This window comes from Lichenibacterium ramalinae (assembly GCF_004137085.1).
Lineage (GTDB): Bacteria > Pseudomonadota > Alphaproteobacteria > Rhizobiales > Beijerinckiaceae > Lichenihabitans > Lichenihabitans ramalinae.
Map to the genome: position 1 here is coordinate 1 of NZ_QYBC01000015.1, position 55,558 is coordinate 55,558.

General features: G+C 71.9%; 52 protein-coding genes, 1 tRNA gene and 1 other RNA gene. 23 read left to right on the forward strand and 31 right to left on the reverse strand.

The genetic code is table 11. From position 1 onward, the window contains the following. Nucleotides 1-334: 334 nt before the first annotated feature. The 7 genes from D3272_RS17280 to D3272_RS17310 all read left to right on the forward strand — a co-directional run bounded on the left by D3272_RS17280 (nt 335) and on the right by D3272_RS17310 (nt 6,679). Nucleotides 335-1,093, forward strand: coding sequence for a DeoR/GlpR family DNA-binding transcription regulator (locus tag D3272_RS17280; protein ID WP_129220467.1), 759 nt, complete (start codon nt 335-337; stop codon nt 1,091-1,093). 45 nt (nt 1,094-1,138) lie between these two features. After that, the gene (locus D3272_RS17285; protein ID WP_129220468.1) at nt 1,139-2,452 is read left to right on the forward strand and encodes an MFS transporter; all 1,314 of its coding nucleotides are present in this window, start codon (nt 1,139-1,141) and stop codon (nt 2,450-2,452) included. A 25-nt stretch (nt 2,453-2,477) separates the two neighbouring features. Next, the gene (locus D3272_RS17290; RefSeq protein ID WP_129220469.1) at nt 2,478-3,905 is read left to right on the forward strand and encodes a sulfatase family protein; all 1,428 of its coding nucleotides are present in this window, start codon (nt 2,478-2,480) and stop codon (nt 3,903-3,905) included. A 17-nt stretch (nt 3,906-3,922) separates the two neighbouring features. After that, nucleotides 3,923-4,825 (forward strand): SUMF1/EgtB/PvdO family nonheme iron enzyme, encoded by a 903-nt coding sequence (locus tag D3272_RS17295; protein WP_207210240.1) that lies wholly within the window; start codon nt 3,923-3,925, stop codon nt 4,823-4,825. Nucleotides 4,826-5,101: 276 nt separating this feature from the next. Then, nucleotides 5,102-5,401, forward strand: coding sequence for a DUF2934 domain-containing protein (locus D3272_RS17300; protein WP_129220471.1), 300 nt, complete (start codon nt 5,102-5,104; stop codon nt 5,399-5,401). 39 nt (nt 5,402-5,440) lie between these two features. Next, nucleotides 5,441-5,659 carry a hypothetical protein gene (locus tag D3272_RS17305; RefSeq protein WP_129220472.1) on the forward strand — a complete coding sequence of 73 codons (219 nt, stop codon included), beginning with the start codon at nt 5,441-5,443 and terminating at the stop codon, nt 5,657-5,659. Nucleotides 5,660-5,791: 132 nt separating this feature from the next. Then, on the forward strand, nt 5,792-6,679 hold the full coding sequence (locus D3272_RS17310) for an alpha/beta fold hydrolase (RefSeq protein WP_129220473.1): 888 nt from the start codon (nt 5,792-5,794) through the stop codon (nt 6,677-6,679). A 19-nt stretch (nt 6,680-6,698) separates the two neighbouring features. Here D3272_RS17310 and D3272_RS17315 read toward each other — a convergent pair whose 3' ends face one another. The 3 genes from D3272_RS17315 to D3272_RS17325 all read right to left on the reverse strand — a co-directional run bounded on the left by D3272_RS17315 (nt 6,699) and on the right by D3272_RS17325 (nt 9,202). Next, complete coding sequence (locus D3272_RS17315) at nt 6,699-8,024, reverse strand: AmpG family muropeptide MFS transporter (protein WP_245496636.1); 1,326 nt, start codon at nt 8,022-8,024, stop codon at nt 6,699-6,701. Between the two features lie 109 nt (nt 8,025-8,133). Next, nucleotides 8,134-8,622: a c-type cytochrome gene (locus tag D3272_RS17320; protein WP_129220474.1), complete on the reverse strand. Its 489-nt coding sequence runs from the start codon at nt 8,620-8,622 to the stop codon at nt 8,134-8,136. A 205-nt stretch (nt 8,623-8,827) separates the two neighbouring features. Further along, nucleotides 8,828-9,202 carry a nuclear transport factor 2 family protein gene (locus D3272_RS17325; RefSeq protein WP_129220475.1) on the reverse strand — a complete coding sequence of 125 codons (375 nt, stop codon included), beginning with the start codon at nt 9,200-9,202 and terminating at the stop codon, nt 8,828-8,830. A 102-nt stretch (nt 9,203-9,304) separates the two neighbouring features. Here D3272_RS17325 and D3272_RS17330 point away from each other — a divergent pair, with 102 nt between their 5' ends. Next, nucleotides 9,305-9,763 carry a MarR family winged helix-turn-helix transcriptional regulator gene (locus tag D3272_RS17330; protein WP_129220476.1) on the forward strand — a complete coding sequence of 153 codons (459 nt, stop codon included), beginning with the start codon at nt 9,305-9,307 and terminating at the stop codon, nt 9,761-9,763. On the opposite strand, the gene alaE is transcribed toward D3272_RS17330, so the two are convergent. Then, nucleotides 9,749-9,934, reverse strand: coding sequence for an L-alanine exporter AlaE (gene alaE, locus D3272_RS17335; RefSeq protein ID WP_245496637.1), 186 nt, complete (start codon nt 9,932-9,934; stop codon nt 9,749-9,751). The two genes, D3272_RS17330 and alaE, sit on opposite strands and share 15 nt — an antisense overlap. 319 nt (nt 9,935-10,253) lie before the next feature. Here alaE and D3272_RS17340 point away from each other — a divergent pair, with 319 nt between their 5' ends. Beyond that, nucleotides 10,254-10,943 carry an SDR family NAD(P)-dependent oxidoreductase gene (locus tag D3272_RS17340; RefSeq protein ID WP_129220477.1) on the forward strand — a complete coding sequence of 230 codons (690 nt, stop codon included), beginning with the start codon at nt 10,254-10,256 and terminating at the stop codon, nt 10,941-10,943. 389 nt (nt 10,944-11,332) lie between these two features. Here the strand turns inward: D3272_RS17340 and D3272_RS17345 are convergent, their stop codons facing one another. The 5 genes from D3272_RS17345 to D3272_RS17365 form a co-directional block, all read right to left on the reverse strand. After that, complete coding sequence (locus D3272_RS17345) at nt 11,333-13,372, reverse strand: NADH:flavin oxidoreductase (RefSeq protein ID WP_129220478.1); 2,040 nt, start codon at nt 13,370-13,372, stop codon at nt 11,333-11,335. 302 nt (nt 13,373-13,674) lie between these two features. Further along, nucleotides 13,675-14,877 (reverse strand): TadE/TadG family type IV pilus assembly protein, encoded by a 1,203-nt coding sequence (locus D3272_RS17350; protein ID WP_129220479.1) that lies wholly within the window; start codon nt 14,875-14,877, stop codon nt 13,675-13,677. Between the two features lie 214 nt (nt 14,878-15,091). Continuing rightward, on the reverse strand, nt 15,092-15,613 hold the full coding sequence (locus D3272_RS17355) for a TadE/TadG family type IV pilus assembly protein (RefSeq protein ID WP_129220480.1): 522 nt from the start codon (nt 15,611-15,613) through the stop codon (nt 15,092-15,094). A gap of 6 nt (nt 15,614-15,619) precedes the next feature. After that, a complete protein-coding gene (locus D3272_RS17360; protein ID WP_165361393.1) occupies nt 15,620-16,072 on the reverse strand; it encodes a TadE/TadG family type IV pilus assembly protein in 453 nt (150 codons plus the stop codon). 239 nt (nt 16,073-16,311) lie between these two features. Next, nucleotides 16,312-19,038, reverse strand: coding sequence for an ATP-binding protein (locus tag D3272_RS17365; RefSeq protein WP_129220482.1), 2,727 nt, complete (start codon nt 19,036-19,038; stop codon nt 16,312-16,314). Between the two features lie 69 nt (nt 19,039-19,107). On the opposite strand from D3272_RS17365, the gene D3272_RS17370 reads away from it, so the two are divergent. Further along, the gene (locus tag D3272_RS17370; RefSeq protein ID WP_129220483.1) at nt 19,108-20,313 is read left to right on the forward strand and encodes an HD-GYP domain-containing protein; all 1,206 of its coding nucleotides are present in this window, start codon (nt 19,108-19,110) and stop codon (nt 20,311-20,313) included. A 281-nt stretch (nt 20,314-20,594) separates the two neighbouring features. Here the strand turns inward: D3272_RS17370 and D3272_RS17375 are convergent. The 3 genes from D3272_RS17375 to D3272_RS17385 form a co-directional block, all read right to left on the reverse strand. Further along, a tRNA-His gene (locus D3272_RS17375) sits at nt 20,595-20,671 on the reverse strand. Between the two features lie 93 nt (nt 20,672-20,764). Further along, entirely contained in the window at nt 20,765-21,481 is a 717-nt protein-coding gene (locus D3272_RS17380) for a phasin family protein (protein ID WP_165361394.1), read from the reverse strand. 178 nt (nt 21,482-21,659) lie between these two features. Beyond that, nucleotides 21,660-22,082, reverse strand: a complete 423-nt coding sequence (locus tag D3272_RS17385) for a phasin (protein WP_129220485.1) — start codon at nt 22,080-22,082, stop codon at nt 21,660-21,662. A gap of 309 nt (nt 22,083-22,391) precedes the next feature. Between D3272_RS17385 and D3272_RS17390 the strand changes: the two genes are divergently transcribed. After that, nucleotides 22,392-25,409, forward strand: a complete 3,018-nt coding sequence (locus D3272_RS17390) for an ATP-binding protein (RefSeq protein WP_129220486.1) — start codon at nt 22,392-22,394, stop codon at nt 25,407-25,409. A 158-nt stretch (nt 25,410-25,567) separates the two neighbouring features. On the opposite strand, the gene D3272_RS17395 is transcribed toward D3272_RS17390, so the two are convergent. After that, entirely contained in the window at nt 25,568-26,305 is a 738-nt protein-coding gene (locus D3272_RS17395) for an aspartate/glutamate racemase family protein (RefSeq protein ID WP_129220487.1), read from the reverse strand. A gap of 239 nt (nt 26,306-26,544) precedes the next feature. Here D3272_RS17395 and D3272_RS27700 point away from each other — a divergent pair, with 239 nt between their 5' ends. Further along, the gene (locus D3272_RS27700; RefSeq protein ID WP_207210241.1) at nt 26,545-27,111 is read left to right on the forward strand and encodes a hypothetical protein; all 567 of its coding nucleotides are present in this window, start codon (nt 26,545-26,547) and stop codon (nt 27,109-27,111) included. Between the two features lie 154 nt (nt 27,112-27,265). On the opposite strand, the gene D3272_RS17405 is transcribed toward D3272_RS27700, so the two are convergent. Continuing rightward, entirely contained in the window at nt 27,266-28,363 is a 1,098-nt protein-coding gene (locus tag D3272_RS17405; protein ID WP_129220488.1) for a WD40 repeat domain-containing protein, read from the reverse strand. Between the two features lie 52 nt (nt 28,364-28,415). Continuing rightward, nucleotides 28,416-29,162 carry an SDR family oxidoreductase gene (locus D3272_RS17410; protein WP_129220489.1) on the reverse strand — a complete coding sequence of 249 codons (747 nt, stop codon included), beginning with the start codon at nt 29,160-29,162 and terminating at the stop codon, nt 28,416-28,418. A 132-nt stretch (nt 29,163-29,294) separates the two neighbouring features. On the opposite strand from D3272_RS17410, the gene ffs reads away from it, so the two are divergent. The 4 genes from ffs to recR all read left to right on the forward strand — a co-directional run bounded on the left by ffs (nt 29,295) and on the right by recR (nt 32,398). Then, nucleotides 29,295-29,391: signal recognition particle sRNA small type (ffs, locus tag D3272_RS17415), an RNA gene on the forward strand. Between the two features lie 77 nt (nt 29,392-29,468). After that, a complete protein-coding gene (locus D3272_RS17420) occupies nt 29,469-31,403 on the forward strand; it encodes a DNA polymerase III subunit gamma/tau (RefSeq protein ID WP_129220490.1) in 1,935 nt (644 codons plus the stop codon). A gap of 46 nt (nt 31,404-31,449) precedes the next feature. Next, nucleotides 31,450-31,773, forward strand: coding sequence for a YbaB/EbfC family nucleoid-associated protein (locus D3272_RS17425; protein WP_129220491.1), 324 nt, complete (start codon nt 31,450-31,452; stop codon nt 31,771-31,773). 19 nt (nt 31,774-31,792) lie between these two features. Beyond that, nucleotides 31,793-32,398, forward strand: a complete 606-nt coding sequence (recR, locus tag D3272_RS17430; RefSeq protein ID WP_129220492.1) for a recombination mediator RecR — start codon at nt 31,793-31,795, stop codon at nt 32,396-32,398. A gap of 30 nt (nt 32,399-32,428) precedes the next feature. Here recR and D3272_RS17435 read toward each other — a convergent pair whose 3' ends face one another. The 6 genes from D3272_RS17435 to D3272_RS17460 all read right to left on the reverse strand — a co-directional run bounded on the left by D3272_RS17435 (nt 32,429) and on the right by D3272_RS17460 (nt 38,715). After that, complete coding sequence (locus tag D3272_RS17435) at nt 32,429-32,608, reverse strand: hypothetical protein (RefSeq protein WP_129220493.1); 180 nt, start codon at nt 32,606-32,608, stop codon at nt 32,429-32,431. Between the two features lie 72 nt (nt 32,609-32,680). After that, on the reverse strand, nt 32,681-34,258 hold the full coding sequence (locus tag D3272_RS17440; protein ID WP_129220494.1) for a PhnE/PtxC family ABC transporter permease: 1,578 nt from the start codon (nt 34,256-34,258) through the stop codon (nt 32,681-32,683). Further along, nucleotides 34,255-34,953 carry an ATP-binding cassette domain-containing protein gene (locus D3272_RS17445; RefSeq protein ID WP_245496639.1) on the reverse strand — a complete coding sequence of 233 codons (699 nt, stop codon included), beginning with the start codon at nt 34,951-34,953 and terminating at the stop codon, nt 34,255-34,257. The genes D3272_RS17440 and D3272_RS17445 overlap by 4 nt, the downstream gene beginning before the upstream one ends. A gap of 28 nt (nt 34,954-34,981) precedes the next feature. Then, nucleotides 34,982-35,845: a putative selenate ABC transporter substrate-binding protein gene (locus tag D3272_RS17450; RefSeq protein ID WP_428978004.1), complete on the reverse strand. Its 864-nt coding sequence runs from the start codon at nt 35,843-35,845 to the stop codon at nt 34,982-34,984. Between the two features lie 50 nt (nt 35,846-35,895). Beyond that, complete coding sequence (gene selD, locus D3272_RS17455; protein WP_129220496.1) at nt 35,896-36,945, reverse strand: selenide, water dikinase SelD; 1,050 nt, start codon at nt 36,943-36,945, stop codon at nt 35,896-35,898. A 75-nt stretch (nt 36,946-37,020) separates the two neighbouring features. Then, complete coding sequence (locus D3272_RS17460) at nt 37,021-38,715, reverse strand: AMP-binding protein (protein WP_129220497.1); 1,695 nt, start codon at nt 38,713-38,715, stop codon at nt 37,021-37,023. A 191-nt stretch (nt 38,716-38,906) separates the two neighbouring features. Between D3272_RS17460 and D3272_RS17465 the strand changes: the two genes are divergently transcribed. Together D3272_RS17465 and D3272_RS17470 are read left to right on the forward strand one after the other, a co-directional pair. Further along, nucleotides 38,907-39,884 carry a bifunctional riboflavin kinase/FAD synthetase gene (locus tag D3272_RS17465; protein WP_245496641.1) on the forward strand — a complete coding sequence of 326 codons (978 nt, stop codon included), beginning with the start codon at nt 38,907-38,909 and terminating at the stop codon, nt 39,882-39,884. A gap of 74 nt (nt 39,885-39,958) precedes the next feature. After that, nucleotides 39,959-40,777 (forward strand): RMD1 family protein, encoded by an 819-nt coding sequence (locus D3272_RS17470; protein WP_129220498.1) that lies wholly within the window; start codon nt 39,959-39,961, stop codon nt 40,775-40,777. 457 nt (nt 40,778-41,234) lie between these two features. On the opposite strand, the gene mutY is transcribed toward D3272_RS17470, so the two are convergent. Continuing rightward, a complete protein-coding gene (mutY, locus tag D3272_RS17475; protein WP_129220499.1) occupies nt 41,235-42,332 on the reverse strand; it encodes an A/G-specific adenine glycosylase in 1,098 nt (365 codons plus the stop codon). Nucleotides 42,333-42,405: 73 nt separating this feature from the next. Between mutY and D3272_RS17480 the strand changes: the two genes are divergently transcribed. The 3 genes from D3272_RS17480 to D3272_RS17490 all read left to right on the forward strand — a co-directional run bounded on the left by D3272_RS17480 (nt 42,406) and on the right by D3272_RS17490 (nt 44,075). Beyond that, the gene (locus D3272_RS17480; RefSeq protein WP_129220500.1) at nt 42,406-42,912 is read left to right on the forward strand and encodes a DUF721 domain-containing protein; all 507 of its coding nucleotides are present in this window, start codon (nt 42,406-42,408) and stop codon (nt 42,910-42,912) included. Between the two features lie 84 nt (nt 42,913-42,996). Then, a complete protein-coding gene (locus D3272_RS17485; RefSeq protein WP_129220501.1) occupies nt 42,997-43,641 on the forward strand; it encodes a DsbA family protein in 645 nt (214 codons plus the stop codon). 134 nt (nt 43,642-43,775) lie between these two features. Beyond that, nucleotides 43,776-44,075 (forward strand): GNAT family N-acetyltransferase, encoded by a 300-nt coding sequence (locus tag D3272_RS17490; RefSeq protein WP_245496642.1) that lies wholly within the window; start codon nt 43,776-43,778, stop codon nt 44,073-44,075. Between the two features lie 116 nt (nt 44,076-44,191). Here the strand turns inward: D3272_RS17490 and D3272_RS17495 are convergent, their stop codons facing one another. The 5 genes from D3272_RS17495 to D3272_RS17515 all read right to left on the reverse strand — a co-directional run bounded on the left by D3272_RS17495 (nt 44,192) and on the right by D3272_RS17515 (nt 48,852). Continuing rightward, nucleotides 44,192-44,698, reverse strand: coding sequence for a DUF5872 domain-containing protein (locus tag D3272_RS17495; protein WP_129220502.1), 507 nt, complete (start codon nt 44,696-44,698; stop codon nt 44,192-44,194). A 115-nt stretch (nt 44,699-44,813) separates the two neighbouring features. After that, entirely contained in the window at nt 44,814-45,209 is a 396-nt protein-coding gene (locus D3272_RS17500) for a GFA family protein (protein ID WP_129220503.1), read from the reverse strand. Between the two features lie 9 nt (nt 45,210-45,218). After that, nucleotides 45,219-45,749, reverse strand: a complete 531-nt coding sequence (locus tag D3272_RS17505; protein WP_129220504.1) for a hypothetical protein — start codon at nt 45,747-45,749, stop codon at nt 45,219-45,221. After that, a complete protein-coding gene (gene leuS / locus D3272_RS17510) occupies nt 45,736-48,366 on the reverse strand; it encodes a leucine--tRNA ligase (RefSeq protein WP_129220610.1) in 2,631 nt (876 codons plus the stop codon). Before leuS ends, D3272_RS17505 begins: the two co-directional genes overlap by 14 nt. Nucleotides 48,367-48,618: 252 nt before the next feature. Beyond that, a complete protein-coding gene (locus D3272_RS17515) occupies nt 48,619-48,852 on the reverse strand; it encodes a hypothetical protein (RefSeq protein ID WP_129220505.1) in 234 nt (77 codons plus the stop codon). A 140-nt stretch (nt 48,853-48,992) separates the two neighbouring features. On the opposite strand from D3272_RS17515, the gene D3272_RS17520 reads away from it, so the two are divergent. Next, nucleotides 48,993-50,474 (forward strand): phospholipase D-like domain-containing protein, encoded by a 1,482-nt coding sequence (locus D3272_RS17520; protein WP_129220506.1) that lies wholly within the window; start codon nt 48,993-48,995, stop codon nt 50,472-50,474. Here the strand turns inward: D3272_RS17520 and D3272_RS17525 are convergent. Both D3272_RS17525 and D3272_RS17530 read right to left on the reverse strand, forming a co-directional pair. Beyond that, entirely contained in the window at nt 50,407-51,168 is a 762-nt protein-coding gene (locus D3272_RS17525; protein WP_129220507.1) for an endonuclease/exonuclease/phosphatase family protein, read from the reverse strand. The two genes, D3272_RS17520 and D3272_RS17525, sit on opposite strands and share 68 nt — an antisense overlap. Nucleotides 51,169-51,265: 97 nt before the next feature. Continuing rightward, complete coding sequence (locus tag D3272_RS17530) at nt 51,266-52,177, reverse strand: hypothetical protein (RefSeq protein ID WP_129220508.1); 912 nt, start codon at nt 52,175-52,177, stop codon at nt 51,266-51,268. Nucleotides 52,178-52,355: 178 nt separating this feature from the next. Between D3272_RS17530 and murI the strand changes: the two genes are divergently transcribed. After that, nucleotides 52,356-53,201 (forward strand): glutamate racemase, encoded by an 846-nt coding sequence (murI, locus tag D3272_RS17535; RefSeq protein WP_129220509.1) that lies wholly within the window; start codon nt 52,356-52,358, stop codon nt 53,199-53,201. A gap of 76 nt (nt 53,202-53,277) precedes the next feature. Here the strand turns inward: murI and D3272_RS17540 are convergent, their stop codons facing one another. Next, complete coding sequence (locus D3272_RS17540; RefSeq protein WP_129220510.1) at nt 53,278-53,670, reverse strand: GFA family protein; 393 nt, start codon at nt 53,668-53,670, stop codon at nt 53,278-53,280. A gap of 94 nt (nt 53,671-53,764) precedes the next feature. Then, nucleotides 53,765-55,378 (reverse strand): catalase, encoded by a 1,614-nt coding sequence (locus tag D3272_RS17545; protein WP_129220511.1) that lies wholly within the window; start codon nt 55,376-55,378, stop codon nt 53,765-53,767. Between the last annotated feature and the right edge of the window lie 180 nt (nt 55,379-55,558).

Below are 55,558 nucleotides of genomic sequence, written 5' to 3' on the forward strand. Positions count from 1 at the left end.
GCCACACACGAGCCTCGGCGCAAAACCACCCGTCAGCCGCCTCGCACTCGACAAGGACAACCTATTGAGGCTCCACATCTAGCCCGCCGTCCCTCGTCCAGGCCCGCCGCAGTCGGGCCGGCCTGACCGAGGTGTCGCGCACGCCGCCCGGCCGTCTGCGCTGACCCCACCTGCTTCGCCGGCCAAGCCCCCCGTGGCGCAACGGCCTCCGACGCATCGCCGCTCACACCGGACCATCCCATCGGGGCCGATCGGCGCTCGTGGCACCGGGCGTTGACAACCGTCGGCGAGAACCACACACTCTCGCAAAACCAGTCACATTCGGGCAGGATCGATGTTCGCCCTGCAACGCCAGCAGCGGATCGCGGAGACACTCAAGTCTCACGGGCGCGTCACCGTCGCCGACCTCGCGCGCGAGTTCGACACCTCCCAGGAGACGATCCGGCGCGACCTCGCGGTTCTGGAGGAGGCGGGAGGCGTGCGCCGCGTGCACGGCGGTGCCGTCAGCGGGGGCGCTGTCGGGCCCGAGCCGTCGATGGCGGCGCGGGCGACGTTGAGGATCGCGGAAAAGCGGCGGATCGCGCGAGCGGCGCTGGCCCACGTGCCCAGCGGCGGCACGGTCTTCCTCGAGTCGGCCTCGACCTCCCTCGTCCTGGCCGAGATGCTGCCGGACGGCCTCGCCACGACCGTCGTCACCAACGGCATCGAGATCGCCCATCACCTCGCGTCCCGGAACTTCGACGTTGTGATGGTCGGTGGGCGCGTCCGCAACCGCAGCCTCGCGACCCTCGACGACTGGCCCCATCCCGCGCTCGCCGGACTGCACGCCGACGTCGCGTTTCTCGGCACGCTGGGCTTCACCGTGCATGCCGGCCTGACGGCGCCCGACCTGCCCGATGCCGCCATCAAGCGCCGTTGCCTCGGCGTCGCCGAGCGGAACGTGCTGCTCGCCGAATCCGCCAAGTTCGGTGCCGTCGCGCCTTACCGCTACGCGGACCTTTCGGACTTCGACCTCCTCATCACCGACGGGGATCTCGCCGCGGCCGCGGCGGAGGAGATCGGAGCGACGGGGATCGACTCCATCATGGCGTGAGACGGCCGGAGAGCCGCCACGCATCGCTAGGGACGGGAACGGGGCATGACACGAGCGCAGATCCACGAGAAGAATCCCGACGCGGCCGCCGGCACCGACATGAGGCGGGCCGCGGTCGCAGGCTTCATCGGCTCGCTGATGGAATGGTACGACTTCTTCCTGTTCGGCACCGCCTCGGCGCTGGTCTTCGGCAAGCTCTTCTTTCCCGCCTCCTCGCCCGAGGCCGGCACGCTCGCCGCCTTCGCGACCTTCGCGGTCGGGTTCGTCAGCCGCCCGATCGGCGCGGTGCTGTTCGGCCACATCGGCGACCGGATCGGGCGCAAGACGGCTTTGCTCGCCACCGCCCTCATCATGGGCCTCGGCACGCTCGCCATCGGGCTGCTGCCGACCTACGACAGCATCGGCGTCTGGGCGCCGGCGCTGCTGGTCGTCCTCAGGCTGCTCCAGGGTCTCGGCATCGGCGGGGAGTGGGGCGGCGCCTCGCTCGTCGCGCTTGAACACGCGCCGGTGGGACGGCGCGGCTTCATCGGCAGCCTGCCCCAGATGGGCTCCCCCATGGGCCTGCTGCTGTCGACGTTGGTCTTCGCCGTGGTCAGCCGCATGGATTCCGCCGCCTTCCTCGCCTGGGGCTGGCGCGTGCCCTTCCTCATCAGCGCCGTGTTCCTCGCCGCGGCGGTCTACATCCGGCTCGCCATCGCGGAAACGCCGGCCTTCCTCAAGGCCAAGGCGGCGGGCGAGCAGGCGCCGGTGCCCATCCTGGAGCTGTTCCGCCGCTACCCGAAGAACATCGCGCTCGCCACCGGCGCGCGCCTCGCCGATGCCGTGGTGTTCAACGTCATCAACGTCTTCGGCATCGCCTATGCCGCCACCACGCTGCACGTCGACCGCGGCACCATGCTGTCGGGCTTCGTCATCGCGGCGGCCGCCGAGGTCGCCATCCTGCCACTCGTCGGCCTCGTGTCGGACCGGTTCGGACGGCGGCCCGTCTACATGGCGGGCGTGCTGCTCTCCGGCAGCTTCATCTTCGCCTATTTCCCGCTGCTCCAGAGCGGATCGACCCTGCTGGCCTGGTTCGCCATCGTCATGGCGCTCGCGGTCGGCACCGGGCTGATGTTCGCCATCCAGAGCTCGTTCTTCTCCGAGCTGTTCGGCACGGGCGTCCGCTACACCGGCATCTCGATCGGCTACCAGCTGTCCGCGCTGATCGGCGGTGCCCCGACGCCGCTCATCGCCAGCGCGCTGGTGATCTGGTCCGGCGGGGCTTGGTGGCCCGTCGCCGTCTACGTCGCGGCGGTCTGCGCCCTAAGCGCGGTCTGCGTCTGGCTCGCCGCCGAAACCCACCGCTCCGACCTCGCCTGAAGGCCCACCACGGGAAACACTCGCCATGACGCAGCAGACCCGACCCAACATCGTGCTGGTGATCACCGACCAGCAGCGCTTCGACACGATCGCCGCCCAGGGCCATGCCCACATGGTGACGCCGAACCTCGACCGGCTGGTGCGCGAGGGGGTGAGCCTCACCCGCATGTTCGTGACGGCACCCTCCTGCGCGCCGTCGCGGGCGAGCCTGTTCACCGGCCTCTACCCGCACCAGACGGGCGTGCTGCGCAACGAGCAGCCGTGGCGCTGGAGCTGGGTCGAAAGCCTGGCCGCCTCGGGCTATCGCTGCGTCAATGTCGGCAAGATGCACACCTTTCCCTGGGAGCACCCGTTCGGCTTCCACGAGCGGCACGTCGTCGAGAACAAGGATCGCGCCCACGTCAACGTCCCCTACTTCCTCGACAACTGGGACAAGGCGCTCTACGCGCTCGGCTTCGAGAAGCCGAGCCGCAAGACCTGGGCGCGGCGCCCCGACTACCGCGAGCGCCTGGGCGCCTTCGCCTGGGAACTGCCAGCCGAGATGCACCCCGACAATTTCGTCGGCGACCTCGCCTGCCACTGGCTCGACATCTACCCTGGGCGCGAGCCCTTCTTCCTCGAGATCGGCCTGCCCGGCCCCCACCCGCCCTACGACCCCACCCCCGAGGCCTTGGCGCTCTACGAGGGCCGCGACCTGCCCGCGCCGATCTTCGAGCGCGCCGACATCGACGGCCAGCCCCAGGTGCTCAAGGACCTGCGCCGCGAGCACACCGAGGACGACCACGACGCCGTGGTCCACCTCCTCGACCCGACCCCCGAGCAGATGGACCGGCAGCGTCGGCACTACTGCGCCAACGTGTCGATGATCGACGCCCAGATCGGCAACCTCCTCGCCGCTCTGGAGCGGCGGGGCGTGCTCGACGACACGCTGGTGATCTTCACCTCGGACCACGGCGACTGCCTGAACGATCACGGCCACAGCCAGAAGTGGACCATGTACGAGCAGAGCGTGCGCGTGCCGGCGGTGGTCTGGGGCCGCGGTCTCGCGCCGCGGACCGTCGACGACCTGTGCTCCTGGATGGACTTCGGCCCGACGATCCTCGAGATGGCGGGCCTCGCCCCGCCGGACTGGATGCAGGCGCGCTCGCTCGTGCCCTTGCTCGCGGGCGGCGGGGAGGGCCGAACCCGCGTCTTCGCCGAACATGCGCGCGACATGATCCTCAAGGGCACGGCCTGCATGAGCATGGTGCGCGACCGCCGCTGGAAGCTGGTGCACTTCGTCGACAGCCCGGAAGGCCAGCTCTTCGACCTCGAGGCCGATCCGCGCGAGGTCCGCAACCTGTGGGACGATCCCGCCCATGCGGACCGTCGGCGCGACATGGTCGACGAGATCCTGCGCTGGCGCACCATGACGGCCATGACGCCGGCCCCGTTGCCGGCCCCGGTGCGATGACGGAAGGCGGCCCCGACATGGTCCGGATCCCCGGCGGCAACTTCGCCATGGGATCGGACCGGCACTATCCCGAGGAGGGCCCGGTGCGACGCGTCGCGGTCGCGGGCTTCTGGATGGACCGTGCCCCCGTGACGGTCGCGGCCTTCGCCGGCTTCGTCGCCGCGACGGGCCACGTCACGGTGGCGGAGCGTCCGCCCGACCCACTCCTCTATCCGGGCGCGGACCCGGCGCTGCTGCGCGCGGGCGCGATCGTGTTCCGACCCGAGGGCTTCGCGGCGTCGCGCGCGCCCGGCTCCTGGTGGAGCTATGTGCCGGGAGCCTCTTGGCGCCGGCCCGAGGGGCTCGGCGACGTCGTGGCCGAGCGAGCCGACCACCCCGTGACGCAGGTCGCCGTCGCCGACGCCGAGGCTTACGCGGCCTGGGCCGGCAAGGCCCTGCCCGGCGAGGCCGAGTGGGAGTTCGCGGCGCGGGGCGGGCACGAGGGCTCGGACTACGCCTGGGGCGACGCCTTGGAGCCGGACGGGCGCCGCATGGCCAACACCTGGCCGGGGCCGTTCCCGCACCGGGGCGAGGCGGGCCCGCACCGCTACGGCACCTCGCCCGTCGGCGCCTTCCCCGCCAATCCCTTCGGCCTGGCCGACATGATCGGCAACGTTTGGGAGTGGACGGCCGACTATTGGTCGCCGCACCATGCCGCCACCCCGGGATGCTGCGCGGCCGCGAACGCGCGCGCCACCGACCCGTCGGCGAGCTTCGACCCGTCCCAGCCGGGCATCCGCATCCCCCGCCGCGTGCTGAAGGGCGGCTCCTACCTGTGTGCGCCGAACTACTGCCGCCGCTACCGACCCGCGGCGCGCCACCCCGAGATGGAGGACAGCGCCACGACGAACATCGGCTTCCGCTGCGTCGTCCGTGCCTGACCGTTCCAAGCGATGAGACTGCCCCGATCCGGAGCCGGAGCGGATTCGCCGAAGAAGGCCCTAGCGGCCGGTGACGGCGACCTTGGATCGACAGCAGCCGGTCCCGGCGGGATGTGGAAGGCGTCAGCGGGCGTCGGAAGGCGCCAGACGAGTGCCGAGGTGAGGTGCGAGTGCGATGGCACGATCGGGTCGACGATCGCCCCGGCGCCGGCGTGACTTGTCGGGGCCGGTCTTCGGCGGGTATGGCGGACGCACCAACCCTCGCAGGAGACCACCATGAACCCGGACCGCCAAACCGCCATCGCCGCCCGTGCCCACCGGATCTGGCAGGAGGCCGGTTGCCCGCACGGGCAGGACGCGATGCACTGGCACCAGGCCGAGCGAGAGCAGGACGAGGCCGAGGCCCGGGCCGCCGCGGTCGAGGATTTCAACGCCGAGCCGGTGGCGGCCGCGCGCGCGACGCCGGCGCGGAAGCGGGTCGCCAAGGCGATCGTGGCCGCCGATGACATGCCGGCCGCACCGGCCCGGAAGCCGCGAGCGCCCCGGAAGGCCGCGGCCGCCGCGACGACGAACTGAGCATGGTGGCGGGGACGCCTGGGATCGGGAGCGCCGCGCATGGGTATCGAAGTCGATCGCGGTGAGATCAAAGTCACCGATGGGCACGGCAACAGCTTCTACTTCGACATCGAGGAGCTGAAGAAACCGGACTACGGCAAGCCGATCAAAGCGAAATGGGCCATGGACGGGCGAAGCGACACGGAAGCGGCGGGAGCCGCGTTGGCGGCGGCGAAGGCCGAGGCCGATCAATACGCCATGGATCACAATCTGATCTGAGATCCGACGCGACGCCAGCCATGCGGCCTCGCGCCTGGGACCGGGCTCGCCCGTGAGGGCTGGCGTGTGGCGGCGCCGGCATGGCATGCCGGGGTTCGGGGCGGAGGCCGTAGGACGGGAGGCTGTGGGACGATGGTGCCATCTGGCGGCAAGGGCAGCGCGGTGGTGTGGCCCTGGCAGGGCCAGGAGGTCGTGATAGGGACCACCCGGCACGGTTCAGGACCGAAGGCCCTGCTGCTGCCGGCCCTGAGTTCCATCTCGACGCGAGCGGAGATGAACCCGCTCGCCGCGCTGCTGGCCGAGCGCTTCACCGTGCTGACGATCGACTGGCCGGGTTTCGGCACGGTCCCGAAACCCCCGGTGGCCTGGAACCCGGAGGCGCTCGCGGCTTTCCTCCGCTTCGCGATCGACGAGGTGGCCCGCGAACCGGTGCTGGTCGTGGCGGCGGGCCACGCGGCAGGCTACCTGATGGCAGAGGCGGCGACGCGACCCGTTCGAGGCCGGAAACTCGTGCTGGTGGCGCCGACATGGCGCGGCCCTTTGCCGACGATGCTGAAACGGCGCCCGTCCTGGCTCGCCCGCCTGGCAGGTGTCGCCGACGTTCCGGGACTCGGCGCGGCGCTGTACCGCCTCAACGTCAACCCCGTCATGGTGCGGATGATGACCCGGGCTCACGTGTACAGCGATCCGGCCTGGCTGACGCAGGAGCGCCAGGCCGGCAAGCGCGGCGTCATGCGGGCCAAAGGCGCCCGTCACGCCGCCGTGCGCTTCGTGGCGGGAGAGCTCGACCCCTTCCTCGACCGGGCGGGCTTTCTCGCGGCGGCCGCGGCGCTGCAGGAGCCGGCCCTCGCCATCTACGGCGCCGACACGCCGCCGAAGTCCCGCGCCGAGATGGAGGCGCTGACGGAGGTGTCGGGGATCGCGGCGCGCCGATTGCCCCGTGGCAAGCTGAGCCTTCACGAAGAGTTCCCGCACGAGGTCGCCGCCGCCATCCTCGCGTGGGTGGCCGAGGTCGCGTGAGCTTCGCAGCCGCGTCCTTTCACGCCGCCGCACCCGCGGCGGGCCCCCGCCCGGACCTGCCCTGCACGGACCAGACGTACCAGCACAGGAGTGCCACCGGCGCCCCGATCAGCGACGTGCCGACGAAGAAGGAGGCGAAGCCGAGACGCTCGATCGCGAAGCCCGATGTGCCGGCGAGGACGCTCCCCGGCAGCGCGCAGAGGGATGTCAGCAGCGCATATTGGCTGGCGGCGTAATCGGTGACGCTCAGCGACGACATGTAGGTGATCAGGACGATAGAGGCGAAGGCATAGGCGAAATCGTCGGTGCTGACCGTGAGGGCGAAGAGCCAGAACTCGCCGCCGCCGTGGTCGCCGTGCGCGGCGAGATAGGCCAGGGCGAGGTGCGACGCCGAGGCGAAGATCGTGCCGAGGAACAGCGTCGGCATGAGGCCGAGGCGCTTCACGACGGCCGTGGCCAGGAACGTGCCGCCGAGTGCCACCGGGAAGCCGAACAGCTTGGTCACCGTGGCGATGTCGGAGTTGGAATAGTGCAGGCTCTTGAAGAGCGGCACCGCCATGGCGCTGGACACGTAGCCGGGCATGCGGAACCCCGCCACGAGGAGCAAGGTCGGGACCGCCATGGGGCCGAGGCGGCGCCACAGGTCGCGGATGGGATCGGCGAAGGTCGCGGCGAGGCCGGGCCGGGTGGCCGGCGCCGAGCGGTCGACCGGAGGCTCGGGCGCCAGCAGCGCCGCCACCACGCCGGGCGCCATCGCGCCCGCCATGCCGAGATAGGCGGCGCGCCACCCGAAGGCATCCGCGAGATAGAGGGCGCCGGCGCCCGCCACGAGGTTGCCGATCCGCCAGCCGACCTCCGCCCAGGACGACATCAGGGCCTGCAGGCGCACCGGCGCCACCGTGATGCGCCACCCGTCGATCACGACGTCCTGCGTGGCGCCGGCGAAGCCGAGCGCCATCGAGAAGGCGATGGTCCAGGCCAGCCAATGGGCGGGGTCGCCGAGCGCCACGCCCCCGAGCGTCAGCATGACGGCGGCCTGGGACAGGACGATCCAGCCGCGCCGCCGCCCGAGCAGGCGCCCGAGGCCCGGCGGGTCGTAGCGGTCGAGGAAGGGGGCCCAGACGAACTTGAACTTGTAGGCCAGCGTCATCTCGCTCAGCAGCCCGAGGATGCCGATCGGGACCTTGGCCTCCGACAGCCAGGCCGACTGGGTCACGTAGACGAGCAGGAACGGGATGCCCGAACTGAAGCCGAGGCCCAGCATGGCGCCGAAGCGGCGGTCGGAGACGAGGGCGCGCAGCGGCGAGGGCAATGCGTCCGCGCCGGACGGGAGGGCGTCGCTCACGGTGAAGTCCTTCCTGCGCGGCCTCGGCGTCGCAGCGTGAGCCTCCGGCCCGCACCGGAGGCGCGTCGTCCCGAGGCGGCCGTGCCGGACGTCGCGCGACCCCACCCTATCACTTCCGCGCCGGCCCCTGCGTCGCCAGGAACGCGATGACGTCCGCGCGATCTCGAGGGTCCGCCAGACCCGCGAACCCCATGGCGGTGCCCGGCGCGAAGGCGGCAGGCTCCTTGAGCCACGCATCAAGGCGCTGCGCCGTCCAGACGCCGCCGACGTCCCGGAGCGCCTGCGTGTAACCGTAGCGTGGCCTGCGCTCGGCGACCGGGGCGCCGACGACCCCGTAAAGGTTCGGGCCGTCGACGTCCGGGCCGCCGCGACCGACGGAATGGCAGGCCGCACAGGTCCGGAACAGGTCGGCGCCCCGCGCGGCATCGGCGGTTCGCGGACCGCCGGCCTTGGTCCCCGAAGCCGTGGTGTCGACCCCAGGCGGGGTCGTGTCGACCCGAAGCGGGGTCGTCCCACCGAAACCGTGGAACCCCACCGCCACGACGACCGGGACGATCGCGGCGGCCACGACGACGGTCAACAAGGCCGAACCCTTCATGCGAACTCCCGCTCTCGCGCCGCGCGTCCTCCGACGCCTGCGCTGTCGCCTTCGGCGAATCCGCTCCGGCCCAGAAGCGAGAGCAGTTCCGTCGAAGCGCCGGCGGGCCGCGTCGCCCGTCCCAACCACGAACGGCCTCGGTCGGTCCGCGGTGCCGAGCGGCGGGCTCGACGGCCGCGACATTTCGATGGCGGCGGGCGGCGGCTCAGACGGTGTCCTGGATATCGAACCGCGTGACCTTTCCACCCCGCAGGCGGAAAACGTGACCGACCGTCTTGTCCCTGAGCCCGTGCGTCTGGCCTTGCAGCGGCTTGCCGTCGAGGTCACGGATGGACTGACGCACCTCCACGACGGTCGTGCCGTCGCCCCCATCGCGGAAGGCCACGGGCTCGACATGCGGACTGACGATCGCCCACTGGCGCGTCCAGTAGGTGCGCACCGCCTCGTGGCCGTGGACGTGTCCGCCGTCCATGCCGTTGGCCCAGGCGACATCGTCGTCGAGCAGGGCCAGCACGCCATCGATGTCCCGTGCGTTGAAGCGGTCGTAGATGCGCGCGAGGATTTCGGTATCGCCGCCCATCGGGTTCTCTCCTCGGATCGTCCCCGGCTGGCGCGCCAGCGGGTGAACTAGTTACATATGTACATATGCATCATGCCGCGGCGGGGTGCAAGGAGTGTGGGAATGGATCTGGATGTGCTCGCGACGCCCGGTCATCTCGTCAGCCTCGCGGCGCGTGGCTTCGCCCGGCTGAGCGAGGCGCGGCTCAAGCCGCTGGGCTTCGGTCTCGGCCACCTGCCGGTGCTGGTGGCGCTGCGGGAGGGGCGGGCGAGCACGCAGCGCGATCTCGCCCGGTTCGCCAAGGTCGAGCAACCGCCGATGGCGCAGATGCTCGCCCGCATGGAGCGCGACGGGCTGATCCAGCGCTCCCCCGATCCGGACGACGGGCGTAGCAGCCGCATCGTCCTGAAGGAGGCCGCGTTGGCCCGCATGCCGGAGGCGGTCGTGGCTTTGCTGCAGGGCAACCGCGAGGCACTGGAGGGTTTCACCGCAGCGGAAACCCAGCAGCTCGTCGGCCTCCTGACGCGCCTGATCGCGAACCTCGACCGTTTGGCCAATGAGCAGCCGTCACGGCGGCCATGATGGTGTCGTGACATCCGGCGTCGGTCGCGTCTCGGGTGCGGCCCTCCCGTCGCTGACAGCCCCGAGCGCGCGGGCGTGGAGCACCTGATCCCAGCCCATGCCGGCGATGAAGCGCTCGTTGACGATGCCTGTCGCCGTGAAGAGGACGATCAGGACCGTGGTGTCCGCCATGAAGGCGCTCAGCGAAGGGGGCTGCGGGGACACAGGCATGGGGGAAGGCTTGGCACCGTGATGGCCCGACTTCGAGCCGGGCCGCAGGATCTGGCCGACCAGGACTGCGAACCGGAGTGGCGAGACGTCGTGGGCGACCCGGCCACCCCATCCGGCGGTTCGGCGCCGCAGGACCGTGCGGATCGCCTGCACGCCGGCCGGCGCCCGTCATGCGCCGCCTGTGACCCCCTGTCCGCAAACTCGCGACAGTTCGGCGCTACCGGTGGCCGCCGATGCCTGGCACGACGATGTCATCGGCATCGGGTGAAAGGATCGGACCATGGCACAGCAAGGAACCGCGATGGTGGTGGGGGCTTCGCGCGGGCTCGGACTCGCACTCGTGGAGGAGTGGCTGGGGCGCGGCTGGCGGGTGATCGCCACCGTGCGCAAGCCCTCGGCCGACCTCGACGGGCTGGCCCAGCGCTTCCCGGACCGCCTGGAGATCGAGACGGTCGACATCGCCCACGCCGATCAGGTCCGGGCTCTGCGGGAGCGGCTCGGGGGGCGACGCCTGGACGTCGCCTTCATCAACGCCGGCATCGCGCGATCCATCGAAGCGACACCGGCCAGCATCTCCGAGACGGACTTCCTCGACATGATGCTGGTCAATGCGCTTTCACCGGTGCGGGCCGCCGAAATCCTGCGCGACATCGTCCCGCCCGGCGGCGCCATCGCCATCATGACGTCCGGACTGGGCAGCATCGCCGACGCCCAGGATGGCTGGCAGCTCTACGCGGCCAGCAAGGCGGCGCTGAACATGCTCATGAAGAAATACGCGAGCCGCCACGCCGCGGACGGCCACGCGCTCCTGCTCGTCGCCCCCGGCTGGGTCCGGACCGACATGGGCGGGCGTGACGCCACGCTGTCGCTGGAGGAGAGCATCCCCCTGGTGGTCGATACCGTCGAGGCGAACCGGGGCAAGCCCGGGCTGCGCTACGTCGATCGGTTCGACAAGACGCTGCCTTGGTAGCCCAGGCCGCCGAACGGAGATCAACGGTGCCGCTTCGCCCTTCTCCCCCGTGGGGAGAAGGTGGCGAGAAGCGCCGGATGAGGGGGGCTGAACGCCACGAAGCGTCGATGCACCGACGACACGCGGGGCTCCCCACCCTCAACCGACGCCGCTGCGCGGCGCCACCTTCTCCCGCCAGCGGGAGAAGGGCGCTCCCGGTGGTTCCACGTCGAGCCGCGTTCGGCGCCCTGCTTGGTCGCCCGGTGAGCAGAACGGTCCGGTGCGACGCCGCGATGTCCGGATCGCCATGACGCTGCCGCACATGGCCACGCCTGGGCGGGTCTCGCGCCGACGCCGAACCGGGACGCGCCAGTCTTGGCCTGTGGCCCGGACCGGTCGGCCGTGACGCGTCAAAGGTCCTTGACCAGGCGGAGGGCGTCGTAGATGGCCGCATGCGTGTTGCGGGACGCGACGGCATCGCCGATCCTGAACAGCTGGAAAGCCCCGCCGGCGTTGGGGCTGCCCATCTGGGGCCTGCCCTCGATGAGGTCGTCGTGGTTCACGGCGCCGAGGTTGCGCGAGAGCGGCTTCAGTTCGAAATAAAGCTCGTCGAGCGGGATGGTGCCGTAGTTGACCACGATCTGGTCGACGCTGCGCTGCTTCGAGATGCCGCCGTATTCGCTGCCGATCCTGGCCAGGATCCCGTTCCCGGAGCGCTCCGCGGCTTCGAGCGTGAACGTCACCGTGAAGGTGACGTCGCGCTGCTGCAGCACGCGCATGTAGGGCACCAGGTTCATGGCCATGACCTCCGGTGCGAAGGCGCGGTCCGGCGTCATGACTTCGACCTTGGCCCCGGCGCCCGACACGATCTCGGCGGCCTGCAGGCCCGCGTGGTCGCCGGCGCCGTCGAAGATCAGCACGTTCGAACCCGGCTTGACGTCGCCCGAGATGATGTCCCAGGCCGAGACGACGAGGTCGTTGCCGCGTTCGAGGACCTGCGTCTGCGGCAGGCCTCCGGTCGCGATGATCACCACGTCGGGTGCCTCGGCGAGGATGTCGGCCGCTTCCGCCACGGTGTTGAAGCGCAACGTCACGCCCAGGGCCTCGCAGCGCGCCATCCGCCAGTCGATGATGCCGATCATCTCACGGCGGCGGGGGCTTTGGGCGGTGAGCCTGATCTGGCCGCCGGGATGGCTGGCCGCCTCGAACACCGTCACGGCATGGCCGCGCTCCCCGGCCACGCGGGCCGCCTCGAGGCCCGCCGGGCCGGCGCCGACGATGACGATCCTGCGCCTGGCTTCCGCCTTGGCGATGTGGTGCGGCATGGTGAGTTCGCGGCCCGTGGCGGCGTTGTGGACGCAATGGGCGGCCCCGCCCTGGTAGATGCGGTCGAGGCAGTAGTTGGCGCCGACGCAGGGCCGGATGTCGGCCTCTCGCTTGGCGATGATCTTGCGCACGATGTCGGGGTCGGCCATGTGGGCGCGCGTCATGCCGATCATGTCGACCTTGCCGGCCTGGATGGCGTGACGGGCGGTCGGCACATCCGGGATGCGGGCTGCGTGGAAGGTCGGCAAGCGCGTCTCGGCCCGGATCTCGCCGGCGAAGTCGAGGTGGGGCGCGGACGGCATCCCCTGGATGGGGATCACGTCGGTCAGGCCGGCATCGGTGTCGATGTGTCCCCTCACGATGTTGAGGAAGTCGACGAGGCCGCTGGCCTTCAGCCGCCGCGAGATCTCCAGGCCGCTCGCCTTGTCGAGCCCGCCCGGCTGGGCTTCGTCGGCGGTGTAGCGCAGGCCCACGATGAAATCCGGCCCGACCCGCCGGCGGATCTCGCGCAGCACGTCGAAGCTGAACCGCAGGCGGTCGTCGAGGGTGCCGCCGTAGGGTGCGTCGAGCGCGTTGGTCAGGGGCGACCAGAACTGGTCGAGCAGGTGTCCGTAGGCTTCGAGTTCGATGCCGTCGAGCCCGGCCGCCTTCATGCGTTCCGCCGCGTCTCCGAAATCCCCGACGATGCGGTCGATGTCCCAGTCCTCCATCTTCTTGGGGAAGGCGCGATGCGCGGATTCGCGCCGGTGGGAGGGTGACACCACCGGCATCCAGTCACCCTTGTCCCAGCGGGTGCGGCGCCCGAGGTGGCTCAACTGGATCATCACCGCCGCGCCGTGCTCGTGGCAGGCGTCGGCCAGGTCCCGCATCCAAGGCACGACTTCGTCCTTGTAGGCGAGGATGTTGTTGAACACGGGAGGGCTGTCGCGCGATATCGACGCCGACCCGGCCGTCATCGTCAGGGCGATGCCACCCGCGGCGCGCGCCGCGTGATAGGCCCGGTAGCGCTGCTTCGGCATGCCGTCCTCCGCATAGGCGGGCTCATGCGAGGTCGTCATGATCCTGTTCCTCAGCGTGAGGTGCTTGAGGACGTAGGGCTGCAGCAGCGGATCGTTCGACGTCATGGGGCGATGCTCGGTTGCCGGGCTTCGTCGACCAAAGTCCGGATCGTCTGCGGCGGGTGGTCGGGCCGAACCCGCCGCTCCGGACCCCATGGGAGAACGGCGAGCCGTTCCGCCCATCCGGTCCGCGCCGGCGACACCCGTCCATCGACCACGGCCGAGTGGATCACGACCCGCCCGAACCACAAGGCCTTTTTTCCAGCCGCCTGCTCGTGTCGAGGGTCGGCCGCCACGACGGCCCTGCCGCCAGGGCGCCGTCGACGGTGTGTTCCGACCCAGCCCGCCGCGCCGGTCCCGAAGCGACCTCAGTTGGACAGGTGCGTCATGTCGCTGGTTCCCACGCCGGCCGGGACGGGGACCGAAGCTCCGTTGTAGTTCGAATTGATGACGAGGTTCGCCGAACCGTCCGTCGTCAGGCCCTTGGCGACCACGACCGTCCAGGGGGACTCGTCGGCGACCTTGTTGCCCGTCCCGGTCACGTCGAGCGTGGCATTCGGCAGGTAGATGGTGCCGTAGAGTTGACGGGCATGGTCGGTCGAGATGCTCAGCTTGCCGCCGAAGCTGCGGTCGGTCACCAGCACGAACCCGGCATAAGGCCCCGACTGCCGGCCCATCAGCGAGACATAGGCCGAGTCTGCACACTTCAGCTGCCAATTGCCCTTGAAGATCAGGACGACGTCGGTGCCGCTGATCCGAGACGTGCCGCCCAGGTTGAACTGTCCGTTGACGAAGTAGTGCTCGCCCGGGTTCAGCGTGAGCACCGCGTTGCCTTGCAGCTTGACGGCGCCGCAATGAACACCTGGATTGAGCGATTGCGTTCCCTCCGTCACCTCGATCCCGTGATCGGTGCAGGTTTTCGGGATCGCGATGTCCAGCGACTGGAAGGGATCGGCGATGGCCGGAGCGTCGGTGATGGCGGGCGGCGCGATCGGCCCCTTCGCGGCCCCGACGCTCCGCACCGCGGCCGCCTGCAGGCTGGCCGAGGACTCGACCTGTATGTTGTTGTTGCTTTGGACCAGGCAGCCGCCGGCCGTGACGGTGGAACTGGCGTGCAGGGCGATGTTGGTCCCACCGCTTTGGAGGCCCAGCACGCACAACGGCACTCTCTGGTTGACCACCGCCGTGCTCGATACGCCGATGTGCCACCCGCCGGGCGGGAGCAGGCTGCCGAAGTAGGAGGCGCGCCAAGCCGTCTGGCTGACCGTCATGGTGCCCTGCGCGGAGTCGATCTGAGCCGCCGTGGTGACGGTCCATCGGGGCGTCGACCGGGCCGCGAGTGAGCCGGCGAAGCTTTGGGCGCGCGCCGCCGTGGCGCTCGACAGGTCGGTCCCCATTTCGCGCGCCCCGTTCAGGGCGGCGGTGTCGACGTTCCACTGGAGTTCGCGCTTCGCCTTGACGACCTCGGCCACTTCCACGCTCCCGCACAGCAGCAGGAGCACGGCGGGGGCGACGATCCCGAACAGCAGGGCGAAACCGCCTCGGCTATCGCTCCGGAACTGCCGGAACATGCGCTGCAGCGGGGAAGGGCGACACGTCAAGGTCGGCTACCCGGGCCTGGGTTCGTCTTCATGAGCATGGTGCCGGCACGTCTGATGCAGTCTGCAGGGCCGACACATCGGTGCCCGCATCGTCGCGGTAGCCTGCCTGCCAGCCGTTAAGCGGAGATGAAGCCCGGTCGGAGCCCGAGGTCCGTCCAACCGCCGGGGACCAGCTCCACGCGGCTCAATCATGCGCCACCGATACGCCACCCCGCGTCCGCGCGTAGCCGCGCTTGACGATCGCCAGGCTGGGCGCGACGGCGTTGTTGACGAGGGGGTGATAGGCAAAGCTCGCCTGGACCAGGATGACGCTGTTGTTGAGGTTCGGGATGAAGGGCGCTGCCAGTGTCGCCGCCGCGGCGATCGATGGGCCGCCCCCGCAACTCGTGTCCTGCCAGTCGACCACGACGCCCGAAGTCGAACGCGTGACGCTGGCGATCGTGGCGCTGAAGCCAACCGTCGAGAAGGGTCTCATGACGATCCCGACACCGCTGCAGAAGTCCTGCACCTGGGAGGCCGTGACGGACCTCTGCCGCGACACGAGGTCCGCCATCATCTGCGCGCTGTCGTTGAGGCGCATGAAGGCATCCACCATCCTGCCGGCCTCGAAGCCGCCGAACAACAACACCAGCATCACCGGTACCACGAAGGCGAACTCGACCGCGACGGCGCCATGGGCCTGGTGCAGGAACGTCTTGAAGCGCATCGGCCTTCAATAGGGCTCGTTCTGGAACACCACGGTGGACAGGATCAGCAGGTTTCCATGGTGGCCCATCACGTCCTTGAGGATCGGGAAGTACAGGCTTCGGGTGTACCCCACCTGCACGACGACGTTCTGCCCGGCCGATCCGGGAACGAAACGCGTGTTCACGAGCTGGCTGTCCGCATCGGTCTGGACGCCGATCGGCAGCGTCGCGAAACGGTCGCCCGCGATCACGTCGTAGCGGACCTGCGCACAATCCATGAGGAGCTTCACCTTCGCACAGAGGGCGGCCTGGAACGGCGCCGGCTGTCCGCCGGCCTGTTGGACGCTGCCGGTGCGGATCAGGCGCGAAGCGGCCTGCGCGGCCTCGTTCAGGGTCGACTGCATCAGCATGGTCATGCCGATCTCGACGACGAAACACAGCAGCATCGTGAAGACGAGGCCGAGGATCGCGAACTCCACGGCCGCGGCTCCGCTCGATCCGGCCAGGAAGGCCCGGAACCTGCGCGGGCGCGGGGCGCAGCGTCTGTCCCTGTGCATCGGATGGCCGGCGATCGAACGCGGCTGTCGAGCCGTATCGGCTGGCTCGGGTGCACCGTGGCGACCCCGAGCCGATGAAACTGCTCTCGACTTGGAGCTGGAGCGGACTCGCGGAAGGCGAAGGCGCTCCAGTCCGCCGTCACGGGCCGCGCGGGGGGCCATCAGGCGGCGCGGCGGTTTCGGGCCGGGTCGAAGCGGCCGCGAAGGGCGTCGACGGTGCGCTCGAAATCCTGTTCGGCGGCCGCGATGGCGGATGCGGCGGGGATCGTCGCATGGTCCAGCGCCGCGGCCTCGATGGCGGCGAGCCGCGACGCCAGGCGGGCAGCGCCGACGTTGAGGCTCATGGACTTCAGCTTGTGCGCCGCGGACGCGACGGCCGTCGCATCGGCGGCCTCGCTCGCGTGCTGGAGGGCGGCGAAGCTCGGGGGCCCCCCCTCCGCGAAGAGCGCCACGATGCGCTGGACGAAGCCCTCGCCGGCGGGGCCCGCCATGTCCTCGAGTCCCGACAGGGTATCGTCGTCGAGGAGGGCGACGGCCGCGTCGTTCTCGTGCGGCGTGGACGCCGGCCCGGCCGGGCGGGGTAGGGGCGCGGCGAGGTCCGGGCCGGCGCCGGGCTTGGCGTGGCGGCGCAGCACGTCGGAAAGGCCCGCCACCGTGAAGGGCTTGTGCAGCACGTCGACCATGCCGGCCTGTCGCCAAAGGGCCGCGGTCGGCCCGACCACATGCGCGGTCAGCGCGATCACCGGGACGTGAGCCAGGCCCAGATCGGCCTCCTGCGCGCGCAGCCGCCGGGCGGCCTCGTAGCCGTCCATGTCGGGCATGCTGCCGTCCATCAGGACCAGGTCGAAGCCGCCGCGTGCCGCGGCCGCGAGGGCGGCCCGGCCGCCGTCGACCGCCTCGCCGGCGACACCGAGGCGCGCCAGCGCTTCCAGCGCGACCTCGCGGTTCACCGCGTTGTCGTCGACGACGAGGACGCGAAGTCCCGCCGGGACGGCCGTGACGGGCGCGGCGGCGTCCCGGCCGGGCGCCGCCGGTGCCAGGGCCGCGACATCGCCCTGGCGGAGCCGCGCCAGGACGTCCCGCCACTCCGACTGGACGATGGGGCGGCGCAGCAGCGCGTCGGCGACGCCGAGCCGCAGGGCCTCCTCCCCCGCGGGATCGCCGAACGGCGCGACGGCGATGACCTGGCCGGCCCCGGCCGGCCGCCCCGCCGCGACGAGGTCGCGTGCCTCCGCCAGGCGGTCGGTTTCGACGCCGGCCGGGGCGGGGTCGGACCCCGCCGGACGCACGTCGAAACCGGCCGCCGCGAGGCCGCGCGTCACGACATCGGCGGTCGCCGCGCCCCACAGGGCGACTGCCACGGCCCGTCCCGGTCGCTCCGCGCCGGGGCGGACCGGGATGGGATCGGCCAAGGGGAGCAGCACCGAGAAGGTGGAGCCTCGGCCCGCGGCGCTCTCGATGGCGACATGCCCCTCCATGGCGTCGACGATCCGCTTGCTGATGGCGAGGCCGAGGCCGGTGCCGCCGAAGCGCCGCGTCGTCGACTGGTCGGCCTGCGAGAACGCGGAGAACAGCGACCCGATCTTGTCGGCGGGGATGCCGATGCCGGTGTCGATCACCGAAAGGCGCAGCTGGCCGTCGACGGCTTCCGCCGCGATGCGGACGTGGCCTGTCGCGGTGAACTTCAAGGCGTTGTTGACGAGGTTGCCGAGCACCTGCGTCAGGCGGACGGGGTCTCCCGTGACGGTGTCGGGCAGGCTCGGGTCCACGTAGGCGGCGAGGTCGAGGTTCTTGGCGTTGGCCTTCTCGGCGAAGAGCGTGACGACGGTGTCGACGAGGTCGGGCAGCGAGAACGGGATGCGTTCGAGCGTGAGCTTGCCGGCCTCGATCTTGGAGAAGTCGAGGATGTCGTTGATGATCGCCACGAGGCTTTGGCCCGACCGGGCGATCACCTCGGCATAGCGGCGCTGCCGGTCCGGCAGGTCGGAGCCGGCCAGGAGTTCCGCCATCACCAGCATGCCGTTCATGGGCGTTCGGATCTCGTGGCTCATGGTCGCCAGGAAGTCGCTCTTGGCCGCATTGGCGGCCTCGGCGTCCTCCTTGGCGAGCCGCAGGTCCTGCGTGCGCTCCGCCACGTCCTGTTCGAGGCGGTCCCGGTGGGCCACGAGTTGCCGGTCGCGCTCCCACACTTCGCGCAGCATGCTGCCGAAGCTGCGGGCGAGCTGCCCGACCTCGTCGTCGCTCTGGATGGGGACGTCCCGGGCGTAATCGTGGTCGGCCTCGACCGAGGCCATGACGCGCGCCAGGGCGATGAGGGGGCGCGTGATGGAGCGCTGGAGCCGGAGCGAGATCGTCAGGCCGATCGCCAGAGCCGCCAGCGAACCCAGCGCCACGGGGGCGAGGGCGTCCAGCATCCGCCACCCGAGGTCGGTGACGTCGCCGACCAGCACGAGGCTGCCGATCGTCTGCCCTTCCTTCCTGACCGCGACCGAGATCGACACCGTGCGGGTCGAGAGCAGGCCCAACGGCGTCCTCGACCCGTCCCGGTCCGTCAGGTCGAGGTCGCCATGCAGCCGCACGCCCGAACCGATGCTCGCCACCGACAGGCCGGCGCCGTCCCTGAGGTCGGCGAATTGGATGGCCGGGATGGAGGCGATGCCGCGCAGCGCCAGGTAGGCGGCGCGCTGGTCTCGCGCCGCGAGCGCGTCGCTGGTCGCGGCCGCGAAGGCGTTGGCGGTGCCCAACAGCGTATCGCGCTTCGAATCGAGATAGCGGGACGCTTCCTGCCACACGGCCAGGGCCGCCACGACGATCATGGCCGACCCGATCGAGACGATCACGAGACGGGCGAGCTTGCGGTTGACCGATCGTGTCCCGGCTTCTGCCATCGCGTCCGCTGTTCCCGCCCGTGGTTGCACCACAAGAAAGGCTTAAGACGCCCGCGTTAATTTTGTGACATGACCCAGAATGTCGACACAGGCTCCGGCATCGTCGCAGCGCGCTCCCCAGCCGAGCTGGCCTCCGGGGCGGAGGTCGCACCGGTGTCGCTCGAATCCGCGCCGCTTTCGCCCGTGGGCGGCCACCAAAGCTGTGAAGTCCTGCTGCTCGACGACGTCGAGCTGAACAACGTCCTCATGGCGCAGGCCATCGGCGGCATCCGCGGCTGCAGCACCGTGGCGTTCACCGATCCCGCGACGGCCCTCGCCGCCATCGCGGCCCAGCCCGACCGGTTCGCCTCGGTCGTGACCGATTACGAGATGCCGGGCATGGACGGCATCTCGTTCGTGCGCCGCCTCCGTGCCATCGCGGGCTTTCAACACGTTCCCGTCATCATGGTGACGAGTTTCGATCAGCGGCGGATCCGGCGCGAGGCGCTCGAGGCCGGCATCACCGACTTCATGGGCAAACCGTTCGACGCCATCGAGGTCAAGGCGCGTCTGTCGAACCTCCTCGCGCTCGACGCGGCGCGCCGGATCGAGCGCGATCGATCGGCTTGGCTGGCCCGCGAGGTCGCCCGGGCGACGCGGACCATCCGGGAGCGCGAACGCGAGATCGTGATCCGGTTGGCCCGCGCCGCCGAATACCGCGACACCGACACCGGGAACCACGTCGCGCGCGTGTCGATGCTGGCCGGGTCCATCGCCCGCGAACTCGGTTGCGATCCCGCCTGGTGCACCGACCTCGAACTCGCCTCGACCATGCACGACGTCGGCAAGATCGCGGTGCCGGACTCCCTCCTGCTGAAGCCGGGCCGGCTCAGCCCGGAAGAGCAGGCCATCGTTCGGCGACACGCCGAATACGGCTACGGGATCCTGGAAGGCAGCGCATCGCACGTCCTCGCGCTCGCGGCCGAGATCGCCCTCACCCACCACGAATGGTGGGACGGTCGGGGTTATCCCCGCGGGCTCAGCGGGGACGCGATCCCGCTGTCGGGCCGCATCGTGGCCGTCGCCGACGTCTTCGACGCCCTCGTGAGCGATCGTCCTTACAAACGGTCCTGGTCCCGTGACGAGGCCGCCGCCCATATCGACGCTCATGCCGGGACACACTTCGACCCGGCCTGCGCCGCCGCCTTCCTCCGCGGGAAGCTGTGGACGCGGGCCGAGCTGCTCCCCCAGGACCAGGACACGTCGGCCTGTCAGGGCTCCACGTTCCTGTTCTGACCGAGGTCCCCGGCCCGCTTTACCGCCGTCCCAAGGGGCCGCCGATGGGCTCGGTACGAGGTCGATTGCCGTCCGGGCGTCCGGCCGAGGCAGTCGGGGCAGTGACGGATGAAGGTTGAGCGACGTCCGACGCGGCTATCCGGGGCTACGACAGGCCGAGCGCGATCGTCGACGGTCGGCTGGCTCGATTACCCGAACTGACTGCGCTGTCGCTTGCTGATCGGATGTCGACACTCGTCCCCTCACGCGTCGCGGGGCAGGATCGAAGCGTCTGAGCGCGCTGGTACCACCACCCCGGCTCGAACGGGGGACCTCTAGATCCACAATCTAGCGCTCTAACCAACTGAGCTATGGCGGCACGCCTCGCGTGAGGTGGAGATGCATAACGACAAAAGCGGAGGAGGGCAAGCCCTCGCGGCCGCGGTGGGCGAAGGCCGCGAGGGCGCGGCCCTCAGGCGTCGCGGCGCAGGGTGCCGGCCAGGGGGCCGAAGGCCGTGGAGGTCAGCTTCTGGGCGAGCGTGGCGAGGTCCCGCCCCTGTGCCGTCAGCGTATCGAACTGCCGCCGCAGATGGTCGGTGTTGATGGCCACGACTTCGGGCAGGGACTTGGCCTTGACCAAAGCGGCGAAGAGCTCCCCGGTCGCCGATAGGTTGGCCTGCACCATGCCGAGCAGGGCCGCATTGTACTGGCCCAGCGCGTCGGTGCCGCCCGACATCCCGGCACCGGCAGCCGCGCTCGCCCGATCGAGGGCGGCCTCGGCACGGTCGGCGGCGGCGCGGGCCGCGTCGTCGACGGTCTCGGCCGCCGCCACCATCGCCGAACCCGCGGCGGACCGGACCTCGACGGCGTCTCGCATCACGGACTCGCCGGCCTCGACGGCCTCGGTCATGGCGGCGACGGGCAGCTCGGGCACAGGCGCCTCGGGCACAGGTAGCTCGGAAATGGGCAGCTCGGGGGCCGGCGCTTCAGGGGCGTGATCATCCCCGTGCCGGTGGGACGCCTCGTGCGCGGCTTCGGGCGCCGGCACCACGTGGTGGGCCACGTCGTCGGCGAGCTGTGCCGCCTTGTGGGCGGCCTCGTCCATCATCTCGGGCGTGACCGGGTGGATGACGGCGGTGCCGGCCTCGGGGTCGGCGGGCGCATCGGCGTGGAACGTGTCCGAACTCATCGGTGATCTCCCTTCGGAAGCGGCCTCGGCGTCCCGGCGCGATGTCCGATCGCGCCGCTCGCGCTTCTTGCTCTTCCGCGCCATGGCGTCACGGCTCACGTCATCGGGGGCGACAGGGTGTCGGCCCCGGCCGGGTGCGATGGCCCGGAGGCTCCCGCACCCGGCCGGGGCAGGGGGATCAGGACTGGTTCTGGTTCATCGCGTTGTCGGTGGCGGTCTTGACCGACGCCGAGGCCGACTGGACCACGCCCTGGGCGGTGGTCTGCACGATGGAGCCGAGCTCCTTGGCCTGCTCCTGGATCGTGGTCATCTGGCTCTTGGCATAGTCCGTCTGCAGGGCCAGGACCTCCTGGAGGTCCTTGGCGCGGACGAGCTTCTGGGCGAGGTCGAAGGCGCTGCGGACATTAACTTCGGCGAAGCCCATGGCCTTGGAGCCGATGGTCTTGGCATTGCTCTGCACGCTGGCGGCGGTCGTGTCGGCCTGGCCGGCGGCCTTCTGGGCGGCGTTGATGAACCCGTCGAAGGCGCGACGCGCCTGGTCCACGCTCTTTTCGGCCATATCGCGCATGTCGGCGGGGATCTCGTAGGACGGCGTAGGCATGGCATGCTCTCCTGGGGACGAAAAGAAGACGGCGACACCCGCGGGGCGGGCTGCCGGGCGGAAGAGGCTGACAACCAGGCCGACCGCGCGGCTGTCGTACCTCAAGGCGTGCTGCGTCGCAACATTGTTGTGCGGTGCAACATGATGCTTTTTAGGCATGTGCCGCCCCCGCGTGCGGAGGTGGCGGCGGGCCGGAGCCATGCTTAAGTTTATCTTAAAACGTGATAACCCTGGCGAAGGTGGCGTGGGTGCGTTGTTAAATCGTCCGCGATCGGCGCGAGCCGCTCGCGTGACGCGTGGACGGTGTTGATGCAGGATTCCCCAGACCGAGACGGCACCCTGCCGGAGGTGGGCGAGACGTTTTCCGATCCGGCCTTCGCCGGCTGCAAGGCACGGGGCGCCGCCTTCGTCATCGTGCATCCCGGCACCGGCGCGGTGGCCTGGGCCAATGCGGCGGCCGCCACCTACTGGGGCGCGCCGGACGCGGACGCGCTGGCCCGGGCCCTGTTCGGCCCCGGCCTCGGGGGCGGAGGGTGGCTCGACGGCCTGACGCAGGGCGTGGTGGCGGGCCGTGCCCCGCGGCTGGTCCGCGGCGGGTTGGCGCGCGGTTTCCGCATGCGGGCCCGCACCGCGCTGGTGGTCGCGGTGGCGACGACGGCCGGCCCGCTGCTGGGCTTCGCCGTGCCGGATGCCGGCCAGGCGGAGGGGACCGGGCCGGCTTGGGACGGGCCGGCTTGGGACGACCCGGTGCGGCAGGGACGCGCGTCGCCGGACCCTGTCCGGCAGAACCAGGTTCCGGCTGCGGACGGGGTCGGTCCCACCGCCGAACCCTTGCCCACCGCCGAAATCTCGCCCGCGGCCGAACCCTCGCCGGGCGCCAGCCTCGCCCGTCGCAGCCAGGTCGCGGTGCTGCGGGACCGCCTCGCCCTCGCCCTCGACGGCGCCGTCACGCTCCGTCTGCTGTGGCGCACCGATGCCGACGCGGTGCTGACCCAGATCGATGCCGACACGGTGACGCGGCTCGGCGCCCCGCTGCAGCCCGGCCGCGGCGCGCTGCCCGACCTCGTCGCCGCGCAGGACCCGGCCGGGGCCGCGCGGCTGCGGGCCGCCCTCGCGGGGCGGTCCACATGGTCGGGCATCACCCTGGACCTGTCGGTCGCCGGCGGCGCGGCGCGCGTTCCCATGGCGCTGAGCGGCTCGCCCGTGTTCGGGCCCGGGCGGCGCTTCGCCGGCTTCCGGGGATTCGGCACGCTCGACCTCGGCCGGCTCGACCTCGGCCGCCCCGACGCGGTCGAGGCGGGTGCCGCCCACGACGTCGGCCCCGAGCAGGTCGCGGCCGGACCCGAAGCCATTCCTGCCGAAGGATCGACCGCCGAAGCGGTGCCGGCCGCCGATGCGGTGCCGGCCGAGGCCGAAGCGCTGCCCGCCGAAGCCGCGACACCCGTCATCAGTGAGGCTCCGGCCGCTTCCTCCGCCCAGGACCGCCGGCCCGGGGCGCTGGTGACGGCCGCCAACGTGGTGCAGCTGCGCGCCTTCCAGGCCCTGCTGCCGGGGCGGTCGGCCGCGGCCGAGGCGCCGACACCGGACGTGCCGACCTTCGCCGATGCCGCGGAACCGAACGCCGCCGAGCCCGAACCGCCGCTCAGCGACGACCTCGCCTTCCAGGCGCTCGGCGAAGCCCTGCGGGCCCGGATCGGCGCGCCGGTCCGGCCGGCCCCCGACCTCGCCCGTCCCGAGGCGCCCCCCACGCTCGCGCCCGACGCGCCGGCGGCGCAGGCCGCGAGCCCGCCCGTCGAGGACCCGGCCGCCGACCCTGGCGCACACCTCGGCGCCGATTCCGCCGACTCCGCCGATCTGGCCCCGTCCTCGGCGGATCTCGTCGAGCGCCTGCCTTGGCCCGTCATCGTCACGACCGGGTCGACGCCGGCCTTCGCCAATGCCGCGGCCGCGGCCCGTCTCGGCTATGCCACGCCGGGCGACCTCGTCGCGGCGGGTGCGGCGCTCTTCGTGGACGGGGTCGCCCCCGCCGGCGAGGCGGGCGCGCCGCGGCCGCTCGCGCTGCGCGACGCCGCCGCGGGCCGCGTCACGCTGCCGGCCCGCCCCGCCGCCGTCGCCTGGGCAGGCGAAGCCGCGACGCTGTGGCTGCTCGACGAGCCCGCGCCGCAAGGGGAACTCCCGGCCGCCGTGCCCGCTTCCGCGCCCGACGAGGGCCGGTCCGGCGAGCTGCTCGACCGCGTCGACGATGCAGTGGCGCTGCTCGACGGCAACGGGCTCGTGCGCCGGCTGAACCGCCGCGGCGAAACCTGGTTCGGGCGCGACGCCACGCTCGGCCAAAGCTTCACCCAGCTCCTGTCGGCCGAGAGCCGCCCCGCCGCCCTCGCCCTGCTCGGCGAGGTGCGGCAGGGGCGGGACGGCGCCGGCGGCCCGCCGCCGCGCCGCGACGTGGTGGCCCGGCCGGGCGATGCCCCGGGCAGCCCCATGGTGCTGACCCTGGGCCGCCTCGGCGACGCGGGCTTCTACCTGACGCTGCGCGACGTGACGGCGCTGAAGACGGCCGAGACCGAGCGCGACAGGACGGAACGGGCCCATGCGCGGGATGCCGACCGGCTGACGGGCCTGCTCGGCAAGGTGAGCCACGAGATCCGCACGCCGCTGAACGCCATCCTGGGCTTTGCCGAAGTCATGATGGACGAGCGGTTCGGCCCGCTCGGCAACCCGCGCTACCGCGACTACCTCAAGGACATCCACGCCTCGGGCACGCAGGTCATGGCGCTGGTCGAAGGCCTGCTCGACCTGTCGCGCATCGAGGCCGGCCAGCTCGACCTCGACGTCGCCGCCGTGGACGTCAACCGCATCGTGGCCGAAACGGTGGCGCAGATGCAGCCCGAGGCCCACCGGGACCGCGTCATCATGCGGACCTCGCTCGGCGGGCGCATCCCGGCCGTGCTGGCCGACGAGCGCTCGGCGCGGCAGATCGTGCGCAACCTCCTGTCCAACGCCGTCAAGTTCAACGAGCCGGGCGGGCAGGTCATCGTGTCGACGGCCTTGAGCGACAGCGGCACCGTGCTGCTCCGGGTGCGCGACACGGGGGTCGGCATGTCCGACGACGAGATCGCCGCCGCCATGGAACCGTTCGGGGCCGGGGCGACCGCCCATGCCGCCAACGGCAACGGGCGCGGCAACGGGCTGGGCCTGCCGCTGACCCGCGCCCTGGTGGGGGCGAACGGCGCCAGCATGGCCATCCGCAGCCGCCCCCGCGAAGGCACGCTCGTCGAGGTCGCCTTTCCGTCGGCCGGCACCGGCGCCGACGCGCGCCGGCCGGCGTGAGGCGGGCCGACAAGCCGCCGCTGGAGCGAACCCGCTCCAGCGGGTGACCGGGACGCTTCAGGGAGCGTGACAGTCTCGCGCTCGTGCCCGTAGATCCCTTGAAAACAGGGGGTGGGTCCTGCTGCCTGTCCCGGAAACGGCCGCCCGTCGGCGAACGCTCAATCCCGCCAGGCGAGGTCGGCCAGGGCGCCCGCGAAAGGTTTGCGGATGGGGAAGGCGAGGTCCCCGCGCTTGCTGGTGCCGAGGCCGAGGCCGCACAGCGCCTCGACGAAGCGCACCGCGATCCCGACCCCGTCGATCACCGGCACGCCGAGTTCGCCCTGCAGGTCTGCGGCGAGGTCCGCCATGCCGGCGCAGCCGAGCACGATGGCGCCCGAGCCGTCCTCGTCGAGGGCGCGCCGGCATGCGTCGAGGATCTTCGCGCGCGCGTCCGAGGCCGGGTCGTCGAGCTCCAGCACGGCGAGGTCCGTCGCCCGGACCCTGCGGCAATGGTGCTCCATGCCGTAGCTCCGCACCAGGTGCTCGGCGATGACCCGCGTGCGCCCGAGCGTCGTGACGACGCTGAAGCCGGTGGCGAGGAAGCTCGCCGCATGCATGGCGGCCTCTGCGATGCCCAGCACGGGGCCGCGCGCGGCCTCGCGCGCCGCCAGGAGGCCGGGGTCGCCGAAACAGGCCACCACGTAGCCGTCGCAGCCATCGCGCTCGCCGGACCGGATCTCCTCCAGCAGCCCGATCACGCTGACGGCTTCGTCGTAGTGCCCCTCGATCGAGACCGGCCCGCAGGGTGCCGTGGCGGCCACGATCTCGGTGCCGTGCGAGGCGGCGGCCCGGGCCGCGGCGGCGATCACCGCCGTCATCGATGCCGTGCTGTTGGGGTTGATGACCTTAATGCGCATGGGGAGGGATCCCGCTGGAAGGCTCGGCGTTTGTGGCTTGCATGTGGCACGTGTGGCCCGCAGCCGCCGCGGAGGCAAGAGCCGCGCCGGGAGACGTCCTTGTCGGCCCGGAGGTCGGCCCGCGATGCAGTCGGACGGTCCGCGACGGGACGTTCCCTCCTGGTGGCCCTGGCCCCGGCGTCCCATCCGGGATGCCTGCCGGCGATGCCCCTTTGAACGACCAGGAGAGGATGACGACCATGAAGAGATTGATCGCCGGCTGTATGTTCGCGGTGCTCGGCGCCACCACCGCCATCGCCCAGACCCCGCCGGCCGCGGCCCCCGCACCCGTCGCCCCCGCACCCGTCGCCCCGGCGCCCGCCTCGCCCACCGGCCCGGCCGCGACGCCGGCACCCTCGCCGACCGGCCCGGCCATGACCAAGCCCGCCATGACGAAGCCCGCCATGGCCAAGCCCGCCATGACGAAGCCGATGATGCATAAGCCCGCCATGGGCCATGCCATGCAGCGCCGCCATGCCACCAACGCCATGATGCATCGCAACATGATGCGCCATCACGGCATGATGATGCGCCGCCACGCCGGCATGATGCGCCATCACCGCATGGCCGGACACCGCGGCATGATGATGAAGCATCGGGCCATGATGATGCACCACCATCGCATGATGAACCGGCACAGCTACGCTTATCGCCGCGCCCACTTCACCAACGGCATGATGCACCGCAGCCTGATGCGCCACCGCACCATGCACCACGGCATGATGCATCACGGCATGATGCATCGCGGCATGCACAAGGCCATGTGAGCCGTCCCGGAGGGCGCCGCTGCCCTTCGAAGGATCGTCGGCCGTCACGGCGCCGGGCCTCGTGCCCGGCGTCCGTCGTTCCGGAGTCCGTGAAGGCCTCGCCTTCGGGGATCTGCCCGCGTCGGCGACAGCCCGATCGACGACAGGTCGGCGCTCAGCCCGGCAGCGTCAGGACCCCGGCGGCGCCGCCCCGCGTGCCGAACACGAGCCGGGTTCCGGCAGCGTCCCAGGCCAGGGCCGACACCGCCCCTCCGGCCGCATCCTCGCGCCGGATCAGGATCTCCGAATTGTCCTTGAGCCGCACCATGAGCACGAAGCCGTCCTCGTAGCCGAGGGCCAGCACGCCGGCGCGGGGGTGGAAGGCGACCTGCGAGACCCGCGCCGGGCGGACGCCGCACTCGCGCGGCGCCTTCCCCATGGGGCCGTCCTTGCTGTCGAACGGCCAGACCACGCAGGCTTCGGCGCCCGACGTGGCGAGCCAGGCGCCGTCCGGCGACCACGACAGAGAGCGCGGCTTGGCGGGGTAGCCCGACATGCGCATGTGCTTTGAATCGGAGACGCGCCAGCCGTGCATGGCGTTCTCCTGCATGGTGGTGACGACGAAGCGCCCGTCCGGCGACCAGACCACGTCGAGGTGCGACCCCTTCCACTCCAGCGTCTGGGGCGCCTCCGCGGTGTTGGGGAACCACATTGAGGCGCCGTTGTAGTGGCTGAAGACGAGGCGGTAGCCCTTGGGCGCGAAGGCGAGCCCGCGCACCGAGGATCCGGACGCGACGGTCTTGACCTCCCCCTTGGCGGAGCGCGCCCGCACGGTGCGGCCGCTCGCCCAGGCGACCGCGCCCGTGGGATGCAGCGCCAGGGCGTCGATCCAGCCCTGTTCGCGGGCCAGTTCCTCGACGGTCCCGTCGGGCCGGGTCGCCACCACGCGGCCGTCGTCGCCGCCCGTGACGATGCGGTCCCGGTCGGCGACGGCGCAGAGCACGCCGCCGTCGGGGTGGGCGGACACGCGATGGCCGCCGTCGGTGCCGAGCAGCACCTTCTCTCCGGTGCCGAGCAGCGGCTTCTGTGCGGTGCCGAGCAGCACCTCCTCTCCGGTGCCGAGCAGCGGCTTCTCTCCGGTGCCGAGCAGCACCGTGCCGTCCCCCAGCGCTAGGGCCGGGAGGTCGCCGAGGAAGCAGGCCGCCGTGACATGGGCGCCGGCTGGGAGCGGCGCGACGTTGGCGGACAGGCTGTCGGTGGGGGCGGTCGTCATGGGCGGTTCGATCCGGAGGATGGGGCGGCCGCTGGCGGCCGCGCCGAAGCGGTCACAGCGAGAAGCCGCCGTCCACGAGGTGGATGGTGCCGGTCGTATAGCTCGACTCGTCCGACCCGAGATAGACGGCCAGCATGGCGACTTCATGCGCCGTGCCGAGCCGGCCCATCGGCTGGCGGTCGACGAAGGCCTGCTGCACGGCCGCGCGGCTCTGGCCGGTGGAGCCCGCCAGCGCGTCGATGCGCTCGTCGAGCGACGGGCTCTCGATCGTGCCGGGGCAGATGGCGTTGCAGCGGATGCCGCGCTTGATGAAATCCGCCGCCACCGCCTTGCTCAGCCCCACCACGGCGGCCTTGGAGGCGCCGTAGACGTAGCGGTTCGGCAGGCCGCGCACCGAGGAGGCACCCGACGCCACGTTGATGATGGACCCGCGTCCCCGCTCCAGCATGCCGGGAACGAAGGCCCGGATGGTGCGGTGCATGGACTTGACGTTGAGGTCGAAGGAGAAGTCCCAATCGGCCTCGGAACAGTCCAGCACCGAGCCGTGGTGGACGAAGCCGGCGCCGTTGAACAGGATGTCGACCGGGCCGACCTCCTGCGCCAGCGCCTCGACCGCCGCCGTCGACCGTACGTCGAGGGCGCGGCGCTCGGCCCCTTCGAGGCCGGCGAGCTTGGCAGCGTCGAGGTCGGTGGCGATCACCCGGGCGCCCTCGGCGAGGTAGGCCTCCGCCGTGGCCCGCCCGATCCCCTGTCCCGCCGCCGTCAGCAGCGCCGTCCTGCCCGCCAAACGTCCCGCCATGGTGATGTCTCCCGATGTCGTCTTCTTGTTCCGCCGAGGTAGGGGCGGGCCGGCGGCTTGTCAAAGCGCCGGCCAACGCGTCCGGCAGGCCGCGCCCTTGCACGGCCGCCCGTTCTTTGCCACATAGGCCACGGGAGGTTGGCGAGGGGCGTTTCACCCGCCAATCGGGTCAGATCCGGAAGGAAGCAGCCCTAACGGGACCGAGCGGGTCTTCGTCCAGCCTCCTACCGCATTCGCCCTCGATGGTCCGCGCCCAAAGTCTCGTGCTCGAGGCGTCGTGCCTGAGGCTCTGCCCAGGCTGGGCCCATCCCACCGTCGGAACTCCCGGTCCGTCGCCCCGCGAAGCGTGAGGGAGCCCGCGTGTCGCTCGACAACACCTATCGCGTCCTCGCCCGCAAGTACCGGCCGACCCATTTCGACGACCTGATCGGCCAGGAGGCCTTGGTCCGGACGCTGTCGAACGCCTTCGAGCTGAACCGCATCCACCAGGCCTACCTGCTGTCGGGCGTGCGCGGCGTCGGCAAGACCACGACGGCCCGCATCATGGCGCGGGCGCTGAACTACCACCGTCCGGCCGCGGACGGCGCGCCGGGGATCGACGCCCCCACCATCCGCATGCCGGGCCTCGGCACCCACTGCCAGGCGATCATCGAGTCGCGCCACGTCGACGTCGTCGAGATGGACGCCGCGTCCCACACCGGCATCGACGACGTGCGCGAGTTGATCGAGGGGTCGCGCTACCGGCCCGTGATGGCCCGCACCAAGGTGTATATCATCGACGAGGTCCACATGCTGTCGAAGGCCGCCTTCAACGGGCTGCTGAAGACGCTCGAGGAACCGCCGGACCACGTCAAGTTCCTGTTCGCCACCACGGAAGTCGACAAGGTCCCGGTGACGGTGCGGTCGCGCTGCCAGCGCTTCGACCTGCGCCGCGTCGAGGCCGACGTGATGATGGCGCATCTCCAGTCCATCTGCACCCGCGAGGGCGTCGAGATCGACGCCGAGGCCCTGGTCGTCATCGCCCGCGCGGCCGAGGGCTCGGTGCGCGATGCCCTGTCGCTGCTCGACCAGGCCATCGCGCATGGCGCCGCCCATGCCGCCACCGGCCGTCCCCATGTCGGGGCCGACGGCGTGCGGGCCATGCTGGGCCTGGCGGACCGGGCGCGCATCATCGACCTTTTCGAGGCCGTGATGGGCGGCCGCCTGCCCGAGGCGATGACGGGGCTGAAGCTGCTGCACGACAGCGGCGCCGACCCCGGCCACCTCGTCTCGGACCTCGCCGATTTCGTCCACCTCGTCACGCGGCTGAAGCTCGTGCCGGACGCCGCCAAGGACCCGGCGCTGACCGAGGAGGAGCGGCGTCGCGGCGGCGCCTTCGCGGCCGCGCTGTCGCTGCCGGTTCTGACCCGGACCTGGCAGTTGCTGGTGAAGGGCCTCGCCGACGTCAAGGACGCCCCGCGTCCGCTCCAGGCCGCCGACATGGTCCTGGTCCGGCTCGCCTGCGCCGCCGACCTGCCGACGCCCGACGAGGCGCTGAAGCGGCTCATGGCCCTGCCGGCCGGGGAGGGCGCCCCCATGCTGCCGCCGCCGGGGGGCGGGGCACGCCCGCCCGCCATGGTGGGAAGCGCGGCCGGTGGCGGCTCGGCCGCCGCCGTCGCGGTCGGCTCCGCCCTGCGCCACGCCCCCGTGCCCCAGGGCGTGCCCGTCGCCGCCGCGGCGCCCCGGCCCGCCGCGACCCCGCAGCCCGCCGCCGCCCCGCAATCCGCCGTGCGGCTCGATGGCTTCGCCGATGTCGTCGCCCTGGCGCAGGCGCGACGCGACATCCAGCTCAAGCTCGCGCTCGAGCGCGACGTGCGCCTCGTGCGGTTCGAGGAGGGGCGGATCGAGTTCGAACTGGCGCCCGAGGGCTCGCCCGCCACGGCCGCCAACCTGTCGCGCCGCCTCGCCGAATGGACCGGCCTGCGCTGGATGGTGTCGGTCGTGTCCGGGGGCGGCGCGCCGACCCTGCGCGAGCAGGCCGACACCAAGGCGCGGGAGGAGAAGGACGATGTCGCGGCCGACCCCACGGTGCGAATGCTGCTCGACACCTTCCCGGGTTCGGTGATCGTGGCGGTTCGCTCGCTGATCGAGGCCGCGCCGCCGCCTTCGCTGGCGGCGGCGGTCCCCGATGCCGGGCCGGACGACGAGGTGGGCTATGATGCCGGCTTCGGCGACGACGGTTTCAGCGACGACGACCTTTGACACGGGCCGGACGCCGGCCCGAACCCCACCACAGCAGGAGGACGACATGGCCGACATCATGGGCCTGATGAAGAAGGCGCAGGAACTCCAGGGCCGCGTGGCCGACATCCAGAAGGAGCTCGAGGCCTTGGAAGTGGAGGGCGCGTCGGGCGGCGGCCTCGTGCGGGTGACGCTGACCGGCAAGGGCGCCCTCAAGGGCGTGTCGGTCGACCCGTCGCTGCTCAAGCCCGACGAGCGCGAGATCCTCGAGGACCTCATCGTCGCCGCCCATGCCGACGCCCGCACCAAGGCGGACCGGGCCACGGAAGAGAAGATGAAGGGCGCCACCGCCGGCCTGCCGCTGCCGCCCGGCTTCAAGCTGCCGTTCTAGGTCTGCACGGGGATCCCGCATGCCCGACCGCGTCGTCGGCCCCGAGATCGAGCGGCTGATCCAGCTCCTGGCGCGCCTCCCGGGCTACGGCCCGCGGTCGGCGCGCCGCGCCGCGCTGCATCTCATGCGCAAGCGCGAGGAGCTGCTGTCCCCCCTCGCCGACGCCATGCGGGTCGCCAAGGAGCGGATCGTCACCTGCGAAAGCTGCGGCTCGGTCGACACGCGCTCGCCCTGCTCGATCTGCGGCGACAACCGGCGCGATGCCGCGCAGCTCGTCATCGTCGAGACGGTGGGCGACCTGTGGGCGCTGGAACGGGCCGGGGTCGTGAAGGGCCGCTACCACGTGCTCGGCGGCACGCTGTCGCCGCTCGACGGCGTCGGCCCGGCCGACCTCAACCTGCAGGGCCTCGTGACCCGGGTGGCGGAAGGCGAGGTGCGCGAGGTCATCATCGCCGTCAACGCGACGGTGGACGGCCAGACGACGGCCCATTACGTCACCGACATGCTGGCCCACCTCGGCGTGCGCGTCACCCGGCTCGCCCATGGCGTGCCGGTCGGCGGGGAGCTCGACTACCTCGACGAGGGCACGCTCGCGGCCGCCATCCGATCGCGCACCGCCTTCTGACGGCGACGGCCGCAGCCGCCGTTCGCCGCATCAGGGCGCGAAGCCGAAATAGGTAAAGATCAGGACGTTGAGGCCGATGAAGGCCAGGACGAGGCCGTCGATCCAGGCGGCGGGGAACATCGTGCGCCCGCGGGCGCCGTTGGCGTGGCCGAGGCCGAAAGCGACGAGGAAGGTGCCGAGCGTCAGGCCGACGATGAAACTGGTGGTCACGCGTGGTCCTTCGGGCTGCGGGCGGTCCGGAACGGGCCGGCTCCGGCCGCTCCAGCCGTTCGCCGCGCCGCCCTATGTGCCGTCGTATGTCATGCCCTGGCGGCCCGACGCCAGTTCGAGATGCGGCGGCGACGTCGCACCGCCCCGGCGCCGCGCCCCCGGCTCCACCCGCAGCGCCCGGCGCAGCGCCCGCGACAGCGCGTCGACCCCCAGCGACAGCGCCGCCGTGGCCAGGACCAGCACGGCCGCGACGTCGAGGCGGAGTTCCGCGATGGCACCGTCGACGTAGAAGCCGAGCGTCGCCACGCCCAGGATGCCGAAGATGGCGCTTTCCCGCAGGATGACGTCCCAGCGGTACAGCGCATAGGCCAGGAACTGCCCGTAGAGCCGCGGCAGCGTCTCGTAGAAGTACAGATTTGCGCCGCGCGGCGCGTCCGCCCGGTAGGCCAGCGCATCGGCCTGCCGGCCCAGGAGATAGGCCAGCACGGCGCCGTTATGCAGCGCCAGGGCGATCACGGCCGGCAGCATGGAGGGGCCGAGCGCCTGCAGCAGCACGTAGGCCAGCAGGTAGTCGGGCGTCGACCGCACCACGACCAGGAGGGCGCGGCCGAGCGGCCGCCCGACCGGCCCGGCGAAGCGGCGCGACACCAGCGGGAAGAGCGCCAGCGCCAGCGCCGCCATGGTGCAGAGCGCGACCTGCGACAGGACGAGCGTGGCGAGCGCGCCCGGCAGCACCTGGTGGCGCAGGATGTCGCCGAGCCAGCCGAAGGCCGCCGCCCAGGGCGCCCCCGACAGGAGGTCGGCGCCGCGCAGGGGCGCCGGCACGACGTCGCGCGTCGCGAAGCGCACGAGGTTCTGCCACGCGTCGCCGCCCGGCAGCCCGGCCGGCAGCACCAGCGCGGCGCCGACGACGAGGAACGGCACCGTCCAGGGGCGGGCCCAGACGTGCCGGCTCGCCACCAGGGCGTAGAAGCTGAAGAGCAGCGCCGCCGCCTGCGGGAAGGCCCCCGCCTTGAAGGCGGCGTCGAGTTCGAAGCCGACCGTCGGCAGGCCGATGAAGCCGAGCACCAGCGTCGAGCGCAGGCCGCATTCGAGGCGGTAGAGCGTGTAGTGGCCGAACTGGTCGATGAGGTCCGGCAGGCCCGCATAGAAGAAGGCCGAGACCGCGCCCGTTCCGGGCGGCAGCACCCGCAGGGCGGGACGGTCCGCCTCCTCGATCATCTCGGCGAAGACCTTGGCGAAGATGCCCGCGTAGGGCAGGGCGATGGCGAGCACGCCGGTCGCCGGGCCGAGCCCCAGTACCTGCATCAGCAGCAGCGCCCAGAACAGTTCGTGCACCGAGCGCAGGCCCGCGCAGAGGGCCCGGATGGCAGCGAGGTGCGGGAAGCCGAGGGCCAGGACGAAGCCCGACGCGCAGCCGAGCCCCACGCCCAGCACGGCGAAGGCCAGGGTGTCGACGAGCGCCCACAGGTTCACGGCGCGCAGGTCGGGCGTGAGCAGGCCATGCAGCATCCTGAGCAGTTCGGGCCCGGGATGGCTGGCCGTGACGGCGAAATCGCCGACCGCCGCCGCCGCGATCCCGAGGGCGAGGATGGCGAGGCTCACGCCGGTGAAACCGATGCGGCGGACGGCGCGGTCGAGGCCCGTCACGGTCGCGGATCGTGGCCCGAGGCGCCGGGTTCGGCGGCGCCGTAGGCGGCCGCGACGTCCGCCGGCGCGAGGCTGCGGGCCGGCGCGTCGAGCACGATCCGCCCCCGGTCGAGCACGAGCACGCGGGTCGCGTGGGCGAGGGCCAGCGCCGGGTCGTGCAGCGCCAGCACCAGCGTCTCGTGCCGCGCCGCGAGGCGCGCCAGGACGGCGCTGCCCTGGACGGGGTCGAGCGCCGAGACGGGCTCGTCGCCGACCAGGATGGGGCGCCCGTCGTGGAGCGCCCGCGCCACCGAGACGCGCTGCTGCTGTCCCCCCGACAGGTCCCCGGCGGGGCGGAAGATCTCGGGCGCCAGGCCCACCTCGTCGAGCACGGCGCGCACCGCCGCCACTTCGCGCCGCCCCGGCCGGACCAGGGTCTTCAGGTTGAACAGCGTCGAATGGCGGTCGAGCCGCGCCATGTGGACGTTGTGGAAGACGCTGAGGCGCCGCACCAGCGCGGCCTGCTGCGGCACGAGGGCGGCCCGCCCGGCGGCCCGGGCATAGACGAGGTCGAGCAGCGTCGTCTTGCCCGAGCCGGAACGCCCCATCACGGCGACGCGCTCGCCGGGGGCGATGGTCAGGGCGAGGTCGCGCAGCACGGTCCGGCCCGGGTAGCCGATCTCCGCCGCGTCGATCCGGATGGCCGTGCCCGTCACGCTCCGCAGGCCTCGTCCCGACGCCGTGTCAATCCAGCAGGCCCGCCGCCTTGGCGACCACCTCGACCGGGGCATATTCGGCATTGTCGGCGGGCACGAACCGCGACCGGCCGAAGGGCGCCAGGATGGCGGGGTCGTCGATGCCGACCAGCGTGTCGGCGACCTTGCGGGTGAAGCCCGGCCCGAAGGTGGCGTCGACGTCGCCCCGCATGGTCCATTGATAGTCCGGGAAGGGCGGCGACCGCCAGATCACCGACACCTTGGAGGGGTCGACCCTGCCGGCCTTCCGGTCGAGGTCCCACACCGAGGGGTCGACGACGCCGAGGTCGTAGGCCCCCGACTGGACGAGCTGGATGGTGCGCGAATGGTCGCCCGAGAAGCCCACGCGGGCGAAGACCTGCTCGGGCGCACGGCCGCCGAACGCCTTGCGGAGCTCGTATTCGGGCATGACGCGGCCGGAAGTGGAGGTGCGGGCGCCGAACGTGAAGGTCCGGCCCGCGATGGCTGGCTGCAGGTCGGGCGCGGGCTCGAGGCCCGTGCCGCGGTTGGCGATCATGAGGCTGCGGAACGCCGTGTCCTCGGCGCCCTGCGCGATGGCGCGCGAACCCGGCACCTTGGCGCGCGCCTGCACGCCCGTGACGCCGCCGAACCAGGCGAGCTGGACGCCGCCGTTGACGAAGCTCGTCACGGCTGCCGGGTAGCTCTTCACCGGCACGTAGCGGACCGGCACGCCGAGCCGCGCCTGCAGGTAGGCGGCGACCTTGCCGAAGCGCTCGACGAGGCGCGTCTCGTCCCCGTCCGGGATGGCGGTGAAGACCAGCGTGGGCCCCGGCGCCGCATCGGCGGCCCGGGCTCCGGGGAGCGCGACCCCGGCCAGCATGGTGCCGGCCAGGAGGACGGCGGCGACGGTCCTCAAGCCGGATCCCCCGCGCGGCCGCGCCGTCACCGGCGCCCCACGGCGACGCGGCCATCGCCCGCCACGAAGCTGCCGATGACGGCGGCACGCGGGAAGCCGCGCTCCGCCGCCCGCGCCATCACGGCGTCGAGGGCTTCGGGCGCCACCGCGATCAGCAGCCCGCCGCTCGTCTGCGGATCGCACAGGAGGTCGCGGCCCCAGGCCGGCAGCCCGTCGCCGAGCCGCACCTCCGCGGCGAAGCTGTCCCAGTTCCGCCCGGACGCGCCCGTCCGGATGCCGGCGGCGGCGAGGTCGGCCACGCCGGGAAGGAGCGGCAGGGCGTCGAAATCCAGGTCGAGGTCGAGGTCGGCGTCCCGCACCATCTCCAGCGCGTGCCCGAGGAGGCCGAAGCCCGTGAGGTCCGTCATGGCATGGACGCCGGGGATGCCCGGCATGTCGGCGCCGAGCCGGTTCAGCTGGGTGCAGGACGCCGCCATGGTGGCGTAGCCGTCCGGCGGCAGCAGGCCGCGCTTCAGCGCCGCGCCCTGGATGCCGACCCCGAGGCCCTTGGTGAGCACGAGCCGGTCTCCGGCCCGGGCGCCGACGTTGCGCAGCACGCGGTCGGGATGCACGAGGCCCACCGCCACGAGGCCGTAGATGGGCTCCGGGCTGTCGATCGAATGGCCGCCCGCGACCGGGATGCCGGCCTCGGCGCAGACCGCGGCGCCCCCGGCCAGGATCTCCCGGATGGTTTCGGCCGGCAGCTTGTCGACCGGCATCCCGACGATGGCCAGGGCGAAGAGCGGCGTGCCGCCCATGGCGAAGACGTCGGACAGGGCGTTGGTGGCGGCGATGCGGCCGAAGTCGCGCGGGTCGTCGACGATCGGGGTGAAGAAGTCGGTGGTGGCGACGATGGCCTGGCCGCCGTTCAGCCGGTAGACGGCGGCGTCATCGCCCGTCTCGGTCCCGACCAGCATGTCGGCATAGGGTCCGGCCGCCGGCATGCCGGCCAGGATGGTCCGCAGCACCGAGGGCGCGAGCTTGCAGCCGCAGCCGCCGCCATGGGCCAGGGACGTGAGGCGGACGGGTTCGGTCATGGCGGTCTCCTGCCCGGCATCGGTCGGGCCGGGATGCCCTGAACATAGGCATCATCGCCCGGCGGGTGAAGGCGGTCACGCCGTCGCCGCGGCGGCGAGGCCGAGCCGGCGCTCCATCGTGTCGCGCATGAGGAACTTCTGCATCTTGCCCGTCACCGTCATGGGGAAGCTGTCCACGAGCTCGACGTAGCGCGGCACCTTCTGGTGGGCGATGCGGCCCGTGCAGAAGGCCCGCACGGCTTCGGGCGTGAGGCCGCTGCCGGGCCGCGGGCGGATCCAGGCGCAGACCTCCTCGCCGTAGCGCGGGTCGGCGACGCCGAACACCGCCACGTCCTGCACGTCGGGGTGGCGGTAGAGGTAGTCCTCCACCTCGCGCGGCGACACGTTCTCGCCGCCCCGGATGATGAGGTCCTTGATGCGCCCCACGACGTTGCCGAAGCCCTCGGCGTCGACGGTGGCGAGGTCCCCGGTGTGCATCCAGCCCTCCGCGTCCAGCACCGCGGCGGTGCGTTCGGGCTCGCCCCAGTAGCCGCGCATCACCGCATAGCCGCGCGTGCACAGTTCCCCGGCCTCGCCGCGCGGCAGGACGCGCCCCTCGGGGTCGACGATCTTGACGTCGAGGTGCGGATGGACGCGGCCGATGGTGGACACGCGCCGCTCCAGCGGGTCGTCGATGGCGCTCTGGAACGACACCGGGCTGGTTTCCGTCATGCCGTAGCAGATGGTGAGGCCGGACAGGTGCATCCGCTCGACCACCTTGCGCATCACCGCGATGGGGCAGGGCGAGCCCGCCATGATGCCGGTGCGCAGCCGCGACAGGTCGAAGGCGGCGAAATCCGGGTGGTCGAGCGCCGCGATGAACATGGTGGGGACGCCGTAGAGCGCCGTGCAGCGCTCCTCGGCGGCCGTGCGCAGCGTCGCCAGCGGGTCGAAGCCCCGGCCCGGATAGACCATGGCGGCCCCGTGGGTGACGCTGGCGAGGTTGCCCATCACCATGCCGAAGCAATGGTACAGCGGCACCGGGATGCAGATGCGGTCCTCGGGGGCGAGCCGCATCGCCCGCCCGACGAAATAACCGTTGTTGAGGATGTTGCGGTGGGTCAGCGTCACGCCCTTCGGCGTGCCGGTGGTGCCGCTGGTGAACTGGATGTTGGCGTCGTCCTCCGGCCGGATCGTGCCGGCGAGGGCCGCCACCGCGGCGGCGGTTTCGGGCGTGGCGAAGCCCGCCACGGCGTCGAACGGGACGGTGCCGGGCGCCGCCGTGCCGAAGGCCACGACGAGGCGCAGGGCGGGCAGGCGCGGGGCCGCGAGGGCGCCGGGCGCGGCGCCGTCGAGCTCCGGTGCCAGCTCCCGCAGCATGCCGAGGTAGTCGCTGCCCTTGAAGGGCGGCCCGAGCACCAGCGCCGCGCAGCCGACCTTGTTCAGCGCATAGTCGAGCTCGACGACGCGGTAGGCCGGGTTGACGGTGACGAGGATCAGCCCGGCCTTGGCGGCGGCGAACTGCACCAGCGCCCATTCGGCCGTGTTGAGCGACCACATGCCGATGCGGTCGCCGGGCGCGAGGCCGAGGGCCAGCAGCCCGGCCGCCACGGTTTCGGCCCGGCGGTCGAGCTCCGCCCAGCTCCAGCGCACGGGCGCCTCGTCGCAGCCCCACGGGGCCACCAGCGCGTCCCGGTCCGGCCAGCGGCGGGCGGCGTCGCCGAGCGCCCGGCCGATCGTGACGTCGAGCAGCGGCACGTCTCGCGCGCCCGTGACGAAGCTCGGCTCCATGCGTGTCGCTCCCGCTCGCGGCGCCGTTGTCGGGACCCGGGCGGCGCGACCGCCCGGCGGGGCCCCGCCGACGCTTCGCTCGCATGATGGGCCGGATCCGGGACGGCCCGCAAGCGGGGCCGCAAGCCGGTGGTGCTCGGCCCCCGAACTGGGGTAGAAGCCTCGACGTCCCCTCCGCCCCGGGCCCCCGATTGATCGCGCCGCTCCCCCCCCGTTTCATCGTCGCCGAGGATCCCGACGCGCCCCCTCCGGGTCTCGGCGGGGCCGTGGTGGCGATCGGCAATTTCGACGGCGTGCACCGGGGCCACCAGGCCGTGATCGCGCGGGCGCGGGCGCTCGCCGCCGAACTCGGCCGGCCCACCGCGGTGCTGACCTTCGAGCCCCATCCGGCCGACTATTTCGCCGGCGGTCCCACCATCTTCCGCATTACGCCGCCGGCCGCCAAGGCGCTGGCCCTGAGCCGGCTCGGCACGGTCGACGGCATGGTGGTGCGCAGCTTCGACGCCGGCTTCGCCGCGCTCGGCGCCGAGGCCTTCGTGGCCGACATCCTGGTGCGGCGGCTCGGCATCGCGGCGGCCGTGGTGGGCTACGACTTCCACTTCGGCAAGGGGCGGAGCGGCACGCCGGCCTTTCTCGCCGAGGCCGGGCTGCGGCACGGCTTCGCCGTGGCGATCATCGACAAGATCGTGGCGGACGCGCAGGGCGACCTCGCGGCGGTCTCGTCGACCGCCATCCGACGCGCGCTCGAGGCCGGCGACGTCGCCCGGGCCGCCACGCTGCTCGGGCGCCACCATTTCGTGCTCGGCCCGGTGGTGCACGGCGAGAAGCTCGGCCGCACCCTGGGCTTCCCCACCGCCAACTTGAGGCTCGACCCGGCCGCCAAGCTCGCCCACGGCATCTATGCCGTGCGGGTCCGCACCGCGGCCGGCACGTTCGACGGCGTCGCTTCCTACGGCCGCCGCCCCACCTTCGACAACGGCGCGCCGCTGCTCGAAAGCTTCCTGTTCGACTTCTCGGGCGACCTCTATGGGCAGGACATCGAGGTGGACTTCGTGGCCTGGATCCGGGGCGAGGAGAAGTTCGCGTCCGCCGAGGCCCTGATGGCGCGCATGACGGTCGATGCCGACGAGGCCCGCGGGCTGCTGGCCGGGACGGGCCCGGCCCGCTGAGCCTCGCCGTCCGCGCGCCGCGCCGCCCCCGCGTCGAAGGTGCCGCGCGCGACCGAATGGGGTAGAACCCGCCCATGTCCGACCTCGCGCCTTCCCCCGCCAAGCCCGCCTTCCGCGTCACCGCGCGCGCCCTCGCGCTCGGGGCCCGGCTCGACGCCGCGGGGCTCGAGCGGCCCGACACGATCTCGGTCAACCCCCTGGCCTTCAGCGTCGGCCAGTCCGGTTTCGTGGCGCTCTACCGCTTCGGCGTGGCGGTGCTGGTCGGGCTGTCGCCCGTCGAGGAGGACGACTTCCTCCGCCAGATCCGGCCGCGCGTGTCGGGCGAGCGCGAAAGGGTCGACGACGAGACCGCCGTGCTCGAAGTCTCGCCCGAGGGGGCCGACCAGGTTTCGCCCGGCGGCCCCATCCAGGTGCGAGACCTGTCGACGGCGCGCCTGCTGGTGCTCGCCGACGCCCTCGCCAAGACCGTGTCGCTCGCCCGCGACGAGCGCGAGGTCAATGCGGTGCTGGACGTGATCGAGCCTTTCGCCCTCGGCCTCAGCCGCACCGGGCGCCCGCCCGGGACGCGCCGCGCCATGCTGCGGCTCATCGGGCAGGCGCTGCTGGTGCAGCACCGGCTGTCGGGCCGCGTCGCCGTGGAGGAGAAGCCCGACGTGCTGTGGGACCGGCCCGACCTCGAGCGCCTCTACGCCCGGGTCGAGGACGAATACGAGCTGAAGGAGCGGACGACGTCGCTGAAGCGCAAGCTCGACGTCATCGTGGAAACGGCCCGCGGCCTCACCGACGTCATCGAATCGGACCGCGCCACCTGGCTCGAAGTCGCCGTGGTGGCCCTCATCGTCACCGAGATCCTGCTCACGCTGGTGCAGATGGCGTTCTTCCACCACGTGTGAGGCACCTCGCCGTCCGTGATGAAAACCGCGTCAGCATTGTCGAAATTCCTCGCGGCTCCGTGCCTATATTACAGGCTGTGTGTGACGGAGATTTGAACACCCTGGCGCAACTGGGCGTTAACCACTTTTCTCGGGTCCCGACTGGGAACTCTGTTGTATGGGCCGGGTTTCGGTTACAGCCGTCCAGGGAAAGGCGGGCCTGTCCTGGGCCGGCCCGTCCCGGCAAACCCCTCGCATGGTCCTGGCCGGAGCGCCCGCCTCATTGCGGCAAGCTCCCCGGGGACAGCGCGACGGCCTGGTTCGCGGAGTGCGTCCGATGTTGCGTTTGATGTTGGCTCTGGCGGCGCTCTGCGTCGGTTCGGGAGCGTTGGGCCTCGGCCATGTGACCCCCGTCAGCGGGACGTTCTCGGGACTGTGCCTCGCGGTCTTCGCCCTGTCGGCGACATTGCTGATCGGCTCATTCGAGGCCTACGAGACGCAGGCCGTCCGGCACGACCGGAACGACCGGGACGACGGCTGACGCGGCCTCCCACACCTTGGTGAAGACGTTGGGGATCGGCTCGCGGGCCAGGGCCTCGCGCGTCACCCAGCGGCACCCTTCCGGCGCCAAGCCGCCGTGCGACCGGCCCCGGTAGACGTCCAGCGTCAGGGCGAAATGCGTGAACACGTGCTCGACGGTGCCGACGGCGCGCAGAGCGGCGTCGCTCGCCTGGGCCATGGCGGCGGCGTCGGGCGAGGCCGCGCCCCAGTCCGAGCCGAAGAATTCCGTCATGCCGCCGAGCAGGCCCTTGGCGGGGCGCGTCCGCACCAGCACGGCCCCGTCCTGGCGTTCCACCACCGCCATGGCGCCGAAGCGGCGCGGTGTGGCCTTCTTGGGGAGCTTGCGCGGATACCGAAGCTCCGTCCCGGCCGCGTGGGCCGCGCAGGAGCCGGCCAGCGGGCAGAGGGCGCAGGCGGGGGACCGCGGCGTGCAGATCGTGGCGCCGAGGTCCATCGTGGCCTGGGCGAAGTCGCCCGGCCGGCCCGGCGGCACCAGGGCGGCGGTGAGGCGCTTGATCTCGGGCCGTGCCGCCGGGACCGGCGTCTCGACCGCCCGCAGCCGCGTCATCACCCGCTCGACGTTGCCGTCCACCACGGTCGCGACCTCGCCGAAGGCGATGGCGGCCACGGCGGCGGCCGTGTAGTCGCCGATGCCGGGCAGGGCGCGCAGGGCCGCCTCGGTCGAGGGAAAGCGGCCGCCGTGCCGCTCCACCACGGCCTGCGCGCAATCGTGCAGGTTGCGGGCGCGGGCGTAATAGCCGAGGCCCGCCCATTCCTTCAGCACCGCCTCGCGCGGGGCCGCCGCCAGCGCCGCGACATCCGGCCACAGCGCCAGGAAGCGCGCGTAGAAGCCCTTCACCGCCGCCACGGTCGTCTGCTGCAGCATCACCTCCGACAGCCAGACCGCGTAGGGGTCGGGCCCGGCGCGGCCGGTGGCGCGCCAGGGCAGGGCCCGCCGGTGCCGATCGTACCAGGCGAGCAGGGCGGCCGTTTCGGCGGCAGGGGACGCGGGCATGGGGGCGTGATAGGGTCCGGCGACGGGAAAGAACGTCCCAGCCTCTACCAGCGGCGGGACCTGCGGGGAAGCGATGGCGGTCGGCGGCAAGGCGCGATACGGGGGACGGCCGCTGGCCGACTGGGTCGATGGCTGCATCGCCCCGGCCCTGGCCCGCTTCGGCTTCGGCGAGGCCGACATCGTCAGCGGCTGGGCCGACATCGCGGGGCCGCGGGTCGCCGCCTTCGCCGAACCCGTCGAGATCAAATGGCCGCGCCGGCGCGCGGCCGCCACCTCGGGCGAGCCCGCCCGGGCCCCCGCCACGCTGGTGGTGCGGGTGGAGGGCGCCTTCGCGCTGGAACTCCAGCACCTGGCGCCCCTGCTGGTGGAGCGCATCAACGCCCATCTCGGCTGGCGCTGCATCGGCAAGCTGGCGCTGCGCCAGGCGCCGCTGGTGGGCCGCGCCGCGCCGCGCCGCCCGGTGCCGCCGCCGCAGCCCGCCGCCCTGGCGCGGGCGGGCGAGGTCGCGTCCGGCATCGCCGACGAGGCCCTGCGCGACGCGCTGGTGCGGCTCGGCGCCCGGGTCATCGAGGCGCGTTAGGAGGCGATTTCCTCGCGCGCCGAACTGCATTAGAAGCACCTCATCGCCGCCCCCTTGCCCGGCGCCAGAAGCTGAAAGGTCCCCATGCGCGGTTCCGCCCCCACCCGCCGTCGCGCGCTCCTGGCGCTCGCCGCCGTCGCCGGCCTCGCGGCCGCCCCGGCGCTGGCCGCCGACCAGACCTTCCCGGTCGCCGAGCTGATGGCCGAGCCGCCGCTCCCCGACATGTGGATGGGGTCCAAGGACGCGCCCGTCACCGTCATCGAATATGCCTCGATGACCTGCACGCATTGCGCGGCCTTCCACGCCGAAACTTGGCCGACGCTGAAGTCGAAATACATCGACACCGGCAAGGTGCGCTTCGTGCTCCGGGAGTTCCCGCTCGATCCCCTGGCCACGGCGGGCTTCATGCTGGGGCGCTGCGCCGGGCCCGAGAAGCGCAACGCCGTCCTGGACCTGCTCTTCGACCAGCAGAAGAACTGGGCCTTCGTCGACAAGCCGGCCGAGGCGCTCGAGAACACCGTCAAGCAGGCCGGCATCACCCACGATGCCTTCGCGGCCTGCCTCAAGGACCAGAAGCTGCTCGGGCAGGTCAACGCCGAGCGCGACAAGGCCGGCACGGCCTTCAAGGTCGACGCCACCCCGACCTTCTACATCAACGGCACCAAGCATGCGGGCGAACTCAGCGTTCCCGAGCTCGACAAGATCCTGGCGCCGCTGGTGAAGAGCTGACCGCCTCCGGCGACCTCTCGCTCGGCGTCAGCGATGCGCCGGGCGAGGCCGACGTCGCCCTGATCGAGCAGGGGCTCACCGCCTACAACGCCGCCTTCGGCCCCACGGCGGCGCGCCGGCCGCTGGCGGTGCTAGTGCGCGACGGTGCCGGGGCCGCCCTCGGCGGCGTCACCGCCTATACGGACCGCGGCTGGCTCTACCTCGATTGCTTCTGGCTGCCGGACGACCTACGCCGGGGCGGTTGGGGCTCCCGCGTGCTCGGCGCCGCCGAGGCCGAGGCGTTGCGGCGCGGATGCCGGCACGCGCGCCTCTACACCTATTCGTTCCAGGCCCGGGGCTTCTACGAGCGGCACGGCTACACGGTGTTCGGCGTGCTGGAGGGCTTCCCGCCCGGCCACAGCCAGATCTGGATGCGCAAGGACCTTGAAGGCTGACCGGCGCACCGGTGGCGCATGCGGATTTTTTGCTTTCAGGCCGCGAGTGCGGTGCCCCTACGTTAGGCCGCGAGTGCGGTCCTCCTATATCAGGCCGCGAGTGCGGTCCTCCTACATCAGGCCGCCAGTGCGGCCTTGAGCTGGTCCTTGCTCATCTTGGAGCGGCCGGGGATCTGCCGGTCCTGGGCGCGGCGGTACAGGTCCGCCTTGGTCTCGTGGTCGTCGTCGTGGTGGCGGGCCTCGGCGGTCTTCTCGGCCACGTCTTTCGGCTGGGCCGAGTGCTGCAGGCCCTTGCGGCTGTCGCGCCGCTTCTTCTCCGTCGTGCGCTTGTATTCGGCCGGCGTCAGGGCCTCCCGGGCCTCCTTCGGCAGGTAGCGCTCGCCCGTCTCGCCGCTCGGCTTGCCGGATTTCGTGCCCCACTCTTCCCGTTCCCACTGGACGAGGTGGTTGTCCTCCGTCTTCTCGCCCTCGTAGCCACCGCCCTCGTGCTTGTATTCCTGCACGGCCATCTGGGCCTTGCGGGCCGACCACTGGCCGGGCTTGCCGCCCTTGTCGCCCTCCGTGACCTCCTTCTTCACCTCTTCCCAGAGTTTCGGGTCGGACTTCTTGGCGCTGGACGACATGGCCTGGCTCCGGTCGCTCGAGGAGGCGTGGCGTGGGATGTTGCCGGGGCAACGCGCCGCGTCGTCCCGCGGTTGGCCGGCGCGGTCGCGTGTCGCAACCCGGCCGCGGCGGCGGTCAGTCGGCGCCGTCGAATTGGGGGAGGTCGTCGGTGATGTCGAACCAGGGCGCCTTCGAGCCGACGAAGACGTGGTGGGTCGGCCGGATGCCGGGCTCGTCGACCAGCGTGCCCATCGGCACGTGGGCGACGGTGCCGTCCTTCACGATCGCGTAGAGGAGGGAGCCGCAACTGCGGCAGTGGATGTAGCGCGCCGTGCCCTCGTCGCGGCACAGCACGTGCTCCTGCCCGGCGACGATGCCGATGCGCTCGACCGCGATGCCGGCCAGGGGCTTGAAGGCGGCCCCGGTGGCGCGCCGGCAGTTGGAACAATGGCAGTTCACCGCATAGGCGAAGGCGTCCGCCACCCGGTAGGTGACGGCGCGGCACCGGCATTGTCCCGTCAGCATCCGCATGCCGCCGCCTCACCGCGCCGGTTGGATCTGCCCCAGCTTGGCGGCGACCTGGGTGGTGATCTCGTCGGCGAGGGTGCGGGCGTCGCGGATCTCGGCGTCGCGCGCCGCCCGGATGTTGGCGAAGCGCTGTGACGACCGATCGTAGCTGGCGAAGCTCGTGACGGCGCCGCTGGCGAGCGGCGGGCCGCCCTCGATCGGCAGCAGCGTCCATTTCACGTCCGTCACCACCGAGCCGCTGTCGGGACGCTGCGTCGTGACGTCGACCAGCGCCGTCTGCACGCGCTCCGACGTGGTGAGCTGCAGGCGGTAGTGAGGGGCCGGCCTGTCGCCGGTCCCGTTGAGGTCGGTGATGAGCTGGTCGCGCAGGTAGTGGCCAAGCCGGTCCGGGACCGGGTCGACCGTGATGGCGCGCATCTCGCCGCCGAGGTTGCCGCCGACGCTCGAATAGAGCGGGGTGAAGCAGCCGCCGAGGCCGAAGGCGAGGCCGACGGCGAGGGCAGGCGGCACGAAGCGGTGGGGATAGCGGTCAGACCACGACATTGACGATCCTTCCCGGCACCACGATCATCTTCTTCGGCGTGCGCCCGTCGAGCGCCTGCGCGATGACGTCGACGGCGAGGGCGGCGGCCTTCACGGCGTCGGCGTCGGCATCGCGCGGCACCGTGACCTCGCCGCGCTTCTTGCCGTTGATCTGCACGGGCAGCACCACCGTGCTTTCCACCACCAGCGCCCGGTCCGCCTGCGGCCAGGGCGTCTCGGCCACCAGCGTGTCGTGGCCCAGCGCCGCCCAGCAGGCTTCGGCGAGATGCGGCATGAAGGGCGCCAGGCCCTGCACCAGCATGTCGGCCGCCTCCGCGAAGCCGCCGGCCAGGGCCGAGCCCGGCGCCACCGGCTCCTCGGTGGCGGCGATGGCCGCCGACAGCGCGTTGGCCAATTCGTAGAGGTGGGCGACGCAGCGGTTGAAGCGCAGCCGCTCGACGTCCTCCTCGATGCGGATCAGCGCGCGGTGGGCGGCCTTGCGCACCTCGAGGGCCCGCTCGGGCGCGTCGCCGGTCGCGCCGGGCTCGCCCTCGGCGGCGCGCTTCAGCTCGCCGGCCAGCCGCCACAGGCGCTGCACGAACTTCGCCGCCCCCTGCACGCCGTCCTCGGTCCAGATCACGTCGCGGTCGGGCGGGCTGTCCGACAGCATGAACCAGCGCGCCGTGTCGGCCCCGTAGGTCTCGATGATGTCGTCGGGGTCGACGATGTTGCGCTTGGACTTCGACATCTTCTCGATGCCGCCGATGCTCACCGCCGTGCCGTCGCGCAGCAGCGTGGCGCGGCGCTCGGGCCCCATCCCGTCGATGCGGATCTCGTCCGGGCTGATCCAGGCGCCCCCGGCATCCCGGTAGGTCTCGTGCACCACCATGCCCTGGGTGAAGAGGCCGCGGAACGGCTCCTCCAGCGCCAGCATGCCGATGCGGCTCATCGCCCGGGTGAAGAAGCGCGAATACAGCAGGTGCAGGATCGCGTGCTCGATGCCGCCGATGTACTGGTCGACCGGCAGCATGCGGTTGGCGACGTCCGGCGTCGTCGGGGCGGCCTCGTTCCACGGGTCGGTGAAGCGGGCGAAATACCAGGACGAATCGACGAACGTGTCCATCGTGTCGGTTTCGCGCCGGGCGGCGGTGCCACATCGCGGGCAGGCGACCCGGCTCCAGGTCGGGTGCCGGTCGAGCATGTTGCCGGGCGCGTCGAAGTCGACGTCCTCGGGCAGGGTCACGGGCAGGTCTGCGGTCGGCACCGGCACGACGCCGCAGGCCGGGCAGTGGATGACCGGGATGGGGCAGCCCCAGTAGCGTTGGCGCGAGATGCCCCAGTCGCGCAGGCGGAAGTTGACCTGGCGCTTCGCCTGCGGTTCGCCGGCGATGTCGACGGCTTCGAGGCGGCGCGCCACCTCCTCCTTGCCCTCGGGGACCGTGAGGCCGTCGAGGAAGCGGGAATTGACGAGGCGGCCGTCCTCCGTGAAGGCCGTGTCGCCGATGTCGAGCGTCGCCGGGTCGGTGCCGGGCGGGCACACCACGGGGACGACGGGCAGTCCCTTCAGCCGGGCGAAGTCGAGGTCGCGCTGGTCGTGGGCCGGGCAGCCGAAGATGGCGCCGGTGCCGTAGTCCATCAGCACGAAATTCGCCACGTAGACGGGCAGCTCCCAGGCGGGATCGAAGGGGTGGCGCGCCCGGATGCCGGTGTCGTAGCCCTTCTTCTCGGCCGTCTCCAGCGCCGCCACCGAGGTGCCGAGCTTGCGGCACTCGTCGATGAAGGCCGACAGCGCCGCGTCCTTCGCGGCCGCGGCCTTGGCCAGCGGGTGGTCGGCGGCGACGGCGAGGAAGCTCGCGCCGAACAGCGTGTCGGGGCGGGTCGTGTAGGCGCGCAGCTCCGTCTCGCCGGCCGGCGCCGTCGCGGCGTCGAGCTGCCAGCGGATCGTCAGCCCTTCCGAGCGTCCGATCCAGTTGCGCTGCATGAGGCGCACCTTCTCGGGCCACTGGTCCAGCGTGTCGAGCCCGTCATGCAGCTCCTGCGCATAATCGGTGATCTTGAGGAACCACTGGGTCAGTTCGCGCTGCTCGACGACGGCGCCCGAGCGCCAGCCGCGCCCGTCCACCACCTGCTCGTTGGCCAGCACGGTGTTGTCGACCGGGTCCCAATTGACCTTGGAAGTCTTGCGCTGCGCCAGGCCGGCGTCGAGGAAGCCCAGGAAGATGCGCTGCTGCTGCTTGTAGTAGGAGGGATCGCAGGTCGCGACCTCGCGGGCCCAGTCGATCGACAGGCCCATGCGCTTCAGCTGCGCCCGCATCGTCGCGATGTTGTTGTAGGTCCACTCCGCCGGATGCCGCTTGTTCTGCATGGCGGCGTTCTCGGCCGGCAGGCCGAAGGCGTCCCAGCCCATGGGATGGATGACGTTGAAGCCCTTGGCACGGCGGAAGCGCGCCACCACGTCGCCCATGGCGTAGTTGCGCACGTGGCCCATGTGGATGCGCCCCGACGGATACGGGAACATCTCGAGCACGTAGTATTTCGGGCGCGGATCGGCGTTCGAGGCTTCGAAGCAGCGGCGCTCCGCCCACACGCTCTGCCAGTGGGCCTCGGTTTCGCCTGCGTGGTAGCGGTCGTTGAACATCATCAGCCGTCGAATGGACCCTGGATCGCGCCGCCCCGAGGGCGGCCCGTTGGGGTTTACATCAGCTCGGGCGCCTTGTCCCGGCGCATGGGCGACGGCAGGCCACCGGCAAACCCCATGGCGGGGGACGCCGCGCCGAGATTGACGCGCCGAAGTTAACGGGCCGAGGTTAACGGGCCGAGGTCGAGTTGCCACGATCGACTTCGCCACGGTCGGTGGGTTCCGCGCCGGTCCGCGCCCGGCAGGTCGCCGTCAGGGAGACGCGATCAGGCCGTGTTCGGCCGCGTAGCCGCGGGCCGCCGCGAAGGCGGCCCAGACGAACAGTTCCGCTTCGCGCTCCGGCAGGGGCGGCGAGCCCTCGATCATGTCGGCCCGCAGCAGCGCCGAGTGGGAGCGCAGGTCGTCGAGCGTGAAGAGCAGCCAGTGTCCCGTCGCGTTTTCCACCTGGATGCTGTCCGCACCGACCCGCTTGATGTCGAGAGCCATCGATCGTCGTCTCCGCTGCCGTTCCCGCTCCAACGCCGGTGCGGCCCCGCCGTATCCCCGGCGGCGTGGCCTCGAGCCCCCGAACAGGCCCGGGTGTCATGACGCCGTCCCGCACGGGGTGATATAGGGTCGCGGCGCGGATGGGCCGCGCCGATCGACAAGGACCCACGCCGCTGCTGATACCCGACAAGGCCGAATGGCTCTGGGCCGACGTGGACCGCGTCCTCGCCCCCGTGACGACGCCGCTCGGCATCATCCTGGCCCTCGGGGTGACGGGGCACGTGCTGCTGCGCAAGCGCGACGTGTCGGCCGCGACCGCCTGGATCGGCTTCGCCTGGATCGCCCCCGTGTGGGGCGCGCTCTTCTACTTCATGTTCGGCATCAACCGCGTGGTGCGGCGCGCCCAGAAGGCCCGCCAGCCGCGCCAGCCGCGGCGCGGCGCCAACGACCATCCCGTCCAGGACATCGACGGCCATCTCGTGCCGCTCGAGCGCGCGGTGCGCCGCATCACCGGCCGGAAGGCCGAACACGGCAACGCCGTCGCGGTGTTCCACGACGGCGACGAGGCCTATCCCGTGATGCTGCAGGCGATCGCGGAAGCGCGGGGCAGCGTGGCGCTGTCGAGCTACATCATGCGCCACGACCGCACCGGCGAGCGTTTCGCCCTGGCGCTGAAGGCCGCGCAGGACCGCGGCGTGGCGGTGCGGGTGCTGGTCGACGGCATCGGCAGCGGCTACATTTCGCCCATCCACCGCCGCCTCAAGGCGCTCGGCGTGCCGGCCGCGCTGTTCATGCATTCGGCCCTGCCGTGGCGCATGCCCTTCCTCAACCTGCGCAGCCACAAGAAGCTGCTGGTGGTCGACGGCACGGTGGGGTTCGCGGGCGGGCTGAACATCGCGGACCAGAACCTCGTGGCCGAGAAGCCCAAGGATCCCGTCGCCGACACCCACTTCCGCTTCGAAGGCCCGGTCGTCACGCAGCTGATGGACGTCTTCGCCCGGGACTGGACCTTCACGACGGGCGAGGAGATCGCGGGCGAGTCCTGGTTCCCCGACCCGGACGACAAGCGGGCGGGAGACGCGCTGGCCCGCGTCGTCACCTCCGGCCCCGACCAGGACCTCGAGAAGATCCGCTCGGTGCTGGTCGAAGCCTGCGCCTGCGCCCACAGCTCCATCAAGGTGATGACGCCCTACTTCCTGCCGGGCGTCGAGGTCATGTCGGCGCTGACCATGGCGTCGATGCGCGGCGTCAAGGTCGACATCGTGGTGCCGCTGCGCAGCGACCACCGCTTCGTCGACCTCGCCATGCGGGCCCATGTCGGGCCGCTGATGGAAGCCGGCGTCCGCTTCTGGCTCGGCCCACCGCCCTTCAACCATTCCAAGCTGATGATCGTCGACAAGCTCTGGTGCCTCGTCGGCAGCGCCAACTGGGACATGCGCAGCCTGAGGCTGAACTTCGAGATGAACGTCGAGCTCTACGACGAGGCGCTCGCCTTGGAACTCGACGCTTTCGTCCGCCGGCACCAGGACGGCGGCCGGCTGAGGCTGCGCGACCTCAACGGCCGAAGCCTGCCAGTGAAGCTGCGCGACGCCGCACTCCGGCTGCTGCTGCCCTATATCTGACGAGCGGGCGCGGCGCCTCGACGTCGGCGGCGGCGAGCCTGACCGCGATGGGGCGATGGTCGGAGGTGGTGCGGGGCAGCACCCGCGCGTCCTCGCAGGCCAGGCCGCGCACGAGGCAGCGGTCGAGCCGCACCGGCACGATCTCGCCCATCATGTGGGTGGGGCGGCGCGGGCCGACATCGCGGAAGCCGCGGATCAGGCAGGGGCCGACGAGGTTGAAGTCGCCCAGCACGGCCGCGCGCTCGGGCAGGTGCAGGGCAATGGCGCGCAACTGGCGCCGGTTCAGCCGCTGCCCGTGCGACAGGTGCACGTTGGCGATGCCGAAGTCGCCGATCTCGACGATCTGGCACACGCGCTGGATCAGCGATCCCGGCGGCAGCGGCCGCACGGAGGGCACGGCCCGCCACGGCAGGGGACTCCACATGGCGAGGCCGTGGATGCGGCCCGGCAGGGGAGCCCAGGCATAATGGCCGCCGATGCGCTCCGGAAGATCGTTGAAGCGGCTCGTCGCCTCCTGCATCAGCATGAGGTCCGGCGTTTCGCGCGCGATGAGGGCCTCGACGTCGGCGAGCGAGGCCCCGACGGTGCGCAGCAGGTTCCAGCTCACGATCTTCAGCGTCGGCGGGGTTCCGGGCGCCTCCGCCGTGGCCGAAAGGGGGGAGACCTCGGGGCCTGTCAGGCGCGGCGGCTTCATGGTGGCTCTCGCTGGTCTCTGAGGTAGGGCTCCATGCACCGTTGCGGGTGCCGGGGCAAGCCGAGGGGACGGCCGCGGGCGGGGTGCCGACGCTCCGTCAGCCGCGCTTCCGTTGGCGCGCCTTGCGCTTCTCCTTCTCGGCCTGGGCGATGTCGGCCTTGGTGCGCAGGGCCGCGGCGCGGGCATCCGTCAGGCGCGTCGAGCAGAAGCCGTGTTTCACCTCGGCGACATAGCCGCGGCACATCTCCTCGCGCGTCGAGGAGAACTGGGCCTGTTCGCGGGCATAGCCCATGACGGTCGGGCGGTCGCGCGTCGCCGCGACGAGGCGCTTGAAGTTGGCCCGCATGGCCGTCTCGGCCTGGGAGCGCTGGCGCTCGATCGCCTTGTCGCGGTCCGGCGTCAGGGTGGCGGCGGCGGGACCCCAGAGGCCGCCGGGATCGACCGTGCAATGGGTCGCCGCGAAGGAACAGTTGGCGCGGTCGCCGGTCTCGAGCGCGGCCCCGTCCAGCACGTCGAAGGACATGGGGCAGGCCGACACCGGGATGCCGATCCGGGCCATGCCGCTCGGCTCCCCCTCGTCCCGCACCGCGAGGGGGAGGTCGGCCACGTCGATGCGGCAGTCGGCGCCGTCGTCGCCGCGTCCCGCCAGCGTCAGGTGCGAGACCACCAGGGTCTTGTCCCGCAGGGCGAAGGCGATCTCGCTGCCGCGGCCGCCGCGGTACAGGGTCTGGCCCGCCAGCGAGGCGGCGGGCAGGACCTTGGCGGCGACGACCTTGGCGGTCGCCGGAGCCCCAGGGAGGCCGGCGGCGTCGACGGGCCGCCGATGGAGTTTCGGCCTGGTGGCCGGCGCCGTGGCCGGCGAGGGGGCCGGCCCGCGGGGCGCGGCCGCGCCTTCCGGCGTCGGCGCCACGGCACCGGGCAGGGCGACCTGGGCCAAGGCGGTCCCGGCACCCGCCGCCAGGACGAGGGCGAACAGGGGAATGCGGAGGCGGTGAAACGGGCGGGGCATCGGCCGGACCATGTGATGCCGACCGGGAACGCGGCAAGAACCTGCTCAGATGGACCCTGTCGCGCCGAAAGCCAGACGCGCTTCGCCCCATTGCGCGACGAGGCACGGCGCTGAGGCAGCGCGGCCACACCCGGCCGGGCGGATGGTCCTGCGCCCCGCTCCGCGATAGAGAGGGCCCATGTCGCCCCCTCCGCCCCGCCCCGCCCGCGTGCTCGTCTTCGATTCGGGGCTCGGCGGCCTCACGGTGCTGGCCGAGCTGGACCGGCTGCGCCCGGATGCCGACCGGCTCTACCTCGCCGACGACGCCGTGTTCCCCTACGGCGACCTGGCCGAGCCGGACCTCGTCGCGCGGGTGATGGCGGTGTTGACGCCGCCGATCGCCCTCCACCGGCCGGACGCCGTCGTGGTGGCCTGCAACACGGCCTCGACGGCGGTGCTGCCGCCCCTGCGCGCCCGCTGGCCGGAGATCGCCGTGGTCGGCACCGTGCCGGCCATCAAGCCCGCGGCCGCGGCGTCGCGCAGCCGGCGCATCGCCGTGCTGGCGACGCCCGGGACCGTGGCGCGCGACTACACACGCGACCTCGTGCGCAGTTTCGCGGGCGATTGTTCGGTGGACCTCGTGGGCGCCCCCCGGCTCGCCGCCCTGGCGGAGGCGGCGCTTCGGGGCGGGGCGATCGACGATGCCGACGTGCTCCGCGAGATCGCCCCCGCCTTCGTCGACGCCGCCGGCCGGCGCACCGACACGGTCGTGCTGGCCTGTACCCATTATCCGCTGCTGGTCGACACCTTCCGCCGCCTGGCGCCCTGGCCGGTCGCCTATCTCGATCCCGCCCCCGCCATCGCGCGGCGGGTGGAGGCCGTGCTGGCCGAGCGCGGGTTCACGGCGGCCGATGCCGTGGCGTCCGATGCCGTGGGGGCCGACGCCGCGGCGGTGCGGCACGGCTCCATCCTGTTCACCTCCGGTCGCCCGCCCGGCCCGGCCCTGGCGCGGGCGCTGGCGGCGCGGAGGCTCGCGCCGGCGTGACACCGTCGCCGGCGACCTCGCGCGATGCTCCCGCCTGCGGCGGATCCGCTCCAGGTTGCAGGGAAGCGAAGCTGCTCTAAGGTTCGGAGCGGCCCGTGCCCTCGCGGTCACCGGCGTAGTGTTTCTCGAGCGGGAACGGCGGCAGCCAGGACTCGCGGCGGACGATCCAGCTTTCGTAAGTCGGCCTGAAACGATCGGGCTCGTCGAAGGCGCCGAGGTTCACCTCGACCTCGTCTCCGGAGCGCCCGAAGACGGACGAGCCGCAGTGGGGGCAGAAGAACCGGCCCTCGTACTCGCGCGTCTCGCCGCGGACCGTCACGGCATGGTCGGGGAAGATGGCGCAGGCATGGAAGAGCGCGCCCTGATGCTTGCGGCAGTCGAGGCAGTGGCAGAGCCCGACGCGGTACGGCTCGCCCGACGCCGCGAGGCGCACTCGGCCGCACATGCAGCCGCCCGTGACGTCGGTCATGCGGATCTCCTGGTTGGTCGAATGCGAAAGGCCCGGCGCTGGCGCGCCGGGCCCCGTGTCTCGTCGGGCCGGTATGTCCTCGGGCCCGCGACGCTTACTCGGCGGCCTGGCGGCTCGGGGCGTTGCCCTGGGTGTTGCCCTTGGCGTTGCTGCCATCCGTGTAGGTTTCGGCGGTCAGAGCCTTGTGCGGGGCCGCGCGGCCGGGCAGCGGCGGCAGGGCCTTGGCCTTCTCGAGGTCGATGCCGGCGCCCTCGGCGACGCGGCGGCCGTAGTCCTCGTCGCAGTGCCAGAAGTGCCAGACCATGCGGAGCTGGATGGGCTCCGGGCAGGCCTTCATGTCGTTGACGAGGTTGTCGATCAGGTCGTCGCGCTCCCACGCCTCGAAGGTGCGGTATCGTTCGCCGGCCTGGGTGTAGTCGTCGGTGGTGCGGCTCGTCTGATAGCGGCCGAGCTTGCCCTCGACCTGCTGGTGATACTCGCGGGCCGGCTTCGCCGCCTCCTTGAGGCTCTGGCCCAGCACGGACGGCTCGTAGTTCACGTTGGGGTTCGGGCCGCCATCGACCGTGTAGGTCATCTGGCCGTCGCGCTGGTTCGTGCGGGCGACGACGCCGGGCGCCGGCGCGTTGATGGGCAGCTGGAGGTAGTTGGCGCCGACGCGGTAGCGCTGCGTGTCCGAATAGGACAGCGTGCGCCCCTGCAGCATCTTGTCGTCCGAGAAGTCGATGCCGTCCACCAGCACGCCCGTGCCGAAGGCCGACTGCTCCACCTCGGCGAAGAAGTTCGACGGGACGCGGTCCAGCACCAGTCGGCCGCAGGGCAGCAGCGGGAACTGGTCGACCGGCCACAGCTTCGTGTCGTCGAGCGGGTCGAAGCTGAGGTGCTCGTTGGGGCCGTCCGGCATGATCTGCACGCAGAACTCCCACTCGGGGAAGTTGCCGGCCGCGATGTTGTCGTAGAGGTCGCGGGTGCAGTGACCGACGTCCTTGGCCTGGATGGCGGACGCCTGCGCCGACGTCAGGTTGCGGACGCCCTGCTTGGGCTCGAAGTGGAACTTGCAGAGGACCGCTTCGCCGGCCTCGTTGACGAGCTTGTAGGTGTTGACGCCCGAGCCCTCCATCTCGCGGAAGGTGGCGGGGATGCCCCACGGGGACTTGAGATGCGTCACCATGTGCAGCGACTCGGGATGCATGCCCACGAAGTCGAAGAAGCGCCAGGCTTCCTGGCGGTTGGTGATGGGATCGGGCTTGAAGGCGTGGATCATGTCGGGGAACTTGATGGCGTCCCGGATGAAGAACACCTTCAGGTTGTTGCCGACGAGGTCCCAGTTGCCGTCGACGGTCTTGAACTTGATGGCGAAGCCGCGGGGGTCGCGCTCGGTCTCGGGGGACTCCTTGGCACCGGCGACCGTCGAGAAGCGGACGAAGGTCGGGGTCTTCACGCCGGTCTGGGTGAGCACCTTGGCGCGGGTGTACTTGGAGGCGGGCTCGTCGCCGATCTTGCCATAGGCTTCGAAATAGCCGTGGGCGCCGGCGCCGCGGGCATGCACGACGCGCTCGGGGATGCGCTCGCGGTCGAAATGGGTGATCTTCTCGATGAACTGGTAGTTCTCGAGCGTCGCGGGGCCACGCTCGCCGACCGTGCGGGTCGACTGGTTGTCGCGAACCGGATGGCCCTGACGGGTGGTCAGGATGTTGCTCTGTTCAGTCATCGACATCTCCAGGGTTGGGAGGGGGGCTCGCACGCCGGGAACCAGATCTTTTTCCCCGACGGAGCGATTTCAAGCCCGGTCGCGGCTTCCGCCGGGGGCTCACTCGCGTGGGCTGTCCCGGACAGCGAGGTTGCGCCGTGGTTGGGCCCGTTCGTCGCTCGCTGTTCAATCGATACCGGA

Bases quoted from the DNA above. Each gene is read 5' to 3' on its own strand.
- D3272_RS17345 (WP_129220478.1), bottom strand. From the start codon at position 13,372: ATGACGTCGAACGATCCGCTGCTGCAGCCCTACGTCCTCAAGCACCTC.
- D3272_RS17530 (WP_129220508.1), bottom strand. From the start codon at position 52,177: ATGCCCCGCCCGTTTCACCGCCTCCGCATTCCCCTGTTCGCCCTCGTC.
- D3272_RS17425 (WP_129220491.1), top strand. From the start codon at position 31,450: ATGGCCGACATCATGGGCCTGATGAAGAAGGCGCAGGAACTCCAGGGC.
- leuS (WP_129220610.1), bottom strand. From the start codon at position 48,366: ATGTTCAACGACCGCTACCACGCAGGCGAAACCGAGGCCCACTGGCAG.
- D3272_RS17515 (WP_129220505.1), bottom strand. From the start codon at position 48,852: ATGGCTCTCGACATCAAGCGGGTCGGTGCGGACAGCATCCAGGTGGAA.
- D3272_RS17545 (WP_129220511.1), bottom strand. From the start codon at position 55,378: ATGACTGAACAGAGCAACATCCTGACCACCCGTCAGGGCCATCCGGTT.
- D3272_RS17410 (WP_129220489.1), bottom strand. From the start codon at position 29,162: ATGGCGGGACGTTTGGCGGGCAGGACGGCGCTGCTGACGGCGGCGGGA.
- D3272_RS17280 (WP_129220467.1), top strand. From the start codon at position 335: ATGTTCGCCCTGCAACGCCAGCAGCGGATCGCGGAGACACTCAAGTCT.
- D3272_RS17330 (WP_129220476.1), top strand. From the start codon at position 9,305: ATGGATCTGGATGTGCTCGCGACGCCCGGTCATCTCGTCAGCCTCGCG.
- D3272_RS17390 (WP_129220486.1), top strand. From the start codon at position 22,392: ATGCAGGATTCCCCAGACCGAGACGGCACCCTGCCGGAGGTGGGCGAG.
- D3272_RS17305 (WP_129220472.1), top strand. From the start codon at position 5,441: ATGGGTATCGAAGTCGATCGCGGTGAGATCAAAGTCACCGATGGGCAC.
- D3272_RS17470 (WP_129220498.1), top strand. From the start codon at position 39,959: ATGTCCGACCTCGCGCCTTCCCCCGCCAAGCCCGCCTTCCGCGTCACC.
- alaE (WP_245496637.1), bottom strand. From the start codon at position 9,934: ATGGCGGACACCACGGTCCTGATCGTCCTCTTCACGGCGACAGGCATC.
- D3272_RS17340 (WP_129220477.1), top strand. From the start codon at position 10,254: ATGGCACAGCAAGGAACCGCGATGGTGGTGGGGGCTTCGCGCGGGCTC.
- D3272_RS17350 (WP_129220479.1), bottom strand. From the start codon at position 14,877: ATGTTCCGGCAGTTCCGGAGCGATAGCCGAGGCGGTTTCGCCCTGCTG.
- selD (WP_129220496.1), bottom strand. From the start codon at position 36,945: ATGACCGAACCCGTCCGCCTCACGTCCCTGGCCCATGGCGGCGGCTGC.
- D3272_RS17485 (WP_129220501.1), top strand. From the start codon at position 42,997: ATGCGCGGTTCCGCCCCCACCCGCCGTCGCGCGCTCCTGGCGCTCGCC.
- D3272_RS17370 (WP_129220483.1), top strand. From the start codon at position 19,108: ATGACCCAGAATGTCGACACAGGCTCCGGCATCGTCGCAGCGCGCTCC.
- D3272_RS17300 (WP_129220471.1), top strand. From the start codon at position 5,102: ATGAACCCGGACCGCCAAACCGCCATCGCCGCCCGTGCCCACCGGATC.
- D3272_RS17460 (WP_129220497.1), bottom strand. From the start codon at position 38,715: ATGGAGCCGAGCTTCGTCACGGGCGCGCGAGACGTGCCGCTGCTCGAC.
- D3272_RS17320 (WP_129220474.1), bottom strand. From the start codon at position 8,622: ATGAAGGGTTCGGCCTTGTTGACCGTCGTCGTGGCCGCCGCGATCGTC.
- D3272_RS17385 (WP_129220485.1), bottom strand. From the start codon at position 22,082: ATGCCTACGCCGTCCTACGAGATCCCCGCCGACATGCGCGATATGGCC.
- D3272_RS17480 (WP_129220500.1), top strand. From the start codon at position 42,406: ATGGCGGTCGGCGGCAAGGCGCGATACGGGGGACGGCCGCTGGCCGAC.
- D3272_RS17365 (WP_129220482.1), bottom strand. From the start codon at position 19,038: ATGGCAGAAGCCGGGACACGATCGGTCAACCGCAAGCTCGCCCGTCTC.
- D3272_RS17520 (WP_129220506.1), top strand. From the start codon at position 48,993: ATGGGCCGCGCCGATCGACAAGGACCCACGCCGCTGCTGATACCCGAC.
- D3272_RS17325 (WP_129220475.1), bottom strand. From the start codon at position 9,202: ATGGGCGGCGATACCGAAATCCTCGCGCGCATCTACGACCGCTTCAAC.
- D3272_RS17500 (WP_129220503.1), bottom strand. From the start codon at position 45,209: ATGCGGATGCTGACGGGACAATGCCGGTGCCGCGCCGTCACCTACCGG.
- D3272_RS17290 (WP_129220469.1), top strand. From the start codon at position 2,478: ATGACGCAGCAGACCCGACCCAACATCGTGCTGGTGATCACCGACCAG.
- D3272_RS17295 (WP_207210240.1), top strand. From the start codon at position 3,923: ATGGTCCGGATCCCCGGCGGCAACTTCGCCATGGGATCGGACCGGCAC.
- mutY (WP_129220499.1), bottom strand. From the start codon at position 42,332: ATGCCCGCGTCCCCTGCCGCCGAAACGGCCGCCCTGCTCGCCTGGTAC.
- recR (WP_129220492.1), top strand. From the start codon at position 31,793: ATGCCCGACCGCGTCGTCGGCCCCGAGATCGAGCGGCTGATCCAGCTC.
- D3272_RS17405 (WP_129220488.1), bottom strand. From the start codon at position 28,363: ATGACGACCGCCCCCACCGACAGCCTGTCCGCCAACGTCGCGCCGCTC.
- murI (WP_129220509.1), top strand. From the start codon at position 52,356: ATGTCGCCCCCTCCGCCCCGCCCCGCCCGCGTGCTCGTCTTCGATTCG.
- D3272_RS17285 (WP_129220468.1), top strand. From the start codon at position 1,139: ATGACACGAGCGCAGATCCACGAGAAGAATCCCGACGCGGCCGCCGGC.
- D3272_RS17525 (WP_129220507.1), bottom strand. From the start codon at position 51,168: ATGAAGCCGCCGCGCCTGACAGGCCCCGAGGTCTCCCCCCTTTCGGCC.
- D3272_RS17505 (WP_129220504.1), bottom strand. From the start codon at position 45,749: ATGTCGTGGTCTGACCGCTATCCCCACCGCTTCGTGCCGCCTGCCCTC.
- D3272_RS17540 (WP_129220510.1), bottom strand. From the start codon at position 53,670: ATGACCGACGTCACGGGCGGCTGCATGTGCGGCCGAGTGCGCCTCGCG.
- D3272_RS17395 (WP_129220487.1), bottom strand. From the start codon at position 26,305: ATGCGCATTAAGGTCATCAACCCCAACAGCACGGCATCGATGACGGCG.
- D3272_RS27700 (WP_207210241.1), top strand. From the start codon at position 26,545: ATGAAGAGATTGATCGCCGGCTGTATGTTCGCGGTGCTCGGCGCCACC.
- D3272_RS17355 (WP_129220480.1), bottom strand. From the start codon at position 15,613: ATGCGCTTCAAGACGTTCCTGCACCAGGCCCATGGCGCCGTCGCGGTC.
- D3272_RS17380 (WP_165361394.1), bottom strand. From the start codon at position 21,481: ATGAGTTCGGACACGTTCCACGCCGATGCGCCCGCCGACCCCGAGGCC.
- D3272_RS17310 (WP_129220473.1), top strand. From the start codon at position 5,792: ATGGTGCCATCTGGCGGCAAGGGCAGCGCGGTGGTGTGGCCCTGGCAG.
- D3272_RS17495 (WP_129220502.1), bottom strand. From the start codon at position 44,698: ATGTCGTCCAGCGCCAAGAAGTCCGACCCGAAACTCTGGGAAGAGGTG.